Source organism: Dietzia sp. 179-F 9C3 NHS, from assembly GCF_045369825.1.
Lineage (GTDB): Bacteria > Actinomycetota > Actinomycetes > Mycobacteriales > Mycobacteriaceae > Dietzia.
The window spans coordinates 1-44,464 of the sequence record NZ_JBIQES010000017.1 but is presented as its reverse complement, the minus strand read 5'-3'; the positions used below and the strand labels follow the sequence as shown (position 1 = coordinate 44,464).

Genomic DNA, 44,464 nt, shown 5'->3' with positions numbered 1-44,464 from the left:
GCAGCTCCACTCTGCCGGGAGGTTCTCGTCACATCAGGGAAGCCAGATCAAACAACCTCCCTGGGCAGTACAGCTAGCCGCCGTCACCCCGCGAGGTCGCCGTGTCCCGCGACGCCTGAGGACCTACCCTCGATGAGCATGAAGGTCGAACGGACGGTCCTCGCGATCCCCGGCTTCGTCGCCGCGATGGCCGGCGAGTACGCCTGGCAGAAGCGGAACCCCGCGCAGGGGCCCCGGGCCGGCGACTACGAACTCTCCGACACCCTGGCCAGCATCTCGATGGGCGTCGGCAGCCTGATCGCTCCGTACGTCACCGGTCCGCTGCTCAGGCCGGTCACGCCGGGTAAGGGCCGCTACGCCAGAGCGCTCATGGGCCTGACCCTGGGGGCGGCGGCCGTGACGACCGTCGGGGACGTCATCCGGCGCGCCCGCACCACCGGGCTGCTCGAAGCGGGCACCTTGCCGTCGTCACCCTCCGGTGCCGCCCCGGGCCCCACCGGCGGTGACGACGACGAGGCCGGCCCACCGCTGCCGCCCGCGCTGCAGCGGATCACCGGGGGGTCCGCGGTGACGGCGATGGCCTCGGCCGTCGTCACCGTGGCGACCCTGTGGTCCGCGGAGACGGCCGCTGCCCGGTTGTTCCGTCGCACCCCGCTGGACCTGGGTTCCGGGCCGCTCGCGTACGCGGCGGCGATCCTCGGCTGGGACTTCCTCTACTACTGGAACCACCGGCTCAGCCACGAGAGTCGCTGGCTGTGGGCCACGCACGTCGTGCACCACTCGAGCGAGCGCTACAACCTCTCGACCGCGCTGCGGCAGCCGGTGGCCGAGGCGCTGACGATCTACGTGCCCTACGGTCTGCTCTCGCTGCTGGGCGTGCGGCCGGCGCTGGTCATGGACGCCCGCGCGCTCAACCTGATCTACCAGTTCTGGATCCACACCGAGGTGATCCGCTCCATCGGTCCGCTGGAGGCGGTGTTCAACTCGCCGTCGCACCACCGCGCCCACCACGGCAGCAACAGTCGCTACCTCGACCGCAACCACGGCAGCATCCTCATCGTGTGGGACAAGCTCTTCGGCACCTTCGAGCCCGAGGGGGAGCCAGTCGTCTACGGGCTCACGCGCAACATCGAGACGGTTAACCCGGTGCGGATAGCCACCCACGAGTGGGCAGCGATCGCGCGCGATGTGTTCCGGTCGCGGACCTGGGGCGACCGGGTGAGCTACCTCGTGCGCGGCCCCGGCTGGGCCGGCGCTCGGGAGGGGTAGGCGCGCACCGGGTCGGGCCTGCCGTAAGAAAACCGTGACGAGCGGGAACATCCGTCAACTCCAGTGCGTTCCACCTGTACGAGTGATTCGTCGGTGACCCGGCGGGGACTCTCGATTCCGACCTTCCCCGACAACCTCGAAGGGACCTCGATGCGCAGCAGCAGCAACCCGGTCTTCAGCTCACTGTCCGAATCCAGTGCGCGCGGAGCCACCCAGTTCGGCGGCGCCGGACGGGCCGCGTTCCAGCAGGGCCAGTACGGCCAGCAGGACTTTGGTCAGCATGGCTTCGGTGCCCCGCAGGGCTACGAGCAGGGCTATGGCGCCCCGCAGGGCTACGCGTCCCAGGCCGGCGCGGGCGCCGATTCGCGACCCATGACGATCGACGACATCGTCACCAAGACCGCCCTCAGCCTCGGCCTGCTCAGCATCGTCGGCCTCGTCGCCTTCTATCTGGCCTCGACCAACCCGGGGCTGACCCTGCCGCTGCTGCTCGTCGGCGGCATCGGCGGCTTCGTCGTGGTGCTCCTCGCCACGTTCGGCAAGAAGATGGACTCCGCGCCCATCACCCTGACCTACTCGGCGCTCGAGGGCCTCTTCGTCGGCGCCGCCACGTTCCTGTTCACCGCGGGCCTCGACGCCGGCGGCGTCTTGGGTGCGGTCGGCAGCGCGATCCTCGGCACCATCGGCGTGTTCGTGGGCATGCTGTTCGTCTACAAGACCGGCGCCATCCGCGTGACCCCCAAGTTCACGCGCTTCATCACCGCCGGCATCGTCGGTGTCCTGTTCGCCGCGCTGGGCAGCATCGTCCTGAGCTTCTTCACCGGCGGCAGCAACCCGCTGTACGACGGCGGTCCGCTCGCCATCGGCTTCTGTCTCCTGTGCATCGGCCTCGCCGCGTTCAGCTTCCTGCTGGACTTCGACAACGCCGATCGCCTCGTCCGTGCAGGCGCCCCGGCCACGATGGCGTGGGGCGTGGCCCTCGGTCTGGTCGTGACGCTGGTCTGGCTGTACATCGAGATCCTGCGCCTCATGAGCTACTTCCGCGACTGACCACCCGGTCAGCACGCTCCCCGCGCGCAGCGCGTCCGCGGCCCCGGCACCCCTGCCCCAGGGAGGCCGGGGCCGCGGCGATTTCGCGGGCGGGGAGGCCGTCCCGCGGCGGTGGTGCACCCCTTTCGTCGCCTGGCGCGGGGGTTGTGCATCCGTTGTGTCGTCGAACGGAAGCGCAACCGGGCGGGGCGCCGACGAATCGGAAGCACAACTGCCAGAAGCCCCCTGCCCGGACGCGCTCGACCGGCGACCGGCGGAAGCGACCCCGTCGTGGCCGCTCGCGGAGTAAAGTAGCGCCCCGTCACATCCCGCGACGAGAGGTACTCACCATGATGCCCACGCGTCCGACCGGCCCCCTCGGCGGCTTCCTGGCCGACCTGTTCGACGCCGCTGTAACCGGCCTGGCCGCCGCGAGCTCGGCTGTCGGGATCGATTTCGAGGAGGTCGTCTACGACAACGCGTCGGTGGGGATCGCGCTCATCCCGTTCGCCGTGGGCAGCGGCCTGCTGGACCAGGCCGGCATCTGAGCCGGCACGGCCCACATCCGCGCGACCGGACAGACGGCGAGCCCCGCACCTGCTCAGAACAGGTGCGGGGCTCGTCCGAACCGCCGTGGGGAATCAGCTCAGGCGCTCGAGCACCATCGCCATGCCCTGGCCGCCGCCGACACACATGGTCTCGACGCCGAACTGCTTGTCCTCGGCCTGCAGGTTGTTGATCAGCGACGCGGTGATCCGGGCGCCGGTCATGCCGAACGGGTGGCCCAGCGCGATGGCGCCGCCGTTGACGTTGAGCTTGTCCTCGTCGATGCCCAGCTCGCGGGCGGAGCCGAGCACCTGGACGGCGAACGCCTCGTTGATCTCGAACAGGTCGATGTCGGAGATCGACTTGCCGGCGATGCGCAGGGCGTTCTTCACGGCCTCGATCGGGCCGAGGCCCATGATCTCGGGTGAGAGGCCGGACACGCCGGTGGAGACGACGCGCGCGAGCGGGGTGAGGCCGAGCTCCTTGGCCTTGACGTCGCTCATGATCACGAGCGCGGCCGCGCCGTCGTTGAGCGGGCAGCAGTTGCCGGCGGCGACGGTGCCGTCGGGGCGGAAGACCGGCTTGAGCTGCGAGACCTTCTCGTAGGTGGTGCCGGGCCGCGGGCCGTCGTCGGCGGAGACCACGGTGCCGTCGGGCATGGTGACCGGGGTGATCTCGTTGGCGAAGTGGCCGCGCTCGACGGCCTCGACGGCGCGGTTCTGCGAGCGCACGCCCCAGTGGTCCTGCTCCTCGCGGGTGATGCCGGTCATCTGCGCGACGTTCTCGGCGGTCTGGCCCATGGGGATGTAGACGTCCGGCAGGATGCCCTGCTCACGCGGGTCGGTCCAGGTCTCGGAGCCGGCCTCGGCGCGCTTCTCGGTGCGGGCCATGGCGTCGGCGAAGATCGGGTTCTTGGTGTCCGGGATGTGGTCGGACGTGCCCTGGGCGAAGTTGGAGACGGTCTCGACGCCGGCGGAGATGAAGACGTCGCCCTCGCCGGCCTTGATCGCGTGCAGCGCCATGCGGGTGGTCTGCAGCGACGACGAGCAGTAGCGGTTCACCGTGGTGCCGGGGACGGTGTCCATGCCGGCGAGCACGGAGACGACGCGGGCCATGTTGAAGCCCTGCGGGCCGCCGGGCAGTCCGCAGCCCAGCATGAGGTCGTCGACCTGGGTCGGGTCGAGCGCGGGGACCTTGTCCAGCGCGGCCTTGACCATCTGCGCGGTGAGGTCGTCCGAGCGGATGCCCACCAGGGACCCCTTGTTGGCGCGGCCGATCGGGGAACGGGCGTACGAGACGATCACGGCTTCCGGCATGGAAGGCTCCTTCGTTGCTGGTGGGAAAACTGTGCAGGTGAGTGCGGTGTGGGCGGCTACGACTCCGGGTCGTCCGACCTCTGCGCGGTACGGTCCCGGCGCAGGATCCGGCTCCGACGGCGAAGGGTGTCCGCCGCCTCCCGGGCGTCGGCCGTGTCCTCGACGTCGCCGTCCACGTCCTCATTATGCAGGTCCGACCTGGAACGCGTTCCGTCCGCGTCCTCGTGCGTGCGGACGAAGTCGGTGAGGCGGCGCGCGAGCCGCGAGACCACGGACTCGCGCGGCTCCGCGTCGGCCTCGCCGCCGCCCTCCGCGTCGGCCTCGCCGCCGCCCTCCGCGTCGGCGTCCCGTTCGCCGTCGGCCCCGTCCTCGGCCCCGGGTGCGACGGCGAGGTCCGCGTCCGGCCGGGCCTCGGGCTCGGTGTCGGGCTCGGTGTCGGCGGGCGGCTCCTCCCACACCCCGAGCGCGAGGCACACGGCCGGCAGCAGGAGGCCGGCGGCGAGCTCGTAACCGGCGGAGTTGGGGTGGAAGCGGTCGGGGGAGAAGAGCAGGTCGCCGCGGGCGTGGAACTCGGGCGCGAGCGTCTCGGCCAGGGAGACGGGCACGCCGCCGTTCTTGCGCACCTGCACGGCCTGGGCGGCGGCGAGGCGGCGGCTCAGGGTGGCCATCACGGCGCGCAGCGGCTGCGGCACCGGCTTGATGATCCCCAGGTCCGGGCACGTGCCCACCACAACGTGCGAGCCGCCCTTGCGCAGCGCGGCCACGGCCTCGCCGACGCGCCGGGCGGACGGGCCGATGGAGTTGCGGGCGGTGATGTCGTTGCCGCCGATGAGGATCACCGAGATGTCCGGCTTGCCGCGCGCGACCTGCATGGCCTCGATCTGCCCGGGCAGTCCCTTGGAGGTGGCGCCGACGATCGCCTTGATGCTCAGCCGCACGTCCCAGCCGGACTCCTCGGCCAGGCCGCGGGCGAGCAGCACGCCGGGCATCTCGCCGGGCGTCTCGGCGCCCAGGCCGGCGGCCAGCGAGTCGCCGAAGATCATCATGTGCACGTCGCAGGACATGCCGGGACGCCACGGGTCGGCGACGGACGCGCCGGGGCGGTAGAGCCCGTCGCCGTCGAAGGGCCGGGAGGTGGGGCGGGGGATCACCCTGCGGGCGATCTTGGCCTGCTGCACCAGGACCTCGAGCGCACCGCGGTAGGCCCCGGCGGTGCCCACGGCGGTCAGGGCGAGCGGCACCACGAGGCGACGCATCGGGTCGTGTGGTTGGTTCATCGGGCGTGCCGCCTCCTTTCCGTCCGGTGCCGGGCGGTGTCGCCGGCCGTGTCGAGGGCCAGTGCGCGCGCCTGCTCGGCGAGTCCGACGATAGCCGCGCGGCTGGCCGCCGGTCCCGCCGAGAGGTCCACCGGGTACTCGATGATCGAGATGTCCGTGTGGACGATCCGCCGCGGCTGCGGCTCGTCGTCGCGCCGCTGCGCCGGGTAGACGAGGTACGCGCGGTCCACGCCGAGCGCCGTGCACGCGGCGAGCAGCCGGTAGTGCTCGGCGGCCCGCGACCGGCGGTCGGTGGGGTAGGTGGGCACGAAGGTGGTCACGGGCTCGCCGTCCACCTCGTAGACCAGGCCGGTGCGCACGGAGATGTGCCCGCCCGACGACGAGGGTGCGTGATGCCGCCCCGTCGCGGCCGCGGGCATGCTGTCCGGGCCCTCGCCGCCGGTGTCCTCGATGCCCGAGTCCAGGTGCACCAGCGGGTTGGCCAGCAGGCGCCCGCTGCGGCCGTCTGGCGCGCCGCGGCCGTGCAGCGCCGCGGTGAGCTCGGACTCCACGAAGCGCTCGAAGAGCTCGGGCATCTCGGTGACGAACGCGGCCGAGGAGGCGCTGCCGTCCTCCACCTCCACAAAGATGCGCCGCACGATCCGGTCGGCCAGCGCCAGCACGTCGTGGAAGCGGGCGTTGAGCCGCGTGGGCGTCCAGGCGGGCACGGGGGAACCGGGCGTGAGGAGGGTGGCGTCGCCGAGCCGGGCCGACACCATGGCCAGGCGGCGGCGCGTGGTGTCGGGCAGGTCGGGCAGGAACTGCAGCCGGTGCGCGGCCGTGCGCAGGATGCGGTTCTCCGGGATGTCCGGGGTGAACTCTGAGTAGGTCACCTCGAGGGGGATCGTCATGCCGGGGTGGCGGCGTATCTGGTCACCCAGGCGGATCCGCCCGCGGACGGTGGTGAGGGCCTCGTCGACGCGGCGGTAGCCGCGCAGCAGCCCCGCGGCGAGCGCCTGGTGGGCGAGCGTGGCCAGCGAATCGGCGACGGAGGCCCACAACTCGTCGTCGTCCCGCGCCGCCACCGGGCTGGGCAGGAACGGGTCCTCCGCGGCGTGGTCGAGCAGGAAGAACAGCTGGGTCAGGCCGAGGCTCGCGGCGGGGACCACCCGGACGGACAGGCCCTCGATCCGCACCGAGCCCACCCGGCCGCACGGGATGAGGCGCCACGTACGGCGCCCCGCGGGCAGGACCTCCACGAGGCCACTCTGCGAGAGGTGCTGGGCGCCCTCCCAGCTCAGGGTGACGAGCCGGCCGCGCCGGTCGAACTCGTCGAACTCGATCGACTCCTTGACGTTTGTCGAGGTGGCCGTCACGCCCGCCCGATCTTCCGGCGCAGGGCGTCCAGGCCGAAGCGCTCGTGGACCTCGCCCCGGGAGAGCCGGCCGTAGTAGTGCTCCTCGAGCAGCGGCAGCAGGTCGTAGCGCCAGATGCCCTCGAGGCCGCCCGGCTCGGTGGCCTCGTCCTTCATGAAGTACGAGGGGCCGATGCGCAGGTCGCGGTCCGAGTCGTCGATCTCGGCGTTGAGCGCCTCGAGCAGGTCCGCCGGCTCCGTGGTCACCCCCCGCGCCTCGAGGTGGCGCCGCAGCACGCCCGCCACCGGCGGGGTGTCGGGGTGGAGTTCCATAAAGGCGAAGCGGCGGCGGATCGCGGCGTCGACCATGGCGATCGAGCGGTCCGCGGTGTTCATGGTGCCGATGATGAACAGGTTGCGCGGCAGCCGGAACGACGTGTCCGGGGAGTACTGCGGCAGCACCGTCCGGTCGCGGTACTCGAGCAGGAAGTACATCTCGCCGAACACACGAGCCAGGTCGGCGCGGTTCATCTCGTCGATGATGAGGAAGCTCGGGTGCTCGCGCCCCGACTCGCTGGTCGCGCGCGCGGCCTGGCGGCGCAGCGGACCGGCCTGCAGCGCGAAGCCCGGCTGCCCGGACTCGGTGAGCGTGGGGCGGTAGCCCTCGAAGAAGTCCTCGTAGGCGTAGCTCGGGTGGAACTGCACCAGCTGGACGCGGCTCGGGTCGTCGGCCCCCGCGAGGAAGCGGGCGAGCTCCTGCGCGAGGTAGGTCTTACCGGTGCCGGGCGGGCCGTAGAACACGATCTGCTGGCGGCGCTGCAGAGTGTCCACCATCTCCTGCAGCTCCTTACGGGGCATGTGCAGGCTCTCCGCGAGCTCCTTGGTCACCCGGGGCAGCTCGGGCACGGTGCCTGCGGCGGGCGCCTCGGCGGTCGGCGACTCGGCCGAGTGCCGGCCCGGGTGCATCGCGGCGAGCAGTGCGTCGAGGCCGTCGGTGAGGTCCACCACCGAGCCGGGTTCACCGATGAGTTCCGAGAGCGGGCTGGGCAGCGACTCCAGGTCCAGGGTGACCTCGCTCCAACGCGCCGAGCGCTCGAGTTGCTGGCCGCCGTCATCCACGTAGCCCAGGTCGTCGGTCAGGGTGCCCAGGTGCAGCTTGCCGTCCGCGATCGTGGCCACCACGTCCTGCGGGTTCATGCGGCTGAGGAACGTGTGGAGCTCGGCGGTCAGCTGGAACCGGCCCTGGTAGTCCAGGTGCGGGTAGCCCTGCTCGACGGCCTGCGACACCTCGAGCCGGCTCGCGTGCGCGGGGATGCGGGGCAGGTGCGAGGCGGGCAGCGCGATCCGGTTCTGCGCCACCCACTGGCCGGCCTGGCCCACACCGCCGCGGCCGGGGCGGACGAGCCAGGCCCGGCGCGAGTGGTCGTCGCGGTGCCGCTGCCACTGGTTGGCCACCGAGCCGCGGTACCAGTCCACGGGATGGCCGAGCTGCGCCGAGAGCACCTCGGCGATCCGGTGCAGGTCCTGGTCGATGTCCAGCTCGTCGATGCCGCTGGGCCCGCCGATGAGCTCGGCGAACGCGTCGCGGATCCGCGTCTTGTGGTCGTGCTTGACGATCGGCTGGTAGTAGCCCGGCCACGCCAGGTACTGCAGGCTGTAGCGGATCGCCCGCCAGTCGCCGGGGGTCGAGCGGGCCGCGCGCTGGAACTCCCACGGGTCGGTCAGGGCGGCGTCGCGCTCGGCCGCGTCCAACTCGGCCCAGTGGATGATGAACGAGCACAGCCAGCGCAGGTGCTCGCGGACCTGGACGTTGAAGCCGAGGCCGCCGGTGAGCGGGCCCTTCTCGCCGAGCGCCTCGTCGAGGTCGGTGGGCATCTCCGGAGCGTTCTCGGTCCACGAGAGCACGTCGCGCACCCGGCCCCGCTTGAGGCGGGCGGTGACGGTCGACAGCGGCAGCTGCTGCACGTAGAGCAGCTCGGCCGCCAGCAGGACGACCGGCCGCGGGGCGCCCTCGAGCTGGTCGCGTAGGGCCTGCATGACGGGGGAGCGCAGGGCCGCGCCCTCGCCGGACCCGGCGCCCTCGGCAAGGCCCTCGTCGGGCTCGGCGTCGAGCCGGCGGGCCAACTCCTCGGCCACCTCGGGGGTCCAGGTGTACAGGTCGTCCTCGAACGGGGATTGCCCGGTGCGCAGGGCCGACCCCAGGACTCGCTCGGCGGCTGCCTCGATCCTCGGGGCCGGGCCTTCGGGGCGGTCGTGGGAACCGTCTGTCACGTGGTACTCCTGCTGCGCCGGCGCGGGCCGTCAGCCCGACGTACGTGTCCGAAGGTACCACCGGCACCGGCGGCGACCCGTCCTCCCGGCGCGAGGAGCAGACGGGTCACCGGCCGGACGTCAGCTGTGGTAAGGCTCCGCCGTGACGATGGTGACCTTGACCTTCTTGCCGTTGGGCGCGGCGTACTCGCGGGTCTCGTCGACCTTGGCGCCGAGGATCGCCCGACCGAGCGGCGACTCGGGCGAGTAGATCTCCAGGTCGTCCTTGCCCGAGCCCTCGCCGCGGGTGCCCAGCAGGAAGGTCTCCTTGGTGGACTCGTCGCCGTTGTAGTAGGCGCGCACCACGGACCCGATCAGGGCGACGCCCGACTCGGTGGGCGTCTCACCGACCTGGGCGGTGGCCAGCAGCTCGTCGAGCTGCCGGATCCGCGCCTCCTCCTGGCCCTGCTGCTCGCGGGCGGCGTGGTAGCCGGCGTTCTCCTTGAGGTCGCCCTCCTCGCGCCGCTCGTTGATCTCGGCCGCGATGACCGGGCGGTTGGCGATGAGCGCCTCCTTCTCGGCCATGAGGCGGTCGTAGGAGTCCTGGGTGAGCCAGGTGACCTGGGTGTCGTTGGCCATGTGCGGCCTCCAATCTCTACGGGTGTGCGTCTGTACGGTTGCGTCTACGCAAAACACGGCCCCGACACCGGAGCCGTGCTGATGGGACGATGCTAACACAGAGGTGACCGGGGGGTGGACTCCGCATGAGGTCCACGTCACAGGTCGGTGGTCCTCCTCGTCGTCACCCCTGAGGCGCCGACCCGGACCCGGCCGAACCCCTCACCCGCGTGGCCCGGCGGCCCCGCTCAGCGCCGCAGGTGCGCGGGCACGTCCTCGCCGCACCCGTACACGTCGCCGATCACGGCGCGCGCGGTCGTGGCGATGGTGGCGTCGAAGCGCACCGTGCCGTCCTCGGACGGCGGCACATACACCTCGCGGCGGCCCACCTCGCCCTTGGTCTGGTCCTGGGCGCGCAGGATGCAGTAGACGGGCTTGTCCGGCTCGTCGCGGGTCACGTCCACCACCACGTCCGTGCGGTGCTCGTCGATCACCTCCACGCCGATCACCTGGCCGGAGATCGACGGCGTGGCGGAGAAGCGGTAGAGCGTGAAGGCGCCCGCGGCCAGTAGCGCCACCACGAGCGCGGCGAGCAGCACGGCGATCACCTTGCCGCTCAGGCCCGAGGTCGCGTCCGTGCCGTCGTAGCGCCCGGGCGGCGGGCCCGTCGGCGTGGCAGCGGGCCGCGACGCGGCGTCCGACCTCGGATCACTCATGGTCCCCAGGGTATCCGGGCGGCCGTCCGGGGCCGGTCGGGGGGCCGGGCCGTGGGCCGCTCCGCGCTTGTCCTCCATAGAATGGGCCGAACCCATCCGAGACGAGCACTGGAACGGCAGGTGTGACGATGGCCGGTCTCCGGCTGATGGCGGTGCACGCGCACCCCGACGACGAGTCGTCGAAGGGCTCCGCGACCATGGCGCGGTACGCCACCGAGGGCGTCCGCGTGCTGGTCGAGACGTGCACCGGCGGCGAGCGCGGCGACATCCTCAACCCCGCGATGGACCGCCCCGACGTCGTGGCGGACCTGCCCGGCGTCCGCGTCCGCGAGATGGCTCGTGCCGCCGACATCCTCGGCGTGGACCACCACTGGCTCGGCTACGTCGACTCCGGCCTGCCCGAGGGGGACCCCAAGCCGCCCCTGCCCGAGGGGTGCTTCGCGCTGGCCGACGACGACGAGGTCACCGGCGCCCTCGTGGCCCGCATCCGGGAGTTCCGGCCGCACGTGCTCATCACGTACGACGAGAACGGCGGCTACCCGCACCCCGACCACCTCAAGGTGCACTCCGCGTCCATGGCCGCCTACGAGGCCGCCGCCGACCCCGAGCGGTACCCCGAGGCGGGCCCCGCGTGGGCGGTCGCCAAGGTCTACTACACGCACGGCTTCCTGCGGCGGCGCATGGAGGTGCTCGACGAGGAGCTGTTCGCCCGCGACGGCGTCCGGCACTTCGAGGAGTTCCTCTCGCGGTTCCGGGGGCGGCCCGACATCATGGAGCGCGTCACCACCCGCGTCGAGTGCGCCGCCCACTTCGAGCAGCGCAACCTCGCCCTGCTGGCCCACGCCACGCAGATCGACCCCAACGGCTGGTTCTTCGCCGCCCCCGTCGAGATGCAGCAGCGGCTCTGGCCCACCGAGGAGTTCGAGCTCGCGGCCAGCAGGATTCCGGTTCCCGCCCGCGCTGAGGGAGAATACGAGGCGGACCTGTTCGAGGGGGTCGACCCGTACGTCGATCTCCCCGTCGGCCCGGAGGCCCGCACCATCGCCGGCACCTGGTTCGACGCCACGAACTCCGACGCGACCCCCAGTGAGGACCCACGATGATCGCCCCGGGACCGGACCTCCAGATCCTGGCCTACAACGCGGCCATGGTCTTCGCCCAGAACCAGTCGCCCGGCACGCCCGGCTACAACGACAGCCCCAAGGGTCCCGAGTTCGGCAAGGCCTCGCCGATCGGCATCCCCGTGGTGCTACTGCTGCTCATCGCCACCGTCCTGCTGGTGCGCAACATGAACAAGCACATCAAGAACCTGCCGGAGAGCTTCGACGTCGAGAACCCGGCACCGGACCAGCTCGCCGACGAGGGCACGGATCGCTCCGGCGTCGAGGGCGCGGATGCCGTCGAGGGTGCCGAGGCCGACGGGGCCACCCCCGAGGCCGGCGCCGAGGCCGGCGGGGCCACCCCCGAGACCGGCGCCGCCGACCCCCGCTGACGCGCCCTCCCGAAAATCGGCGACCCCGCTGGTGAGTCGGCGACCCATGTGAGAGTCGCCGACCCAGCAGCGGAGTCGCGGATTTCGGGGGCTCGGGGGAGGTTCGGGGCTTCGGGGAAGGGCGGTCAGCTGCCGGCCAGGAGGTCGCCCATGGGGACGAAGTCGCCGAACTCGTCGTCGTCGGTCCTGCGGCCGCGCACCGGCTCGGCCTCCGCACCGCCGCCGTGGCTGCTGCCCGCGCGCGTGGGGGCCACCGCGCCGCCGGTGATGTCGGCGAAGCGCAGCATGTAGTCGGCGAGCTCGGTTCCGACTCGCGCTGCCCGGGTGGCCAGTGAGTTCTCGTCGGCGGCGGTGGCCACGGCGCCGAAGTCCTCGCTCGCGGCGAACACCGTCGTGGGCACGACGTCGGCCTTGAGGTAGGCGAACATCGGCCGCAGCGCGTAGTCGATCACCAGTGAGTGCCGCGCCGTGCCGCCCGTCGCGCCGAGCGCCACCGGAACGCCGGCGAGCGTGCCGGGCTCCACCACGTCGAACAGGGACTTGAACAGGCCCGAGTACGACTGGTTGTACGTGGGCGTCACGGCGATCACGCCGTCGGCGTGCCCGAGCTCGTCCAGCGCCGCCCGCAGCTTCTCGCCGGGGAAGCGGGTGAACGTGGCGTCCACGACCTCGTGGGCCAGGTCGCGCACCTCGAGCACCGTTACGTCAACCTGCTGCCCGTGGCGGGCGAGGGCGTCGCGGGTGGCGGTGGTGAGGGAGTCCGCCAACATGCGGGTGGAGGAGGGGACGGAGGTTCCGGCGGCGACGACGACGAGGCGCAGCGGTCGTGCGTCGGGATGCTGGTCGTGGGTGGTCACTCGGACTCCTTTCCGGCCGGCGCCTCGGCGAGGCGGGCCTCGGTGCGGCGGTTGCGGGCGAGCGCCTCCTGCTGTGCCCGCTGCCCGCCCTCGGCGGTGAGGCCCGTCCAGTTGTCGCCGGTGCCGAAGCGGTAGGCGTCGTCGTAGGCGGGCGAGCCCTCGGCGGCCAGGGCGGCGTCGCGGGCGGCCACGCGCGCGGCGTGGGTGGGGGCGTCCGGCACGTGGGCCGGGCGCAGGGCGTCGAGCTCGCGGCGCAGGACCGGGACGATCTGCGTGCCGAGGATCTCGATCTGCTCGAGCACCGTCTTGCGGGGCAGGCCGGCGTGGTCGATGAGGAACAGCTGGCGCTGGTAGTCGCCGACGTGCTCGCGCATCGTCATGTAGCGGTCGATCACCTGCTGCGGCGAGCCCACGGTCAGCGGGGTCTGCGCGGTGAAGTCCTCGAGCGACGGGCCGTGGCCGTAGACCGGGGCGTTGTCGAAGTAGGGGCGGAACTCGTCCACCGCGTCCTGGCTGTTCTTGCGGGCGAAGAACTGGCCGCCGAGGCCGACGATCGCCTGGTCGGCGCTGCCGTGGCCGTAGTGCTCGTAGCGCCGGCGGTACAGCTGGACCATCTGGGCCGTGTGGTGGAGGGGCCAGAAGATGTTGTTGTGGAAGAACCCGTCGCCGTAGTAGGCAGCCTGCTCGGCGATCTGCGGCGAGCGGATCGAGCCGTGCCACACGAACGGCGCCACGCCGTCCAGCGGCCGCGGGGTGGAGGTGAACTGCTGCAGCGGCGTGCGGAACTTGCCCTCCCAGTTCACCACGTCCTCGTGCCAGAGCTTGTGCAGCAGGTCGTAGTTCTCGATCGCCAGCGGCAGGCCCTGGCGGATGTCCTGGCCGAACCACGGGTACACCGGGCCGGTGTTGCCGCGGCCCATCGTGAGGTCCACCCGGCCGCCGGACAGGTGCTGGAGCATGGCGTAGTCCTCGGCGATCTTTACCGGGTCGTTCGTGGTGATGAGCGTCGTGGCGGTGGAGAGGATGATCTCCTCGGTCCGGCCGGCCACGTAACCGAGCGTGGTGGTGGGAGAGGAGGTGACGAACGGCGGGTTGTGGTGCTCGCCGAGGGCGAAGACGTCGAGGCCCACCTGCTCGGCCTGCACGGCGTACTCGACGATCGCCTCGAGGCGCTCGTGCTCGGTGGGGATAACGCCCGTGGTGGGATCGGGCGTGATGTCTGCGATGGAGAAGATCCCGAACTGCATGATGGTGGCCTTTCGTCTGTTGGTACTGCTCATCCTAACTTGCTGACATGTCAACCAAAAGGGGTGGCGGAAGTATTCCCCGTCACGTCCACCGGGCCCGGACGGCGAGACGACGCGACCCGCCCGCGGGCCCTTCTCTGTGGGCCCGGGGCGGGTCGTGACGGCGAGGTGGCAGGCGTCAGCGGTTGTGCATCTGCTGGCGCAGCAGCTCGATCTCCTCGCGCGTGCCGGCCGTGTTCTGCGAGGTGCGGATCGTGGCGATGGTGACCTCGAGGACGATGCGGTACGCCACGATCATGAAGAACCCCGGGATCCAGCCCAGCAGCAGCGCCATGACCCCGGCTTCGGTCTCGGTCTGGAACATGGTGACCGTGAGGACGAGCCACCAGAGCACGGCGAGCGCGATGAGGATCGCGTAGATCACCTTGGCGAACTTGATGGTGATGAAGCTCTGGAAGCTGAAGTCGAACAGGGCCTGGAAGAAGCCCTTGGCCTCCGTCTTGGCGGCGGGCATCTGCTGGCCCTGGCTGCCGGTTGGGGCGCCCGGGTAGCCGCCGCCGGCAGCGTACTGCTGGCCGTAGCCCTGGCCGGCGCCGTATCCCTGGGACTGGCCGTAGGACTGGCTGGCGCCATAGCCCTGACCGGAGCCGTAGCCCTGCGGCTGGCCGTACGACTGGCCGGCGCCGTAGCCCTGACCGGAGCCGTAGCCCTCGGAGTGGCCGTAGGACGGGGTCTGACCGGAGCCGTAGCCCTCGGTCTGGCCGTAGGACGAGGTCTGGCCGGAGCGGTAGCCCTGGTCCTGGCTCTGCCCGTAGCCCTGGCCGGCGCCGTAGGTCGGCGTCTGGTCCGAGGACTGGCTCTGCCCGTGGTCCGGATCCTGCGCGTACGGGTCGCGGCCGGCGTCGTTCGGGTTCTCGGGAGTCGTCATGAGTCCTTCCTGGGGTTCGGCGGGGCCTCGGGTGAGACCGTGACTCGCCCAACGTAACCCGGGGGACCGGCGCGGCGGTGGGGCTCACCGGGCCGGGGCCGCTTCCGCGGGCCGCCCGCGTCGCCACCGCACCGCCACGCCCTCCCACGACACGAGCACGCAGGCGGCCACCGCGAGTTGCGCCGTGAGCAGGTGCTCGGCCGGGTAGACGACGCCGGTGAGGTAGTGGTCGATGAAGCCGCTCGAGGGCAGCGTCTCCCGGCCCGCGCGCTCGCGGGCCCAGTTCTCCACGTGGGTGAGCGGGCAGTCCCAGCCGATCACCACGATCCCCAGTCCGTACGCCGCACAGGCCAAGTGAGGCCAGATCAGCCGGCGCCACCGCCAGGCGAGGAACCCTCCGACCACCAGGTAGACCAGGAAACCGGCGTGGAGGAGCATGGTCGCGTCGGCCAGCAGTCGATAGGGCATGGCGAATGCTCCCCTCGTCGTCACCAGGCTACGAAAATCCGCGGCCCGCGCGCTTCTGGTACGGTGTCCGGCATGTCGACCGCTCGCGTGTATTGGCGCTTTATGTGGGCTCCGGGTGGAGCCCGAGCCGCGGGCGCACGCGTCCGCTAGCCGGACGCACGACACCCGGAGCCCAGAGGCGGTGACCATCAGGTCGCCGCCTCCCGTCATTTCCACCAGGCGGATCCGGGTGCGACCCAGGGCACCGAACGACTACGGCATCCGGCCCGCCGCCAGCGAACGCCTCACGTGAGAATCCAGGAGCGAAGCCCGATGACCGTCACCGCCGAGAACCCCACCCACACCGCCGACCGGCGGGTCCTGTCCTACTCCGCGCTGCCCACGCCCACCGAGATCCTGGGCGAGATGCCCTTGGGCGAGGCGCGCGAGGCGCTGGTCGAGCGGACGCGCGCCGAGGTCGCGGACGTGCTCGCCGGGCGCGACGACCGGCTCCTCGTGGTGGTGGGCCCCTGCTCGGTCCACGACCCCGACGCCGCGCGCGACTACGCCGCCCGCCTCGCCGCCCTCGCCGAGGAGGTCTCCGAGGACCTGCTCGTGGTGATGCGGGTGTACTTCGAGAAGCCGCGCACCACCGTCGGCTGGAAGGGCCTCATCAACGACCCCGCACTCGACGGCTCCTACGACATCCCACGCGGCCTGCGCACCGCCCGCCGGCTCCTGCTCGACGTGCTGGACCTGGGCCTGCCCGTGGGCACCGAGTTCCTCGAGCCCACCAGCCCCCAGTACATCGCTGACACCGTCTCGTGGGGCGCGATCGGTGCTCGCACCACCGAGAGCCAGGTGCACCGCCAGCTCGTCTCCGGGCTGTCCATGCCGGTGGGGTTCAAGAACGGGACCGACGGCGAGGTGCAGGTCGCGGTGGACGGGTGCCGATCCGCGGCGAGCCGACACGTCTTCTTTGGCACCGACGCCGAGGGACGCGCGGCCGTCGTGGAGACCGCCGGCAACGACGACTGCCACGTGATCCTGCGCGGCGGCACCGGCGGCCCCAACCACGACGCCGCCTCCGTGGCCTCTGCCGTCGCGTCGGTCGCCAAGGTCGGGCTGCCCGGCCTGGTGATGGTGGACGCCAGCCACGCCAACTCCGGCAAGTCGCACGAGCGGCAGGCCGAGGTCGTGGGCGAGCTCGCCGAGCGCATCGCCGGCGGCGAGGAGGGCATCTCCGGCCTGATGATCGAGAGCTTCCTGGAGCCCGGCGCCCAGTCCGTGGACGCGCCCGAGCTCGTCTACGGCAAGTCCGTCACCGACGCCTGCATGGGCTGGGACACCACCGCCGAGGGGCTGCGCGTGCTCGCCGCGGCCGTCCGCGCGGGTCGCCGCGGCTGAGCGTCGCGGGTCGGCGCGGCCGGACGCTTCGGCGGCGGGGGAGGGCGGGCGCCGCGCGGTACGCTGTGCCCCGTGGACGCCTCCTCGCCGCTGTACTCGATCTACGAGGCGCGACTGCGCTCGTCGCTCGAGGGTGCGAGCCTGCCGCGCCACGTCGCCGTGATGGCCGACGGCAACCGGCGCTGGGCCAAGGAGGCCGGATTCACCGACGTGAGCCACGGGTATCGCGCGGGTGCGGTCAAAATCGCCGAGATGCTGGGCTGGTGCGACGAGCTCGGGGTGGAGGTCGCGACGATCTACCTGCTGAGCACAGAGAACCTGGGGCGCGATCCGGAGGAGCTCGGTGAGCTGCTGCAGATCATCGCCGACGTGGTGGACGAGATCACCGGCCCCGGGCGCAACTGGCGGGTGCGCATCGTGGGCCGGGCGGAGATCCTGCCCGACTGGCTGGCCGAGCGCCTGGGCGCCGCGGAGCACGCGAGCCGGGACCGGACCGGCTGTGTGGTCAACATCGCGGTGGGTTACGGCGGCCGCCACGAGATCGCCGACGCCGCCCGCGACGTGGTGGCCGAGCTCATCGCCGAGGGCAAGAGCGGGCAGGAGCTCGTCGACGGCATGACGGTCGAGGCGATCGGCGCGCACCTCTACACCTCGGGCCAGCCCGACCCGGACCTGGTGATCCGCACCTCCGGCGAGCAGCGACTCTCCGGTTTCCTGCTGTGGCAGAGCGCGTACTCCGAGATCTGGTTCACCGACGCCTTCTGGCCCGCCTTCCGCCGCATCGACTTCCTGCGCGCCCTGCGCGAGTACAGCCAGCGCCACCGGCGGTTCGGGCAGTGACGGCCGCGCCGACAAGGGGCACGGTCCGCGCCGTGTGCGTGGTCGACCAGTTGTTGGCCGTCCCCGGCCGGGTCGGGGTGAGCGCGATCGACAAGCGTCCCGTCGAGGGCCCGGTCCAGGTTCGCGAGTACGGCCTCCACGGCGACATCCAGGCCGACCGCGAGCACCACGGCGGCGTGTGGAAGGCCGTCTACCTGCTCTCGGACTCCGACGTGGCGCCGTGGGAGGGCGAGTTCGGGGGCCCGATCCCGCCCGGTTACTTCGGCGAGAACCTGCGGCTGGCAGGGATGGACACAGCGCAGCTGGTGATCGGCACCGTGGTCGAGGTGGGCGTCGGCGACCTGCGGCTCGAGATCACCGCGCCGCGCGTGCCGTGCCGGACCTTTGCGCACCGCGTGGACCGGCCGCGTTGGGTCCGCCGCTTCACCGAGGAGGGCCGCCCCGGCGCGTACGCCCGGGTGCTCCGGCCGGGACCGGTCGCCGCCGGCGACGAGCTCCGGGTCCTGCGCACCCCGGCCCACGGGGTGACCATCGGCCGGGTGTTCGCGGGGGTCGACGACGACGAGGCCGCGCGCCTGCTCGCCGAACACGACCGCGACCAGCTCGCCCCGAGCCTGCTCCGCAAGCTCGACCCCGCCACGGACATCCGTCCCGCGGACGACTGACCTCGTCGTCGTCACCCCACCGGGGTGGCCCGGTGCAACACCAGATGGCCGAGGGCGGCGGCGACCACCATGGTCACGGCGAGCAGGTAACCCGAGCCGGCCCGCCCGGCCCGCCCCGGCATCTGCTCGGGCAGCTGCCGGGGTGAATCGTCCTCGCCACGGTTCGCGTACAGCCGCCCCGGCGCGCGCCATGGCGGCTGTGCGCTAAAGGGGGCGTGCGTCATCTGCTCGAGCAGATGGCGGGGAACGGCCAGGCGCCGTCGCGCTAGATCTTGCGCAGCCGCAGCCGCTGGATCGAGTGGTCGGAGTTCTTGCGCAGCACGAGTGTGGCGCGCGGGCGCGTGGGGAGGATGTTCTCCACGAGGTTGGGCCGGTTGACCGAGTTCCAGATCTCGCGGGCGGCCAGGCGCGCCGCCTTGTCGGACAGGTCCGCGTAGTGCGCGAAGTGCGAGGCGGGGTTGGAGAACGACGTGGTCCGCAGCTCGAGGAAGCGCTCGATGTACCACTTCTCGATGTCCTCGATCCGCGCGTCCACGTACAGCGAGAAGTCGAACAGGTCCGACACCATGAGCCGCGGCCCGGTCTGCAGGACGTTGAGGCCCTCCACGATGAGGATGTCCGGGCGGCGCACCTCGATGTACTCGCCCGGCACGATGTCGTACCGGGTGTGCGAGTAGACGGGAGCGCGCACGACGGGGGCTCCGGACTTGACCTCGGTGACGAAGCGCAGCAGGGCCCGGCGGTCGTAGGACTCCGGGAAGCCCTTGCGGTGCATGATCTGCCTGCGGGTGAGCTCGCGGTTGGGGTAGAGGAAGCCGTCGGTGGTGACGAGGTCCACGCGCGGGTGGGAGTCCCACCGGGTGAGGAGCGCGCGGAGCACGCGGGCGGTGGTGGACTTGCCGACGGCGACGGAGCCGGCCACGCCGATGACGAACGGCATCGGGGCATCCGAGGCCTCGCCGAGGAACATGTTGGTGGACTGGAACAGCCGGTGGCGAGCCGCGACCTGCAGGTGGATGAGGCGACTCAGCGGGAGGTAGATCTCCGCGATCTCGTCCAGGTCCAGGTGTTCGCCTAGGCCGCGCAGGCCCTCGAGGTCGTGCTCGGTGAGCACCATGGGCATGGCGCGGCGGAGCCGCCGCCAGCCGCGGCGGTCGAACTCGACGTACGGCGAGTAGTCGCCGGCGTGCCTGCTCACAGCCGGGGGTCCCGGATGCCGTACTCCATGGCGGCAATTGTTGCAGGTGACCGCAAGAAGGGGGAGTCCGGGTCCGTGGCACTAGACTGGGCGGCGACCTCCGCGGGCCCACGAGGCGCGCGGCTAGTAGCACCCACGCGCGAGGAGCCGCACCGATGACCGACCCGAACACCGACGTGTTCTCCGCCTCCCTGTCCGAGCTGGACCCGGAGGTCGCCGAGGCGATGGCCGGCGAGCTGGCCCGCCAGCGCGACACGCTCGAGATGATCGCGTCCGAGAACTTCGTCCCCCGGTCGGTCCTGCAGGCGCAGGGCTCCGTGCTCACCAACAAGTACGCCGAGGGCTACCCCGGCCGCCGCTACTACGGCGGCTGCGAGCACGTGGACGTGGTGGAGAACCTGGCGCGCGACCGCGCCAAGGAGGTCTTCGGGGCCAAGTACGCCAACGTTCAACCGCACGCCGGAGCGCAGGCCAACGCCGCGGTGCTCATGGCGCTGGCCAAGCCGGGCTCCAAGATCATGGGCCTGTCGCTGGCCCACGGCGGTCACCTCACGCACGGCATGAAGCTCAACTTCTCCGGTCAGCTCTACGACGTGGTGGCCTACGAGGTCGACGGCGAGACCATGCAGGTCAACATGGACACCGTCCGCGAGCTGGCGCTGGCCGAGAAGCCCGACGTGATCATCGCCGGCTGGTCCGCGTACCCCCGCACCCTGGACTTCGCGGCATTCCGTGAGATCGCCGACGAGGTGGGCGCCAAGCTGTGGGTGGACATGGCGCACTTCGCCGGCCTGGTGGCCGCGGGCCTGCACCCCTCGCCGGTGCCGCACGCGGACGTCGTCTCCACGACCGTGCACAAGACCCTGGGCGGCCCGCGCTCGGGCATGATCCTCACCAACGACCTCGAGCTGTTCAAGAAGCTCAATTCCGCGGTGTTCCCCGGCCAGCAGGGCGGACCGATCATGCACGCGATCGCCGCCAAGGCCGTCGCCATGAAGGTCGCCGCCACCGAGGGCTTCAAGGAGCGTCAGCAGCGCACCCTCGAGGGCGCGCAGATCCTCGCCGAGCGCCTCACCGCCGACGACTGCAGGGCGGCCGGCGTGTCCGTGCTCACCGGCGGGACCGACGTCCACCTGGTGCTGGTGGACCTGCGCGAGTCCGAGCTCGACGGCCAGCAGGCCGAGGACCTGCTCCACGAGGTCGGCATCACGGTCAACCGCAACGCCGTGCCGTTCGACCCGCGCCCGCCGATGGTCACCTCCGGCCTGCGCATCGGAACCCCGGCGCTCGCGACCCGCGGCTTCACCGCCGACGACTTCCGTGAGGTCGCCGACATCATCGGCACCGCCCTGGCCGGCGGCAAGGACGCCGACGTCACCGCGCTGCGCGAGCGCGTTACGACGCTGGCCCGGTCCAAGCCGCTGTACGAGGGTCTCGAGGAGTGGCGTCTGCTCGGCTGATCCGGGTTCGACGACGACGGTTGGGGGCCGATGGCCGAGGGGAGTTCGGATCGCGGCCCCCGCCTGCGCGTCGGGTACGTCCCCGGCGTGCAGCCGGACAAGTGGCTCGGCCGATGGCGCGAGCGCCGGCCTGACGTGCCGATCACGGCGCGACGCGTGGGCGACCCACGGCCCGGGCTCGCCGCGGTACCGGGGGAGGGCGACTTCGACGTCGTCTTTTTCCGCGAGCCTGCCGACGCCCCGCGCTCCGCGCCGCCCGGGCTGTTCCGGATCCCCCTCTACACCGAGACGATGGCCGTGCTCGCGACCAGGGACCACGAGTTGGGGGCGTTCGACTCACTGACCCCCGAGGAGCTCGACGGCGAGCGCTGGCTCGACCCGGTGGGCCCGATCGCGGCGACGCCGGACGAGGTCTCCGCCGCCGTCGACCTGGTGGCCGCGGGCGTGGGGCTGCTGGTGCTCCCGCTGCCGTACGCGCGGTCGCTTAGCCGGCGGGACGTGGTGGCCCGCCCGCTCGAGGGGGTGCCCGCGACGCGGATGGGCGTGGCCTGGTCGCCGGCGCGGGAGGGGGACGCGCTCATCGACGACTTCGTGGGGATCGTGCGCGGGCGGACGGCCAACACGTCGCGCACCGCCGACGGCCCGCGCGCGGACGGCCCCGCAGAGTCGTCGCGGGCGGGGCCCGGAGCCGTCAGACGGTCGTCGCCCCCGCGATCCCGCGGGCAAAGACGAGGTGGCGCTCGACGATCTCGTCGGGGCTGAGCGGGCCGTCCGGCCGGTACCACGAGGCGATCGACACGCACAGGGATGAGACCGCGCGAGCCGCGTCCTCGGGGTGGTCGCACACGAAGTCGCCGGCCTCGACCCCGTCCCGGATCGCGGCCTCGATCATCCTCTGTTGCTCGTCCCGCTTATGCACATGGTGCGCCCGGGTTGCGGGTTCCATGCTCCGCATCTCGGTGGAGGCTACGAACGCATGGTCTCGGCGCGCCATGTGAAAGCGGGCGAGCGCTTCGACGATGTTCTCGAACCTACCCACCGGTGAGTCTCCCTCTGCGGCAGCGTCGGCGGCGCGGGTGTGGTCCAGCATCTCCTGCATCGCGGCGTCTACGACGGCGGCCAGGATGGCCTGCTTCGAGCGGTGATGGTGGTACAGGCCGGGTACCGAGAGGCCGGCTGCCTCGGCGATGGTCCTGATCGACGCCCCGTGGTACCCGTGGCGGACGAAAACGCCCAGGGCGGCGCGAAGCGGAGGGGACAGCGGATCCGGACCGAAGTCCCGCCAATCGTTACTCATCGGGATTCTCCTAGAGGGGCAGTCGGGGGAAACACTAGTCCGCGCCCTCGGTTGACAGTCGCTGTGATGCCAGCCACACTAGTGCGCACCGAGCGATCGCTCGGTCGGAGTCGGCAATCCGGAGGGACGAGATGGGGCGAGTGGGCCCACGGCGGTGGCGGAATTTGTACCGGGCGGGGATCGACGAGGGGTCCGTGGAGAACGCGACTTCCCTGGGGCAGGCGTGGCGTGACCGTGTCGCCGCCGGTCCGGACCATGTGGCAATCACCTACTTCGATGCGCGCTACTCCGCCGGCGAGGTCGACGAGATGTCGGACGCGCTCGGCGCCGCGTTCCAGGATCGCGGGCTCGGCCCGGGGGACCGGGTGGGGATCCACCTCCAGAACATCCCGCAGTACGCACTCGCGCTGCTCGCGCTGTGGAAGATCGGTGCCACGGCCGTCGTCCTCAACCCGATGTACTTCGGCCGGGAGCTCCGTCAACCGGTCGAGGACTCCGGAGCGGTGGCGCTGCTCGTCACCGACCGTGACGTCGCTACTGTCCGGGACAGCGTCGCGGGTACGTCGGTCGAGTGGATCCTCAGTACGAGTGAGCGCGACCTCCAGGGCCGCGACGACCCGCGCGTGTTCGGCGACGGTGAGCACGCGGAGCCCTCGGCGGACGGGGACCTCGTCGACCTCCTCCAGCGGTACGCGGGACGGACCCCTGCTCCTGCAGAGGTTTCTTCCGACGATCTGGCACTGCTCACCTACACCTCGGGGACCACGGGCCCGCCGAAGGGGGCGATGAACTCCCACGGCAACGTGGTGGCCGTCGCACGCAGTTTCGCGGACTTCGTGGATATCGAGCCGGGCGATGTCGTGCTGGCGATCGCTCCGCTGTTTCACATCACGGGCGCCGTCATCAATGCCACGCTCGGCCTCATCTGCGACACCACCCTCGTCTTTGCGGGACGGTTCCGCCCGGAGGTCGTGCTGGATGCGTTCCTCGAGCACCGGGTGACGTACACGATCGGCTCGATCACCGCGTACAACGCCCTCATGAAGCTGGACCACGCCGGCCCGGAACACTTCGCCTCCGTCAAGATCCTCTACAGCGGTGGTGCGCCGATCCCGCCATCGACCGTTGCCCGGTTCCAGGAACGGTTCGGCCACTACATCCACAACGGTTACGGGATGACAGAGACCACCTCGGGAGTGATCGCCGTGCCTCCGGGAGTGCGCGCGCCGGTCGACGAGCAGAGCGGCACGTTGTCCATCGGGGTCCCGCTACCGGGGGTCGACGCCGAGGTCGTGGGGGCGGATGACGTTCCGGTCGCACCAGGGGAACAGGGCGAACTCGTGCTCAGTGGCCCGCAGATGGTCTCCGGTTACTGGCGCAACGAGGCAGCCACGGAGGCAACGATGCCGCGAGGTCGCCTCCACACCGGGGACGTCGCGGTGATGGACGAGGCCGGCTGGGTGTACCTGGTGGACCGTCTCAAGGACCAGATCAACACCTCCGGCTACAAGGTGTGGCCTCGAGAGGTCGAGGATGCCCTCTACGAGCACGACGCCGTGTTCGAGGTGGCTGTCGTGGGCCTTCCCGACGAGTACCGGGGCGAGAAGGTCGTCGCGTTCGTCTCCCTCAAGGCCGGACAGACCGTCACCGAGGACGAGCTGGTGGCCTTCGCCGGCGAACGTCTGGCGGCGTACAAGCGTCCCTCGGAAGTCCACGTCATTCCCGAACTCCCCAAGACCCAGACCGGAAAGATCCGGCGTCGCGAACTCCGAGATCAGAACCGAGACAAGGAAGCACTATGACGAACTACTACGACGGCTCCGGAGCCGCAGTCCTCCCGAGCCACACTCCAAGTGCCGATCAGCAACCCCGCGGGACCAAGGCCGCGCGTAAGTCGCTCATCGCGAGCACCACAGGGCAGCTCTTCGAGTGGTACGAGTGGACCGCGTATGCGGTGTTCGCCCCGTTTATCGCCGCCGCGATGTTCGACAACAGCGACCCGGTCTCCGCGCTTTTGGCCACCTTCGCCGTGTTCGCGGTGGGCTTCCTCATGCGTCCGCTCGGCGGAATCGTCTTCGGGCGGGTCGCGGACGTCAAGGGGCGCAAGTTCGTGCTCATCGTGACAATGCTCATGATGGCTTCGGCGAGCCTCGGGATCGGCCTCCTTCCCACCTATGAGTCGATCGGGATCGCGGCTTCCGCGCTCCTGCTGCTCGCGCGGATGACCCAGGGCTTCGCCCACGGCGGTGAGTCCGCGACCGCCAACAGCTACGTCGCCGAGATCGCGCCGCCGCACCGCCGCGGCATGTGGGGAAGCCTCGTCTTTGTCGCCATCATGGGCGGCACGGTGACCGCGTACGCCATCGGCGGCGGCATCACGGCGGTGCTGTCCGAGACTGCCGTGGGTGAGTGGGGTTGGCGTATCCCGTTCCTCCTCGGTGCCGTGTTCGCCCTGTTCATCCTCTACCTGCGCCGGGGCATGGAGGAGTCGCAGGTGTTCGACGACATCGTCGAGATCACCGACGAGACGGAGGGCACGGCGGTTCGCCGCGGGCGAGGGTTCACGCCGGCCCAGCTCACCAAGGCGATCGCGCTCGTGGTGATGATGGTCTCGGGAATCACTGTGGCCCACTACACGTGGAGCTCGTACGCTTCGACCTTCGCCATCACGCAGAGGGGCATGGACTCCAACACCGCCTTCAGGGCGATCACCGCCAGCCAGTTCCTCGCGCTGCTCACCCTGCCGCTGTGGGGGCTGCTGTCCGACCGTATCGGTCGCCGGCCGGTGGTGTTCATCTTCGCGATCGGCACCATCGCCACGACGATTCCGCTCAAGGCGCTCATCGACGACCGGTTCTGGACGCTGTTCGTGGCGTCGCTCGTCGCCATGATCTTCGTCGCCGCGGCCGGATCGATCCTCTCGGCGATGATGTCCGAGGCCTTCCCCACGCGGATGCGCACCGCCGGCATCGGGTTCGCCTACTCGTTGTCCGTCGCGGTGTTCGGTGGAAGCGCCCCGTACCTCAACGCGATGCTCATCGAGCGCGACCTCGGCTGGCTCGTCAACGGTTACATCATCGGCCTGTGCGTCTGCACGATCGTCGCCACACTGATCATGAAGGAGACCAGGGCCGCCAACCTCCACGAGGTCGGCCACCACGACGAGACCCCGAGGAGTTCGCGATGACCGAGGCACAGACCGGCCGCGCGGAGAGCTCACTCGACGTGGCGAGCCTCCTCCGCCCCGACGTCGTGGGCCCGCGGATCGCCGAGGCCACGGGCGACGACGCGTGGACAGACTTCTCCGCCGACCTCATCGCCGGCGGCAAGTCCAACCTCACTTTTGTCATCAGCTCCGGCGCGGGCGAGCTCATCCTCCGTCGCCCGCCCACCGGGAAACTCCTGCCCAGCGCGCACGACATGGGCCGCGAGGCCCGCATCCAGCAGGGACTCGTGGGCACCGGCGTGCCCGTGGCGACCATCGTGCTCAACGAGACGAGCGGCGACGACCTGGGCGTCCCGTACTACGTCATGGAGAAGGTGGAGGGCCACGTCATCCGCGACGAGCTCCCCGCCGGGTACGCGGAGAGTGACGACGACAAGGCGGCCATGGCCGACGCCCAGATCGACGCGTTGGTGGCCCTGCACGCGGTCGACCAGGAGGCCGTCGGCCTGGGAGACCTCGGTCGCCCGGACGGCTACCTCGAGCGTCAGCTCCGCCGCTGGCTCGGCCAGTCCGAGAAGGCCAGCGAGACGGTGCGGGCGGACCGCCTGCCGGACCTGGCCCGCCGGCTGGGGGAATCGATGCCACAGTCCCCGCCGTCGCGGATCACCCACGGCGACTACCGCATGGATAACTGCGTCGTGGACCCCGACGACCCGGGCCGCATCAAGGCGATCCTCGACTGGGAGCTGTCCACACTCGGCGATCCCGTCGCCGACCTCGCACAGACCGTCCTGTACTGGGGCGACCGCGAGGGTCCCGAGGTCCCTCTCATCCCGCACCTGACCACCGAACCGGGCTGGCCCGGCCCCGATCGGCTGCTCGAGCGGTACTGCGCGGCCACCGGGACCGACCCCGCCCACATGCCCTGGTACCTGGCCTTTGCCTCGTTCAAGTTCGCGGCCATCGCGCAGGGCGTGGCCACCCGCTTCGAGGCGGGCGACATGGCCGGCCAGGAGGCTCTCGACATCGGCCCGCAGATCCGTGACCTCGTGGACCACGGCCACGCGATTCTCGACTCCCGTTCAGGAGGAAGCAATGCCTGATCCCGCCACGCCCGCGCGCCGCCCCGTCGACCCGCGCACCGGCCCGACGGACGGCCCGGGCGTCGCCGTCCTCGACCGCTTCCGGATGGACGGCCGCGTCGTCGTCGTCACCGGCGCCTCGTCCGGGCTGGGCGCCGGCTTTGCCCGCGCTCTCGCCTCGGCCGGGGCCACCGTGGCTCTCGCGGCCCGGCGCCGCGACCGGCTCGAGGCGCTGGCGGAGGAGATCCGCGCCGCCGGCGGCACCGCCACCACGGTGGGCTGCGACGTCGCCGATCCCGACCAGTGCGCCGCGATGGTCCGCACCGTGATGGACGAGCACGGCCGCATCGACGTGCTGGTCAACAACGCGGGCCTCGGTACGGCCGTGCCGGCGCTCAAGGAGACGCCCGAGCAGTTCCGGTCCGTGGTGGATGTCAACCTGAACGGCGCGTACTGGGCGGCCAAGGAGTGCGCGGCCGTCATGGAGCCCGGCTCGAGCATCGTCAACGTGGCCAGCGTCCTGGGTCTCACCGCCGGCTTCGCACCGCAGGCCGCCTACTCGTCCACCAAGGCCGCCGTCCTGGGGCTCACCCGGGATCTCGCCCACCAGTGGGGTGGGCGGCGCGGGATCCGCGTCAACGCGCTCGCGCCGGCCTACTTCGCCTCCGAGATGACCGACGAGATCCCCGAGCAGATGCTCGCGAGCATCCTCGAGAAGACGATCCTCGGCCGGCTGGGGCTGCAGCCCGAGCTCGACGCCGCCCTGCTCTTCCTGGCTTCCGACGCCTCGTCCTTCGTCACCGGCGCGACCCTCACGGTCGACGGCGGCATGACCCTTCACTAGCCCACTACAGGAGTATTGACCATGGATTTCGCACACAGCCAGCGCAGCATCGAGCTGCAGGAGAACATGTGGGACTTCATGCGGGGGCACGTCTTCCCGGCCGAGCCCGTGTGGGCCGAGTACCTGCGTGAGCACGGCGAGAACGAGCACCCGCCCGTGATGGAGGACCTCAAGGCCGAGGCCCGCCGCCGCGGACTGTGGAACCTCTTCCTGCCCGAGTGGTCGGGCATCTCCAACCTCGAGTTCGCCGCCGTCTCCGAGATCTCCGGCTGGTCGCCGGTCATCGCGCCGGAGGCGATCAACTCGCAGGCCCCGGACACCGGGAACATGGAGACCTTCCACCTCTTCGGCACCGACGAGCAGAAGAAGCGCTGGCTCGAGCCGCTCAAGGAGGGCTCCATCCGCTCGGCGTACGCCATGACGGAGCCCGACGTCGCCTCCTCGGACGCGACCAACATCCAGACCGTGATCCGCCGCGAGGGCGACGAGTACGTGATCAACGGCCGCAAGTGGTGGATCACCGGGGTCGCCGACACGCGCTGCGAGATCTTCATCGTCATGGGCAAGACCGACGAGTCCGCCGAGACCCACCGCCAGCAGTCGATGGTCCTCGTCCCGCGGGACACCCCTGGTCTGACCATCGAGCGCAACCTGCCCCTGTTCGGCTACCAGGACCAGCACGGGCACTGCGAGCTCGTCTTCCGCGACGTCCGCGTCCCGGTGGAGAACCTCCTCGGCGAGGAGGGGGCCGGGTTCGCGATCGCGCAGGCCCGCCTGGGGCCGGGCCGTATCCACCACGCGATGCGCGCCATCGGCATGGCCGAGCGTGCGCTCGCGCTCATGATCGATCGTGCGAAGTCGCGCCACGCCTTCGGCGGCTACCTGTCCGAGCAGGGCGTGGTGCAGGAGCACATCGCCAACTCGCGGATCGAGATCGACCAGGCCCGCCTGCAGGTGCAGCACTGCGCGTGGATGATCGACCAGAAGGGTGCCAAGGAGGCCCGCTTCGAGATCTCCGCCATCAAGGTGATCGCCCCGCAGGTGGCGTGCACGGTGATCGACCGGGCCATCGAGGTCTTCGGCGGCGCCGGCGTCTCCGACGACACCCCGCTCGCGTACTTCTACGCCTGGGCGCGGGCGCTGCGGATCGTCGACGGCCCCGACGCCGTCCACCGCCGGACCATCGCCCGCGGCGAGCTCAAGAAGACCCCGCCGTACATAGGCTGAGAATCGAAAGGAACACCAACACCATGGGTGCAGTGATCGTGGAGGCCGTGCGCAGCGCGGTGGGCAAGCGTAAGGGCGGACTGGCCGGGGTGCACCCGGCTGACCTGTCCGGGCAGGTGCTCAAGGCCCTGGTCGAGCGGGCGGGAGTGGACCCGTCCGCCGTGGAGGACGTCATCTGGGGCTGCGTGACCCAGGCCGGCGAGCAGACCGGCGACATCGCGCGCACCGCCGCCCTGTCGGCCGGCTTCCCGGAGACGGTGACCGGCGTGACGATCGACCGGCAGTGCGGCTCCTCGCAGCAGGCGTTGAGCTTCGCCGTCGCCGTGGTCGAGGCCGGGCACCACGACGTGGTGGTGGCCGGGGGCGTGGAGTCCATGACCCGCCAGCCGATGGGCAGCTCGCTCACCGGCGAGGGCATCCCGTACGGCGAGTCCTTTCTCGGCCGCTACGACGGCGTCATGCCCAACCAGGGCATCGGCGCCGAGATGATCGCCGAGCGCTGGGGCTTCACCCGCACGCAGCTCGACGAGTTCGCGGTGTCCTCCCACGAGAAGGCCGCCGCCGCGCAGGACTCCGGCTTCTTCGCCGGACACATCGTGCCGGTGCAGACCCCCGACGGCGTCATGGACACCGACCAGGGCATCCGCCGCGGCAGCACCGTGGAGGCGCTGGCCGGGCTCAAGACCCCGTTCAAGGAGGACGGCGTGATCTCCGCCGGCAACGCCTCCCAGATCTCGGACGGCTCGGCGGCGATCCTCGTCATGAGCGAGGAGGCGGCCGCCGAGCACGGCTGCACCCCGATCGCCCGCGTGCACACCGCGACGCTCGCCGGCGACGACCCGGTGATCATGCTCACCGCGCCGATCCCGGCCACGGCCAGGGCGCTCGAGAAGTCGGGCCTGTCGATCGACGACATCGGCGTGTTCGAGGTCAACGAGGCCTTCGCCTCCGTGCCCATGGCCTGGCTCGCCGAGACCGGCGCCGACCCGGCCAAGCTCAACCCCAACGGCGGCGCGATCGCGCTCGGACACCCGCTCGGCGGCTCGGGCGCGCGCATCATGTCGGACATGATCGCGCACATGAAGGCGGGCGGGATCCGTTACGGGCTGCAGACGATGTGCGAGGGCGGGGGCCAGGCCAACGCCACCATCGTCGAGCTGCTCTGACCCGAAGAGTCTCCGACGCCCGCGAGGCCGCGCGTTCCCCGTCGGGACCGCGCGGCCTCGTCGTCGTCACCCTCCGGTGAGCACCACGGCGCGGCCGAGGATCTCTCCCCGGTCGAGCGACTCGTAGGTCGCGGGCGCCTCGTCGAGCGACACCCGCCGGGAGATCACGCCGCCGAGGTCGAGCTTCCCGGCGGCGAGCAGGCGCAGCAGGGCGGGCACGTCGTGTCGGGCGCGGGCACCGTACGAGCCCTTGATCTGGATCTTGCGCCGCACGATGCGGGCCAGGTCCACGTCGAGGGTGGTGCCGGCGGGCGGGATGCCCACGACCACGGCGCGGCCGCCCTCCCGGGTGATCTCCACGGCCTGGCGGGTGGTGGCGGCCGAGCCGAGGGCCTCGAAGGCCACGTCGACCCCGCGGCCGCCGGTGATCTCGGCGACCGCCCCGGCCACGTCGTCCTCGCGCGAGTTGACCGTGTGCGTGGCCCCCATGCGGCGTGCCAGCTCGAGTTTGTCGGCGCCCACGTCGATCGCGATCACGGACTCGGCGCCGCTCAGTGCGGCGAGCTGGACGATGTTCTGCCCGACGCCGCCCACGGCGATCACCGCGACGGACTCGCCGGCCCGGACCTCGCCCACGTTGGCCACGGCGCCGTAGGCGGTGAACAGGGAGCAGCCGAGGATCGCCGAGGTCTCCAGGTCGAGGGAGTCGGGGACGGCGAAGACGCTCGTGGCGGGGGTGACGCTGTACTCGGCCAGGCCGCCCATCGAGTACATGGACAGCGGCTCGCCGGACGCGCGGCGCAGGCGGGTCTCGCCGTCGTACAGTGTCCCGCGCAGGCGGTTGAACTCGAAGAACGTCGAGCAGATGTCCTCCATGCCGCGCGCGCAGTTCTCGCACGCCCCGCACGGCATGATGAACGAGCCCACCACCCGGTCACCCGGCCGGACGTGGGTCACTCCCCGCCCGACCTCGGCCACCACACCGGAGATCTCGTGGCCGAGCACGCCGGGCAGGGGGAAGGCGACCTCGGCCTTCATCACGTGCAGGTCGGTGTGGCAGACGCCGCACGCCGTGTTGTGGACGAGCACCTCGCCGTCACGGGGTTCGGGGATCGGGATGTCCTCGATCACCAGGGGCGAGTTGGTCTCCACGCACACCGCGGCCTTCATCCGAGCACCTTCCGTCGGTCAACCTCTCCCGATGAGGCTCAGCGTAGGGGGAGGACCGTGACCGCGCAGCGGATGCCGAGGGCCCGGGCGAGGCGGGCGTCGGCGGTGAGGAGCGCGCCCCCGAGCGATTCCGCGCGCGCGGCGCGGGGGCGATGCGGATAATGGCGGGAAACCCGACCGGTCGCGTCGCCGCGCCCCAGGCGGCCCGGCACCTGGCGAGCCTCGCCGAGTCGGCGCGGGGTCCGGACCGCCGCACACGAGGAGAGGACGCGTGACCATGGGACTGCTCGAGGGGAGGACCGCGGTCGTCACCGGGGCCGCGCGCGGCATCGGGCTGGAGATCGCCCGCACGTTCATCGCCAACGGGGCGCGGGTGATGATCGGCGACATCGACGACGAGGCCGGGGCCGCGGCCGCGGCCGAACTCGGCGGCGCGGACCACGCCTGCTACATCCGTTGCGACGTGCGGGACGGTGCGGCCGTCGAGGCGATGATCGATGCCGCCGAGGAGGCGTTCGGGCCCCTCGGGGTGTTCGTCAACAACGCCGGCGTCACCCGCGACGCGACGATGCGCAGGATGACCGAGGAGCAGTTCGACGAGATCATCGCGATCCACCTCAAGGGCACGTGGAACGGCACCCGCGCGGCGGCCGGACGCATGCGCGAGCACGGCGGTGGTGCGATCGTCAACGTCTCCTCCATCTCCGGCAAGGTGGGCCTTGTGGGGCAGACCAACTACTCCGCCGCCAAGGCCGGCATCGTGGGGCTGACCAAGGCCGCCGCCAAGGAGGTCGCCTTCAAGGGCGTCCGCGTCAACGCCATCCAGCCGGGGCTCATCCGGACCGCCATGACGCTCGCGATGCCGCAGAAGGTGTGGGACGAGAAGCTGGCCGAGATCCCCATGGGTCGCGCGGCCGAGCCGGCCGAGGTGGCCCAGGTCGTGCTGTTCCTCGCCAGCGACATGTCGAGCTACATGACCGGCACGGTTCTCGAGATCACCGGCGGCCGGCACATCTAGCGCGGCGTCGCCGGGGCGTCGGGGCCGGTCAGTGGTCGAGGTCAACGTCATCGCGTCGCAGCTGGTGCAGCGAGGAGGGTTGTCATGAGGGTGTTTGAGGGAGTCGATCAGATCGAGGCCGCGATCGGCGAACACGTGGGCTACAGCGACTGGATGGAGATCACGCAGGAGCGGATCGACGCCTTCGCCGACGCCACGGGCGACCACCAGTGGATCCACGTGGACCCCGAGCGCGCCGCACAGGGCCCGTACGGGGCCACGATCGCGCACGGCTACCTCACGCTCTCGCTGATCCCGGTGCTCGGCAACCAGGTCATGGAGATCCGCGGCTTCCGCATGATGATCAATTACGGATCTGACAGGGTGCGCTTCCCGGCCCCGGTTCCCGTCGGCTCGCGGATCCGTGCCGGGGTCCAGCTCACCTCGCTCGAGCGCACGCCCTCGGGGGCCCGTCTCGCCAGCACGGTCACGGTGGAGGTCGAGGGGGGCGAGCGCCCCGCGGTCGTGGCCGAGACCGTGCGGATGATGGTCGAGTGAGGAGATCACGTCCCCCGGGCGCCCGCCACCCGACGAATTCACGACGCGTTAACTCACAGTCATGTGATTCTCACCTCCGGGGCGTACCGTCTGCCTCAACGGTCGGTGGGGAAGCCGGCCGTCGGGAGGTCCAGCGGATGATCGTTCGACGCGATCGGAAGGGGGCCGGCACCCGGCCCCGTCACCTCGAGGTGACCTGAGCCGACCGGTCCACCCCCAGCACGCCCGCGGGTGCCGCGGGCGAGGAGTCCGCCGTGACCGACACCGCTCGCACCTATGTCCTCGACACCTCGGTTCTGCTCTCGGATCCGTGGGCCGTCACCCGGTTCGCCGAACATCATGTGGTCCTGCCCATCGCGGTGATCGGCGAGCTCGAGGCCAAGCGCCACCACCCCGAGCTCGGCTACTACGCGCGGGAGGCACTCCGGCTGCTCGAGGACCTCCGCCTGCGCCACGGTCGGCTCGACGGCGACCTGCCCATCACCGATGAGGGCGGCACCGTGCGAGTCGAGCTCAACCACACCGACCAGTCGGTGCTGCCGAGCGGGTTCCGGGACACCGGCAACGACTCCCGCATCCTCGCCTGCGCCCTCAACCTGCGTGCGGAGGGGGCGGACACGGTGCTCGTGTCCAAGGACATCCCGCTGCGGGTCAAGGCCGGCTCGGTGGGCCTGCCCGCCGACGAGTACCACGCCCAGGACGTGGTGCTCACCGGCTACAGCGGCGTCACCGACCTGCCCGCCACCCAGGACCTCGTCGACGGCCTGTTCTCGGACGGCGGGGTGAGCCCCCTGGCCGCCCGCGCCGCCGGGCTCGCGGCCGACGCCCCCGTGCACTGCGGCGTCCGGGTGCAGACCGAGTCCTCCTCCGCCCTGGCGCGGGTCACCGACGGCGGCGGCCTCAAACTGGTCCGCGGCGACGTCGAGGTGTTCGGCCTGCGGGGCCGCTCGGCGGAGCAGCGCATCGCGATCGACTGCCTGCTCGACGAGTCGATCGGCATCGTCTCCCTCGGTGGCCGCGCCGGCACCGGCAAGTCGGCGCTCGCCCTGTGTGCGGGGCTGGAGTCGGTGCTCGAGAAGCGCCGCCACCGCAAGATCGTCGTGTTCCGTCCGCTCTACGCCGTGGGCGGCCAGGAGCTCGGCTACCTGCCGGGCAGCGAGGCCGAGAAGATGTCGCCGTGGTCGCAGGCCGTGTTCGACACCCTCGAGGGTCTGGTCAGCGAGAACGTGATCGACGAGGTCATGGACCGCGACATCCTCGAGGTCCTGCCGCTCACCCACATCCGCGGCCGCAGCCTCCACGACTCCTTCGTGATCGTCGACGAGGCCCAGTCGCTCGAGCGCAACGTCCTGCTCACGGTGCTCTCGCGCCTGGGTACCGGGTCGCGGGTGGTGCTCACCCACGACGTGGCGCAGCGCGACAACCTCCGGGTGGGCCGCCACGACGGGATCCAGGCGGTAGTGGAGAAGCTCAAGGGGCACCCGCTCTTCGCCCACGTCACGCTCAACCGCTCCGAGCGCTCGGCGATCGCCGAGCTCGTCACCGACATGCTCGAGGAGTTCCACCCGGCGGCCCAGACCGGGGCGCTGCGCCGCATCCACGCGGCCTGAGTCGCGGCGGCGCAACGGTCGAGCGCGCCTCCCGACTGAGAACGCCGTGTGATAATCGGCGCCGGGCCGGACCCGGCCCGCCCGATCGCGCCCCCACGGAGATCTCATGCCCCGCCGACCGCACCCGATCGCTGCCCTCGCCGCCGCTACGGTCCTCGTCCTCACCGGGTGCGGGGAGCAGGTCCCGGGCGGCGCCGTGGTGGAGGCCGGCCAGCCCACCGAGAGTCGGACCGGGCAGCCCGCCGGGGCGCCGCCGATCGCCGAGCCGAAGGAGGAGACGGCCGACGACGCGGCCGATCCGCTCGTCATCCGGGTGGGGGACCAGGAGTACCTCTCCACGATGGCGATCTACCGTGCCTACGACGCCGCCAAGGGTGGGCCCAATGCGCTGGGCTCGCCTGCCGGGGCCGCCGAGGAACTCGGGGACGGGCGCCGGCAGGAGTTCGACGGCGGCCGGGTGTACTGGTCGCCGCGCACCGGCGCGCGCATCGTCCGGGGGCGGATACTCGAGACCTACCTGGACAACGGCGGCGCGGAGGGCCGGCTCGGCTGGCCGGTGATCGACGAGTCCACCGACGACGAGGCGGTCTTCTCGGACTTCGAGAACGGTCGCATCCTCATCGAGAACCGCGCCGTCCAGGTGATCGACCGCCGCAACTGACCGGCCGCGCCCCGCCCGGCCGCAGGCTCAGAGCTCGGCGAGCAGGGCCTTCCAGACGGGCCGCCACCGGTCGCGCTCGGCGGGCGGATCGCCCGCGTCGGCCACCGGAGGGTCGATCGCCGGCCTCGTCGTCACCGCTCCCTGTCCAGCCCCGCCATGCCGAGCACGTCGAGCCGCCGGTCCAGCTCTGCCTCGTCGATCGTGTCGGGGACGAACCCGAGGTCGACGACGGCCTCGCGGATCGTCATGCCCTCCGCGAGCGCGTGCTTGGCCACGCGCGCCGCCTCCTCGTAGCCGATGGCGGAGTTGAGCGGGGTGACGATCGACGGCGAGGACTCCGCGTACTGGCGGACCTGGTCCACCTGCGCTTCGAGCCCGTCCACGCAGCGCTCGGCGAACAGCCGCGACGAGGTGGACAGCAGGCGCACCGACTCCAGGACGTTGCGGGCCATGACCGGGATGTAGGTGTTGAGCTCGAACGCCCCGCCGGCGCCGGCCCAGGCGATCGCGGCGTCGTTGCCCACGACCTGAGCGGCGACCTGCGTCACCGTCTCGGCGAGCACCGGGTTGACCTTGCCGGGCATGATCGACGACCCGGGCTGCAGGTCCGGCAGGTGCAACTCGCCGAGCCCGGTGGTCGGGCCCGAGCCCATCCACCGGATGTCGTTGGCGATCTTGGTGAGCGAGACCGCGATGGTCCGCAGCGCCCCGGAGAGCTCGACCAGCGCGTCACGCGCGGCCTGCGCCTCGAACGGGTCCACCGCCGGGCGCAGTTCCTCCAGCCCGGTGAGCGAGCGCAACTCCTCCACCACGGCCGAGCCGAAGCCGTCGGGCGCGTTGAGGCCGGTACCCGCGGCGGTTCCGCCGATGGGCAGCTCACCCACCCGCGGCAGGGTGGCGCACACGCGGTCGATGCCGGCCGCGACCTGACGTGCGTAGCCGCCGAACTCCTGCCCGAGCGTCACGGGCACGGCGTCCATGAGGTGAGTGCGGCCGGACTTCACGACGTCCCGCCACTCGGTGGCCTTGGCCTCCAGCGACGCATGCAGCACCTTGAGCGCGGGCACGAGGTCCGACACGACCACCTCGGTGGCGGCGACGTGCGTGGCCGTGGGGAAGGTGTCGTTGGAGGACTGCGACATGTTGACGTCGTCGTTGGGGTGGACGGTGACGCCCTCGGCGGCGCAGAGCGAGGCGATCACCTCGTTGGTGTTCATGTTGGAGCTGGTGCCCGAGCCGGTCTGGAACACGTCGACGGGGAAGTGGTCGTCCACCTCGCCCTCGGCGATGCGCTCGGCGGCCGCGGTGATCGCCCGCGCCTTCTCCTCGTCGAGGAGCCCGAGCCGCGCGTTGACGGTCGCGCACGCCGCCTTGAGCAGGCCCAGCGCCCGGATCTGCGCGCGCTCCAGGCCCCGCCCGGAGACGGGGAAGTTCTCGACGGCCCGCTGCGTCTGCGCCCGCCAGAGGGCGTCGGCGGGGACGCGGACCTCGCCCATCGTGTCGTGTTCGATGCGGAATTCACCGGTGTCGTCAGCCATGTGGCCCAGAGTAGGCGGGCCCGCCGCCCCGCGCAGTCGTGCTGCGGAGTGCGGCGGGCCCGACAGGCGCGCGGGGCGGGCTCAGCCAGCGCTAGCCTGCCCGTAGTTGACGGAGGAGAACTCACGTAGCTTGGCCATGCGGTGGCGGCCCTCGACGTGGCGGACCGTGCCCGACTTGGAGCGCATAACCAGCGAGCGGGTCACGGCGCCGTTGGCCCGGTAGCTCACGCCGCGGACCATGTCGCCGTTGGTGATGCCGGTGGCGGCGAAGAAGCAGTTGTCGCCCCGGACCAGGTCGTTGGTGCCGAGAACGGCCTCCACGTCGAGCCCGGCGTCCACGGCCTTCTGCCGCTCGGCGTCGTCCTGCGGCCACAGCTGGCCCTGGATCTCGCCGCCCATGCACTTCATGGCGCAGGCGGTGATGATCCCCTCCGGGGTGCCGCCGATGCCCATGAGCATGTCCACCGAGCTGTCGTCGGAGGCGGCCGCGACGCCGCCGGCCACGTCGCCGTCCATGATCAGCCTGACCTTGGCGCCGGCCGCGCGGATCTCGGCGATCAGCTCCTCGTGCCGCGGGCGGTCGAGCACGCACACCGTGAGGTCGCCGACGTCCATGCCCTTGGCCTCGGCGACGGACCGGATGTTCCACTCGGTGGAGCGGCTCAGGTCGATCTTGCCCACCGCGTCGGGGCCGACGGCGATCTTGCGCATGTAGAACACTGCCGACGGGTCGAACATGGCGCCCCGCTCGGCCACGGCGATCACGGCGATCGAGTTGGGGCGGCCCTCGGCCATGAGGCGCGTGCCGTCGATCGGGTCCACGGCCACGTCCACCGCGGGGCCGTTGCCGGTGCCCACCTTCTCGCCGTTGTAGAGCATGGGCGCCTCGTCCTTCTCGCCCTCGCCGATCACCACCACGCCGTCCATGTCCACGGTGCCGATGAGCTCGCGCATCGCGTCCACCGCGGCGCCGTCACCGCCGTTCTTGTCGCCCCGGCCCACCCAGCGGCCGGCCGCGAGCGCCGCCGCCTCCGTGACTCGGACGAGCTCCATGGCGAGATTTCGGTCGGGGCGCAGGGCATCGGACATGTCGCGTCGGGCTCCTCGGGTTGCCCCGCGGGCGCCGGGACGCGCGCGGGGAGGTGATCGGTGTCGCCGACCATTGTTCCACCTCGGCGCCCGTGCCGGGCCCCGCGCGCCGGACGCGCCCCACGCGGGTGGGATACTGACCGCCGTGGCCGAGCCGAAACCGAGAATCCTGCAGGGAAACCGCGACATGGTCTGGTCGCTGGTGATCCTCATGGCGATCTGTGCCGCCTTCGCCGGCATCGCCGGCCTGTGCACGTTCAGTCCGTCCGGCCCCCAGCCGGGCCCGATCCCGGAGTTCGACGCCGAGGCGTCCCTGCGCCAGGACGCGCGCAGCCTCGACTTCGCGATCCGCTCACCCGAGGTGCCCGACGGGTGGACCTCCAACTCCGGCCGCGTCGAGAGCTTCGCCGGCACCTCGTCGAGCCACGTCGGCTGGGTGACCGGCGAACGCAGCTTCGTGGAACTCGTCCAGACCGACGCCCCGCTGGAGGACCTCCGGCGCGTGGGCGGCGGGCCGCGCCCCTCGATGTCGATGATCCCCGTCGCGGGCCGCGAGTGGACCGTCTTCACCGGCGACGACGCCCGCCCCGTCTGGGCTGTTGATCTCGGTGACGCCCGCGTCGCCGTCACCGGCTCCGCCGCCACCTCGGACCTCGAGGCGCTGGCCGCCGCGGTCCAGGACGCCGAGCCGCTGCCCCGCGAGCGCTAGTCGGTCGGGCCGGCCGGTTCCGCCCGCGCGGCCGGATTGCACAACACCAGTGTGAGGTCTACTCGGCGGATGCCGTGCTGAGGTTGGGCAAACCGGGAAGGACTGCGGAGGGTTCAGGCGCGTGCGGCGGACCCCTCGCCGGCGTCCCCGCCCTCGCCGAGCACCGCGTCGATGCGCCGGCGGGCGCCGTCGAGGTGCTCGGTACAGCGCGCGGCCAGTTCCTCGCCGCGCTCCCACAGGGCGAGGGAGGAGTCGAGGTCCTGGCCGCCGGTCTCGAGCAGGCGCACCACCTCGACGAGTTCGTCCCGGGCCTGCTCGTAGCCCAGTTCGGAGACGGGGGTCTGCTCGTCGGACATCAGGTCTGCTCCTCGGCGTCGGGGTCGGTCTCGGTGGCGGGGGCGGGGGCGTTGTGGTCGGGCCCGGCGCGGCCGGCGGCCGGGGACGAACCCAGGACGGCGGCGGACAGGGCGCCGTCGGAGACCCGGATGCGCAACTGCGACCCGGGCGGCGCGTCGGCGATAGAGGACACGACGCGGCCGTCGTGATCCCCGGCCACCGACTGCACCACGGCGTACCCGCGGGCGAGCGTGGCGGCGGGTCCGAGCGTGGTGAGGCGGGCCGCGAGGTGTCCGAGCGACGTGGACTCGGTCTGCACGATCCGGGTGACGTCGCGGCGGACCGCGCGCAGGGCCTCGGCCACGACCTCGGCCCGGACGGTGACGAGGCCGTGCGGGTCCGCCAGCACCGGACGCGACCGGAGGGAGTCGAGCTGGTGACGCTCCCGGTCCACCCAGCCGCGCAGGGCGCGGGCGGTGCGCGCGCGGGCCTCGGCGATCCGCCTGCGCTCCTCGACCACGTCGGGGACGACCCGCTTGGCGGCGTCGGTGGGGGTGGCCGCGCGCAGGTCGGCCACGTGGTCGGTGAGCGGGGAGTCCGGCTCGTGGCCGATCGCGCTCACCACCGGGGTCCGGCACCGGGAGACGGCGCGCACGAGCGCCTCGTCGGAGAACGGGAGCAGGTCCTCCACCGAGCCGCCGCCCCGGGCGAGGATGATGACGTCGACAGTCGGGTCGGCGTCGAGCTCGGCCAGCGCATCGAGGATCTGTGGCACGGCGGAGGCGCCCTGGACGGCAGTGTTACGGATCGCGAACCGCACGTCCGGCCACCGGCCGCGGGCCACCTCCACGACGTCGCGCTCGGCGGCGCTCGCCCGGCCGGTGACCAGGCCGACGCAGGTCGGCAGGAACGGCAGCGGACGCTTGAGGCGGGGGTCGAACAGGCCCTCGGCGGCGAGCGCCTGCTTGAGCCGCTCGATGCGCGCGAGCAGCTCGCCCACGCCGACCGGGCGGATCTCGGAGACCTGGAGCGAGAACGAGCCCCTCCCGGTGTAGAAGCGGGGCGTGCCGCGGACCACCACGCGGCTGCCCTCGGTGACGGGGACCGGCGCCTCCGAGACGAGCCGCGGCGGGCACGTGAGGGTGAGCGAGTTGTCGACCGACGGGTCGCGCAGCGTGAGGAACGCCGTCCGCGTCCCGGGGCGCAGGCTCAGCTGGGTGATCTGGCCCTCGACCCAGACCGCGCCGAGGCGGTGGATCCACGCGGCGATCTGGTCCGAGACCACGCGGACGGGCCACGGCTGCTCCGGACTGCTGGGGGTCCGGGGGGACGCCGCCGTCACCGGGCGCGGCGGGTCACGCGGCCGCTCGGCACGTCGGCGGACGCGGCGTCGTCCGCGCCGGCCCCCGGCGCCGTCCCGTAGACCTGGTAGGACACGTCGAGCACCTCGCCGTCCTCGGTCTCGTCCTCGTCGAACGTGGCCCACTCCGGCTGGTCGGCCCGGGCGGGGAACACGGACCCGATCACGCGGTCGCCCTTGATCGCGAGGTCGGTGAGCGTCTGCCCCGCGTGCAGGTACGACTGCACGAGCCCGCCCGCGAGCTTCACCGGGATCCCGGGGATCGCGGAGATCGTCTCGACCGCGCGGGCGGGCAGGGCCACGGTCTGCTCTACCGCGGTGGCGGCGAGACCGATCGTGGCGCGGGTGAGGAGCAGGGGACGGAACATGGGTACCTCTCTACCGGCGCCCGGGAGGCGGATGGTCGAATTCCACCTAGAACCGTACCCTGGGGCCATGACCGCTCAGACCGACATGACCGCCGAACCGACGACCAAGCGGGTGCTGCTCGCCGAGCCCCGCGGCTACTGCGCCGGCGTCGACCGCGCCGTCGAGACGGTCGAGAAGGCCCTGGCGATGCACGGTGCGCCACTGTACGTCCGTAAGGAGATCGTCCACAACAAGCACGTCGTGGAGACGTTCACCGACCAGGGCGTGATCTTTGTGGACGAGACCGACGAGGTCCCGCGCGGCGCCAACCTGGTGTTCTCCGCCCACGGAGTCTCGCCCGCCGTCCGCGAGAGCGCCAGGTCGCTCGAACTGCGCACATTCGACGCCACCTGCCCGCTCGTGACCAAGGTGCACACCGAGGTCAAGCGCTTCGCCCGCGAGGGCTACCAGATCCTGCTCGTGGGCCACGACGGCCACGAGGAGGTCGAGGGCACCGCCGGCGAGGCGCCCGACGTGGTGACCCTCGTCGACGGCCCGGATGCCGTGGACACCCTCGACGTGCCGGTGGACACGGAAAAGCTCATCTGGCTCTCCCAGACCACGCTGAGCGTGGACGAGACCATGGAGACGGTCCGCCGGCTCCGCGAGAAGTACCCGACCCTGCAGGACCCGCCGTCGGACGACATCTGCTACGCCACCCAGAACCGGCAGGGCGCGGTCAAGGCCATGGCGCCGCAGTGCGACCTCGTGATCGTGGTGGGCTCGCGCAACTCGTCCAACTCGGTCCGCCTCGTCGAGGTGGCGTTGCAGGCCGGGGCCGGCGCCGCCCACCTCGTGGACTACGCCAAGGAGATCGACACGGACTGGCTGGAGGGCGTCACCACGGTGGGGCTGACCTCGGGCGCCTCCGTGCCGGAGGTGCTCGTCCGGGGAGTGGTGGATCTGCTCGCCGAGCACGGCTTCACCGACGTCGACTCGGTGCGGACCGCGGAGGAGACCATCACGTTCGCCCTCCCGCGGGAGCTGCGCCAGAAGTCCTGAGGCCCCGGTCTCAGCGGCTCAGCCGGCTCAGCGGCGGGCGTGTGCGCCGCCGCGGCGCGCGGACTGGCGCGCCGGCTGGGCAGGGGCCGTCCGGGGTTCCAGGACAAAGGCACGCACGAGCGCCAGCGCCACCACGACCAGCGTGGTGGCGAACATGAGCGGGAACCTCGTGACCAGCGGCAGGATCACCGAGACGAGCTGGGTCCGGGAGAACACCCCGGTGGTGCCCCCGACGCCGGCGAGCACGTAGACCAGCGGCACGATGGCCGCCATGACCAGCGGCGGTTGGACGCCCGCCACGAACACCGAGCGGCGGGCCACGGCGAGCACCGCGAGGACGCAGCCCAGGAAGAAGGCCACCGTGAAGGCGGTGCCGAGCTCACCGGACCCGGCGTCGACCGCCACGCCGGTGAGCGCGACGGCGACAGCCAGGAGGACCGCGGTCCACGCCGGCAGACCCCGCCACGACGGGAGCACGGACCTGTCCTCCGCCGGGATCCGGCCGTTCTTACGCGCGTTCACGGAAGACGACTCTAGCGTCCGCCCCGTCCCGCGAGGAATCGGCCGAGACGGCGTAGGGGCGCCGTGCGGGTGGAGCCCGGGGCGGGCGGATCGTCGTCGGACGTGGAGGACGTCGCGTCGTCGGGGCCGGCCCGTCCGGACGTGTCGCCCTCGTCGTCGTCCCCGGCGGCCCGGGCACCGGCCCCGCCGCCAGAGGACCCGACTTCGCCCTCGCCCGGGCCGTGCCGCTGGGCGTCGCGGTTGCCACCGCCCCCGGCACCCGGTCGGGCGTCGAGCATTCCCGCCATGATGGCGGTACTGCCGCGGCGCAGCGGCGCGAACCGGGAGCTGGACAGCTCGCCGAGCCACGCGGTGAGGCGGCCCTCGTCGGTGGCCGCGGCGAGGTCTGCGGCGGTGACGTCGCCCGTCCGCAGGTCGATCTGTTCGCCGATGTAGCGCAGGACCACCGCGACCACCGCGAGGACGGGGACGGCGAGGAACGCGCCGATGATCCCGAAGAGCGTGCCGCCCGCGGCCACGCCGAGCAGGACGACCACCGGGTGTAGGTTCATGGCCCGCGACTGCAGGATCGGCTGGAGCACGTTCCCCTCGAGCTGCTGGACCAGGATGATCACGACGAGCACGATGATCGCGGTGGTGAGACCGTTGGCCACGAGCGCGATGAGGACCGCCAGGGCGCCCGCGGTGAACGCACCGACGATGGGGATGAAGCCGGCGAGGAACGTGATGACGGCCAGCGCCCAGGCCAGCGGCACACCCAGGAGCACCAGCGCGAGGCCGATGAAGAAGGCGTCGACGAACGAGACGATCGCCTGCGTGCGGATGAACCCGCCGAGGGTGTTCCAGCTGCGCGTGAGCACCTCGGTGAGGTGACGGCCGGCGTTGCGGCCCACGATTCGGCGGACGAACGGCAGGAACGCGGGGCCGTCCTTGATAAAGAAGAAGGTCAGGACCAGTACCAGGACCAGCGTGACGACCATGGACCCCACCGCGCTGACGCCGGTGAACACGCCGTTGGCGATCTGTTCGCCGCGGTCCTGCAGCGTCGAGCTGAGCTGGTTGAGCACCGAGTCGAGCTGCTCGTCGCGGATGTTGAGCGGCGGGCCGCGGAGCCAGTCCTGCACCTCGCGGATCGCCTCGGAGGTCTGGTCGGCGAGCTGCACGCTCTGCTCGACGATCGAGGGGGCGATGAGCGCGAGGATGCCGGCGATGATCCCGAGTCCGCCGATGATCGAGATGAGGGCCGCGAGCGCCTTGGGAACCTTGTGGCGGGTCATCCACCCGGTCGGCGGCCACAGGACGGTGGCGAGGATGAGCGCGAGCAGGATCGGCAGGATCCCCACCCACAGCGCACCACCGATGCGGACGAGCAGCCAGCCGGCAACGAGCACGATCGCCAGGCGCAGCGCCCAGTCCGTGAGCCAGCGACCGCCGATACCGATGAGAACGGACCGGTCGACGTTCTCGTCACCGTTGTCCGGGGACGGTTGAGACGGCAGCTCGTCACTCATGCCTCACATGATGACAGAAGGTACTGGGGGTGTGCCTCCGGCCGGAGACGGACCGTAGACTGGCCGATCGTGAGCCTCACCCTCGGAATCGTCGGTCTGCCCAACGTCGGCAAATCGACCCTGTTCAACGCCCTGACGAACAACGACGCCCTCGCGGCCAACTACCCGTTCGCCACGATCGAGCCCAACATCGGCGTGGTCGACCTGCCGGATCCCCGGCTCGAGCGGCTCGCCGAGATCTTCGGCTCCGAGCGGATCCTGCCCGCCGTGGTGTCCTTCGTCGACATCGCCGGGATTGTTCAGGGCGCCTCCAAGGGCGAGGGCATGGGCAACAAGTTCCTCGCCAACATCCGCGAGGCCGACGCCATCTGCCAGGTCGTCCGGGTCTTCGACGATCCGGACGTGATCCACGTCGACGGCAAGGTGGACCCGATGGCCGACATCGAGGTGATCGCCACCGAACTCATCCTGGCCGACCTCGAGAGCGTCGAGAAGGCCATCCCGCGGCTCGAGAAGGAATCCCGCAAGAACAAGGAACTCGGGCCCGTGCTCGAGGAGGCCCGCAAGGCGCAGGCGATCCTCGAGGACGGCCGGACCCTGTTCCAGGCACAGGACGAGGTGGACCGCGCCCTGCTGCGCGACCTGCACCTCATGACGGCGAAGCCGTTCCTCTACGTCTTCAACGCCGACGAGTCCGTGCTGACCAGCGACGAGCGCAAGGCCGAGCTGCGCGCCGCCGTGGCGCCCGCCGACGCGGTGTTCCTCGACGCCAAGGTGGAGTCCGAGCTCCAGGAGCTCGACGAGGACGACGCCATGGAGCTGCTGGAGTCCATCGGCCAGACCGAGCCGGGCCTGGCCGCGCTGGCCCGCGCCGGCTTCCACACCCTGGGCCTGCAGACCTACCTCACCGCCGGCCCCAAGGAGTCGCGCGCCTGGACCATCCGCAAGGGCGACACCGCCCCCAAGGCCGCCGGCGTCATCCACACCGACTTCGAGAAGGGCTTCATCAAGGCCGAGATCGTCTCCTTTGACGACCTCGACGAGGCCGGCTCCATGGCCGCCGCCAAGGCCGCCGGCAAGGTCCGCATGGAGGGCAAGGACTACGTGATGGTCGACGGCGACGTGGTGGAGTTCCGGACAGGAATTCCGTCTGGGAGCAAGAAATAGGCGCTAGTTGTACTGCCCAGGGAGGTTGTTTGATCTGGCTTCCCTGATGTGACGAGAACCTCCCGGCAGAGCGGAGCTGCTACCACATCCGCTCTGAACCAGGGAGGTTCTCGTGTCCCACGCTAACGCGGCGCTCACCCCGCGCCAAA

At 71.5% G+C, this 44,464-nt stretch carries 44 protein-coding genes; 23 read left to right on the top strand and 21 right to left on the bottom strand.

All coding sequences use genetic code 11. The features are described 5' to 3' along the window. Positions 1 to 138: 138 nt before the first annotated feature. From ACH0BZ_RS15200 to ACH0BZ_RS15190, 3 genes are all read left to right on the top strand, one after another. Positions 139 to 1,269, top strand: a complete 1,131-nt coding sequence (locus tag ACH0BZ_RS15200; RefSeq protein WP_406899515.1) for a sterol desaturase family protein — start codon at positions 139 to 141, stop codon at positions 1,267 to 1,269. Between the two features lie 150 nt (positions 1,270 to 1,419). After that, positions 1,420 to 2,319, top strand: a complete 900-nt coding sequence (locus ACH0BZ_RS15195) for a Bax inhibitor-1/YccA family protein (RefSeq protein ID WP_406899514.1) — start codon at positions 1,420 to 1,422, stop codon at positions 2,317 to 2,319. 329 nt (positions 2,320 to 2,648) lie between these two features. Then, entirely contained in the window at positions 2,649 to 2,846 is a 198-nt protein-coding gene (locus ACH0BZ_RS15190; RefSeq protein ID WP_406899513.1) for a hypothetical protein, read from the top strand. A gap of 93 nt (positions 2,847 to 2,939) precedes the next feature. Here the strand turns inward: ACH0BZ_RS15190 and ACH0BZ_RS15185 are convergent, their stop codons facing one another. The 6 genes from ACH0BZ_RS15185 to ACH0BZ_RS15160 form a co-directional block, all read right to left on the bottom strand. Continuing rightward, positions 2,940 to 4,160, bottom strand: coding sequence for an acetyl-CoA C-acetyltransferase (locus tag ACH0BZ_RS15185; RefSeq protein ID WP_406899511.1), 1,221 nt, complete (start codon positions 4,158 to 4,160; stop codon positions 2,940 to 2,942). 56 nt (positions 4,161 to 4,216) lie between these two features. Beyond that, positions 4,217 to 5,437, bottom strand: coding sequence for an SGNH/GDSL hydrolase family protein (locus tag ACH0BZ_RS15180; protein ID WP_406899509.1), 1,221 nt, complete (start codon positions 5,435 to 5,437; stop codon positions 4,217 to 4,219). Continuing rightward, positions 5,434 to 6,792: an McrC family protein gene (locus ACH0BZ_RS15175; RefSeq protein WP_406899507.1), complete on the bottom strand. Its 1,359-nt coding sequence runs from the start codon at positions 6,790 to 6,792 to the stop codon at positions 5,434 to 5,436. The genes ACH0BZ_RS15180 and ACH0BZ_RS15175 overlap by 4 nt, the downstream gene beginning before the upstream one ends. Continuing rightward, on the bottom strand, positions 6,789 to 9,041 hold the full coding sequence (locus tag ACH0BZ_RS15170; RefSeq protein WP_406899506.1) for an AAA family ATPase: 2,253 nt from the start codon (positions 9,039 to 9,041) through the stop codon (positions 6,789 to 6,791). Before ACH0BZ_RS15170 ends, ACH0BZ_RS15175 begins: the two co-directional genes overlap by 4 nt. A 120-nt stretch (positions 9,042 to 9,161) precedes the next feature. Beyond that, entirely contained in the window at positions 9,162 to 9,659 is a 498-nt protein-coding gene (greA, locus tag ACH0BZ_RS15165; protein WP_406899504.1) for a transcription elongation factor GreA, read from the bottom strand. A 227-nt stretch (positions 9,660 to 9,886) separates the two neighbouring features. Continuing rightward, the gene (locus ACH0BZ_RS15160; RefSeq protein WP_406899502.1) at positions 9,887 to 10,354 is read right to left on the bottom strand and encodes a DUF4307 domain-containing protein; all 468 of its coding nucleotides are present in this window, start codon (positions 10,352 to 10,354) and stop codon (positions 9,887 to 9,889) included. A 128-nt stretch (positions 10,355 to 10,482) separates the two neighbouring features. Between ACH0BZ_RS15160 and mca the strand changes: the two genes are divergently transcribed. Further along, a complete protein-coding gene (gene mca / locus ACH0BZ_RS15155; RefSeq protein ID WP_406899500.1) occupies positions 10,483 to 11,457 on the top strand; it encodes a mycothiol conjugate amidase Mca in 975 nt (324 codons plus the stop codon). Next, positions 11,454 to 11,846, top strand: coding sequence for a hypothetical protein (locus ACH0BZ_RS15150; RefSeq protein WP_406899499.1), 393 nt, complete (start codon positions 11,454 to 11,456; stop codon positions 11,844 to 11,846). Before mca ends, ACH0BZ_RS15150 begins: the two co-directional genes overlap by 4 nt. Positions 11,847 to 11,971: 125 nt before the next feature. Here ACH0BZ_RS15150 and ACH0BZ_RS15145 read toward each other — a convergent pair whose 3' ends face one another. The 4 genes from ACH0BZ_RS15145 to ACH0BZ_RS15130 form a co-directional block, all read right to left on the bottom strand. Next, positions 11,972 to 12,703 (bottom strand): CE1759 family FMN reductase, encoded by a 732-nt coding sequence (locus tag ACH0BZ_RS15145; RefSeq protein WP_406899498.1) that lies wholly within the window; start codon positions 12,701 to 12,703, stop codon positions 11,972 to 11,974. After that, the gene (locus tag ACH0BZ_RS15140) at positions 12,700 to 13,950 is read right to left on the bottom strand and encodes an LLM class flavin-dependent oxidoreductase (RefSeq protein WP_406899520.1); all 1,251 of its coding nucleotides are present in this window, start codon (positions 13,948 to 13,950) and stop codon (positions 12,700 to 12,702) included. The genes ACH0BZ_RS15145 and ACH0BZ_RS15140 overlap by 4 nt, the downstream gene beginning before the upstream one ends. Before the next feature lie 178 nt (positions 13,951 to 14,128). After that, the gene (locus tag ACH0BZ_RS15135) at positions 14,129 to 14,878 is read right to left on the bottom strand and encodes a DUF4282 domain-containing protein (protein ID WP_406899497.1); all 750 of its coding nucleotides are present in this window, start codon (positions 14,876 to 14,878) and stop codon (positions 14,129 to 14,131) included. Between the two features lie 84 nt (positions 14,879 to 14,962). Beyond that, on the bottom strand, positions 14,963 to 15,346 hold the full coding sequence (locus ACH0BZ_RS15130) for a DUF2784 domain-containing protein (protein ID WP_406899496.1): 384 nt from the start codon (positions 15,344 to 15,346) through the stop codon (positions 14,963 to 14,965). Positions 15,347 to 15,658: 312 nt separating this feature from the next. On the opposite strand from ACH0BZ_RS15130, the gene ACH0BZ_RS15125 reads away from it, so the two are divergent. From ACH0BZ_RS15125 to ACH0BZ_RS15115, 3 genes are all read left to right on the top strand, one after another. Next, the gene (locus ACH0BZ_RS15125) at positions 15,659 to 16,732 is read left to right on the top strand and encodes a 3-deoxy-7-phosphoheptulonate synthase (RefSeq protein ID WP_406899494.1); all 1,074 of its coding nucleotides are present in this window, start codon (positions 15,659 to 15,661) and stop codon (positions 16,730 to 16,732) included. 72 nt (positions 16,733 to 16,804) lie between these two features. Further along, positions 16,805 to 17,572, top strand: a complete 768-nt coding sequence (locus ACH0BZ_RS15120) for an isoprenyl transferase (RefSeq protein WP_406899493.1) — start codon at positions 16,805 to 16,807, stop codon at positions 17,570 to 17,572. Between the two features lie 32 nt (positions 17,573 to 17,604). Next, positions 17,605 to 18,237 carry an MOSC domain-containing protein gene (locus ACH0BZ_RS15115; protein ID WP_406899491.1) on the top strand — a complete coding sequence of 211 codons (633 nt, stop codon included), beginning with the start codon at positions 17,605 to 17,607 and terminating at the stop codon, positions 18,235 to 18,237. Between the two features lie 11 nt (positions 18,238 to 18,248). Here the strand turns inward: ACH0BZ_RS15115 and ACH0BZ_RS15110 are convergent, their stop codons facing one another. Beyond that, the gene (locus ACH0BZ_RS15110; protein ID WP_406899490.1) at positions 18,249 to 18,461 is read right to left on the bottom strand and encodes a hypothetical protein; all 213 of its coding nucleotides are present in this window, start codon (positions 18,459 to 18,461) and stop codon (positions 18,249 to 18,251) included. 41 nt (positions 18,462 to 18,502) lie between these two features. Continuing rightward, entirely contained in the window at positions 18,503 to 19,435 is a 933-nt protein-coding gene (gene coaA, locus ACH0BZ_RS15105) for a type I pantothenate kinase (RefSeq protein ID WP_406899489.1), read from the bottom strand. 155 nt (positions 19,436 to 19,590) lie between these two features. Between coaA and glyA the strand changes: the two genes are divergently transcribed. Both glyA and ACH0BZ_RS15095 read left to right on the top strand, forming a co-directional pair. Further along, complete coding sequence (glyA, locus tag ACH0BZ_RS15100; RefSeq protein WP_406899488.1) at positions 19,591 to 20,895, top strand: serine hydroxymethyltransferase; 1,305 nt, start codon at positions 19,591 to 19,593, stop codon at positions 20,893 to 20,895. Between the two features lie 30 nt (positions 20,896 to 20,925). Beyond that, the gene (locus tag ACH0BZ_RS15095) at positions 20,926 to 21,657 is read left to right on the top strand and encodes a LysR family transcriptional regulator substrate-binding protein (RefSeq protein ID WP_406899487.1); all 732 of its coding nucleotides are present in this window, start codon (positions 20,926 to 20,928) and stop codon (positions 21,655 to 21,657) included. On the opposite strand, the gene ACH0BZ_RS15090 is transcribed toward ACH0BZ_RS15095, so the two are convergent. After that, positions 21,587 to 22,192, bottom strand: coding sequence for a TetR/AcrR family transcriptional regulator (locus tag ACH0BZ_RS15090; RefSeq protein WP_406899486.1), 606 nt, complete (start codon positions 22,190 to 22,192; stop codon positions 21,587 to 21,589). The two genes, ACH0BZ_RS15095 and ACH0BZ_RS15090, sit on opposite strands and share 71 nt — an antisense overlap. A 131-nt stretch (positions 22,193 to 22,323) precedes the next feature. Here ACH0BZ_RS15090 and ACH0BZ_RS15085 point away from each other — a divergent pair, with 131 nt between their 5' ends. The 6 genes from ACH0BZ_RS15085 to ACH0BZ_RS15060 all read left to right on the top strand — a co-directional run bounded on the left by ACH0BZ_RS15085 (position 22,324) and on the right by ACH0BZ_RS15060 (position 29,677). After that, a complete protein-coding gene (locus ACH0BZ_RS15085) occupies positions 22,324 to 23,994 on the top strand; it encodes a class I adenylate-forming enzyme family protein (protein ID WP_406899485.1) in 1,671 nt (556 codons plus the stop codon). Further along, positions 23,991 to 25,379, top strand: coding sequence for an MFS transporter (locus tag ACH0BZ_RS15080; protein WP_406899484.1), 1,389 nt, complete (start codon positions 23,991 to 23,993; stop codon positions 25,377 to 25,379). Before ACH0BZ_RS15085 ends, ACH0BZ_RS15080 begins: the two co-directional genes overlap by 4 nt. Next, a complete protein-coding gene (locus ACH0BZ_RS15075; protein WP_406899483.1) occupies positions 25,376 to 26,461 on the top strand; it encodes a phosphotransferase family protein in 1,086 nt (361 codons plus the stop codon). The genes ACH0BZ_RS15080 and ACH0BZ_RS15075 overlap by 4 nt, the downstream gene beginning before the upstream one ends. An 85-nt stretch (positions 26,462 to 26,546) precedes the next feature. After that, positions 26,547 to 27,284 carry an SDR family NAD(P)-dependent oxidoreductase gene (locus ACH0BZ_RS15070; RefSeq protein WP_406899518.1) on the top strand — a complete coding sequence of 246 codons (738 nt, stop codon included), beginning with the start codon at positions 26,547 to 26,549 and terminating at the stop codon, positions 27,282 to 27,284. A 21-nt stretch (positions 27,285 to 27,305) separates the two neighbouring features. Further along, positions 27,306 to 28,511: an acyl-CoA dehydrogenase family protein gene (locus ACH0BZ_RS15065; protein WP_406899482.1), complete on the top strand. Its 1,206-nt coding sequence runs from the start codon at positions 27,306 to 27,308 to the stop codon at positions 28,509 to 28,511. A 23-nt stretch (positions 28,512 to 28,534) separates the two neighbouring features. After that, positions 28,535 to 29,677 carry a thiolase family protein gene (locus tag ACH0BZ_RS15060; RefSeq protein ID WP_406899481.1) on the top strand — a complete coding sequence of 381 codons (1,143 nt, stop codon included), beginning with the start codon at positions 28,535 to 28,537 and terminating at the stop codon, positions 29,675 to 29,677. Between the two features lie 66 nt (positions 29,678 to 29,743). Here ACH0BZ_RS15060 and ACH0BZ_RS15055 read toward each other — a convergent pair whose 3' ends face one another. Further along, positions 29,744 to 30,847 carry a zinc-binding dehydrogenase gene (locus tag ACH0BZ_RS15055; RefSeq protein WP_406899480.1) on the bottom strand — a complete coding sequence of 368 codons (1,104 nt, stop codon included), beginning with the start codon at positions 30,845 to 30,847 and terminating at the stop codon, positions 29,744 to 29,746. 277 nt (positions 30,848 to 31,124) lie between these two features. Between ACH0BZ_RS15055 and fabG the strand changes: the two genes are divergently transcribed. From fabG to ACH0BZ_RS15035, 4 genes are all read left to right on the top strand, one after another. Further along, complete coding sequence (gene fabG, locus ACH0BZ_RS15050; RefSeq protein ID WP_406899516.1) at positions 31,125 to 31,865, top strand: 3-oxoacyl-ACP reductase FabG; 741 nt, start codon at positions 31,125 to 31,127, stop codon at positions 31,863 to 31,865. 84 nt (positions 31,866 to 31,949) lie between these two features. Continuing rightward, entirely contained in the window at positions 31,950 to 32,402 is a 453-nt protein-coding gene (locus ACH0BZ_RS15045) for a MaoC family dehydratase (RefSeq protein ID WP_406899479.1), read from the top strand. A 254-nt stretch (positions 32,403 to 32,656) separates the two neighbouring features. Continuing rightward, a complete protein-coding gene (locus ACH0BZ_RS15040; protein ID WP_406899478.1) occupies positions 32,657 to 34,012 on the top strand; it encodes a PhoH family protein in 1,356 nt (451 codons plus the stop codon). Positions 34,013 to 34,118: 106 nt separating this feature from the next. Next, entirely contained in the window at positions 34,119 to 34,673 is a 555-nt protein-coding gene (locus tag ACH0BZ_RS15035; protein ID WP_406899477.1) for an LGFP repeat-containing protein, read from the top strand. A 131-nt stretch (positions 34,674 to 34,804) separates the two neighbouring features. Here ACH0BZ_RS15035 and ACH0BZ_RS15030 read toward each other — a convergent pair whose 3' ends face one another. Both ACH0BZ_RS15030 and glpX read right to left on the bottom strand, forming a co-directional pair. Beyond that, the gene (locus ACH0BZ_RS15030; RefSeq protein ID WP_406899475.1) at positions 34,805 to 36,211 is read right to left on the bottom strand and encodes a class II fumarate hydratase; all 1,407 of its coding nucleotides are present in this window, start codon (positions 36,209 to 36,211) and stop codon (positions 34,805 to 34,807) included. A gap of 81 nt (positions 36,212 to 36,292) precedes the next feature. Beyond that, entirely contained in the window at positions 36,293 to 37,300 is a 1,008-nt protein-coding gene (gene glpX / locus ACH0BZ_RS15025; RefSeq protein ID WP_406899474.1) for a class II fructose-bisphosphatase, read from the bottom strand. A 145-nt stretch (positions 37,301 to 37,445) separates the two neighbouring features. Here glpX and ACH0BZ_RS15020 point away from each other — a divergent pair, with 145 nt between their 5' ends. Beyond that, a complete protein-coding gene (locus ACH0BZ_RS15020; RefSeq protein WP_406899473.1) occupies positions 37,446 to 38,009 on the top strand; it encodes a DUF4245 domain-containing protein in 564 nt (187 codons plus the stop codon). 113 nt (positions 38,010 to 38,122) lie between these two features. Here ACH0BZ_RS15020 and ACH0BZ_RS15015 read toward each other — a convergent pair whose 3' ends face one another. Genes ACH0BZ_RS15015 through ACH0BZ_RS15005 form a run of 3 tightly spaced genes read right to left on the bottom strand, consistent with a single transcriptional unit; the run spans position 38,123 to position 40,073 of the window. Then, complete coding sequence (locus ACH0BZ_RS15015; RefSeq protein WP_406899472.1) at positions 38,123 to 38,365, bottom strand: exodeoxyribonuclease VII small subunit; 243 nt, start codon at positions 38,363 to 38,365, stop codon at positions 38,123 to 38,125. Then, positions 38,365 to 39,687, bottom strand: coding sequence for an exodeoxyribonuclease VII large subunit (gene xseA, locus ACH0BZ_RS15010; RefSeq protein WP_406899471.1), 1,323 nt, complete (start codon positions 39,685 to 39,687; stop codon positions 38,365 to 38,367). Before xseA ends, ACH0BZ_RS15015 begins: the two co-directional genes overlap by 1 nt. Next, a complete protein-coding gene (locus ACH0BZ_RS15005) occupies positions 39,684 to 40,073 on the bottom strand; it encodes a hypothetical protein (protein ID WP_406899469.1) in 390 nt (129 codons plus the stop codon). The genes xseA and ACH0BZ_RS15005 overlap by 4 nt, the downstream gene beginning before the upstream one ends. Positions 40,074 to 40,140: 67 nt before the next feature. On the opposite strand from ACH0BZ_RS15005, the gene ACH0BZ_RS15000 reads away from it, so the two are divergent. Continuing rightward, the gene (locus ACH0BZ_RS15000) at positions 40,141 to 41,115 is read left to right on the top strand and encodes a 4-hydroxy-3-methylbut-2-enyl diphosphate reductase (protein ID WP_406899468.1); all 975 of its coding nucleotides are present in this window, start codon (positions 40,141 to 40,143) and stop codon (positions 41,113 to 41,115) included. A gap of 27 nt (positions 41,116 to 41,142) precedes the next feature. Here ACH0BZ_RS15000 and ACH0BZ_RS14995 read toward each other — a convergent pair whose 3' ends face one another. Continuing rightward, positions 41,143 to 41,637, bottom strand: coding sequence for a DUF6542 domain-containing protein (locus tag ACH0BZ_RS14995; protein WP_406899467.1), 495 nt, complete (start codon positions 41,635 to 41,637; stop codon positions 41,143 to 41,145). Between the two features lie 11 nt (positions 41,638 to 41,648). Continuing rightward, positions 41,649 to 43,148, bottom strand: coding sequence for an AI-2E family transporter (locus tag ACH0BZ_RS14990; RefSeq protein WP_406899465.1), 1,500 nt, complete (start codon positions 43,146 to 43,148; stop codon positions 41,649 to 41,651). Between the two features lie 69 nt (positions 43,149 to 43,217). Here ACH0BZ_RS14990 and ychF point away from each other — a divergent pair, with 69 nt between their 5' ends. After that, positions 43,218 to 44,315 carry a redox-regulated ATPase YchF gene (gene ychF, locus ACH0BZ_RS14985; protein WP_406899464.1) on the top strand — a complete coding sequence of 366 codons (1,098 nt, stop codon included), beginning with the start codon at positions 43,218 to 43,220 and terminating at the stop codon, positions 44,313 to 44,315. The last annotated feature ends 149 nt before the right edge of the window (positions 44,316 to 44,464 follow it).

What these genes read in the sequence shown, in the direction of transcription:
- ACH0BZ_RS15200 (WP_406899515.1), top strand. Translation starts at nt 139, where the DNA reads ATGAAGGTCGAACGGACGGTCCTCGCGATCCCCGGCTTCGTCGCCGCG.
- ACH0BZ_RS15195 (WP_406899514.1), top strand. Translation starts at nt 1,420, where the DNA reads ATGCGCAGCAGCAGCAACCCGGTCTTCAGCTCACTGTCCGAATCCAGT.
- ACH0BZ_RS15190 (WP_406899513.1), top strand. Translation starts at nt 2,649, where the DNA reads ATGATGCCCACGCGTCCGACCGGCCCCCTCGGCGGCTTCCTGGCCGAC.
- ACH0BZ_RS15185 (WP_406899511.1), bottom strand. Translation starts at nt 4,160, where the DNA reads ATGCCGGAAGCCGTGATCGTCTCGTACGCCCGTTCCCCGATCGGCCGC.
- ACH0BZ_RS15180 (WP_406899509.1), bottom strand. Translation starts at nt 5,437, where the DNA reads ATGAACCAACCACACGACCCGATGCGTCGCCTCGTGGTGCCGCTCGCC.
- greA (WP_406899504.1), bottom strand. Translation starts at nt 9,659, where the DNA reads ATGGCCAACGACACCCAGGTCACCTGGCTCACCCAGGACTCCTACGAC.
- ACH0BZ_RS15160 (WP_406899502.1), bottom strand. Translation starts at nt 10,354, where the DNA reads ATGAGTGATCCGAGGTCGGACGCCGCGTCGCGGCCCGCTGCCACGCCG.
- mca (WP_406899500.1), top strand. Translation starts at nt 10,483, where the DNA reads ATGGCCGGTCTCCGGCTGATGGCGGTGCACGCGCACCCCGACGACGAG.
- ACH0BZ_RS15150 (WP_406899499.1), top strand. Translation starts at nt 11,454, where the DNA reads ATGATCGCCCCGGGACCGGACCTCCAGATCCTGGCCTACAACGCGGCC.
- ACH0BZ_RS15140 (WP_406899520.1), bottom strand. Translation starts at nt 13,950, where the DNA reads ATGCAGTTCGGGATCTTCTCCATCGCAGACATCACGCCCGATCCCACC.
- ACH0BZ_RS15135 (WP_406899497.1), bottom strand. Translation starts at nt 14,878, where the DNA reads ATGACGACTCCCGAGAACCCGAACGACGCCGGCCGCGACCCGTACGCG.
- ACH0BZ_RS15130 (WP_406899496.1), bottom strand. Translation starts at nt 15,346, where the DNA reads ATGCCCTATCGACTGCTGGCCGACGCGACCATGCTCCTCCACGCCGGT.
- ACH0BZ_RS15125 (WP_406899494.1), top strand. Translation starts at nt 15,659, where the DNA reads ATGACCGTCACCGCCGAGAACCCCACCCACACCGCCGACCGGCGGGTC.
- ACH0BZ_RS15110 (WP_406899490.1), bottom strand. Translation starts at nt 18,461, where the DNA reads ATGACGCACGCCCCCTTTAGCGCACAGCCGCCATGGCGCGCGCCGGGG.
- glyA (WP_406899488.1), top strand. Translation starts at nt 19,591, where the DNA reads ATGACCGACCCGAACACCGACGTGTTCTCCGCCTCCCTGTCCGAGCTG.
- ACH0BZ_RS15095 (WP_406899487.1), top strand. Translation starts at nt 20,926, where the DNA reads ATGGCCGAGGGGAGTTCGGATCGCGGCCCCCGCCTGCGCGTCGGGTAC.
- ACH0BZ_RS15090 (WP_406899486.1), bottom strand. Translation starts at nt 22,192, where the DNA reads ATGAGTAACGATTGGCGGGACTTCGGTCCGGATCCGCTGTCCCCTCCG.
- ACH0BZ_RS15085 (WP_406899485.1), top strand. Translation starts at nt 22,324, where the DNA reads ATGGGGCGAGTGGGCCCACGGCGGTGGCGGAATTTGTACCGGGCGGGG.
- ACH0BZ_RS15080 (WP_406899484.1), top strand. Translation starts at nt 23,991, where the DNA reads ATGACGAACTACTACGACGGCTCCGGAGCCGCAGTCCTCCCGAGCCAC.
- ACH0BZ_RS15075 (WP_406899483.1), top strand. Translation starts at nt 25,376, where the DNA reads ATGACCGAGGCACAGACCGGCCGCGCGGAGAGCTCACTCGACGTGGCG.
- ACH0BZ_RS15070 (WP_406899518.1), top strand. Translation starts at nt 26,547, where the DNA reads ATGGACGGCCGCGTCGTCGTCGTCACCGGCGCCTCGTCCGGGCTGGGC.
- ACH0BZ_RS15065 (WP_406899482.1), top strand. Translation starts at nt 27,306, where the DNA reads ATGGATTTCGCACACAGCCAGCGCAGCATCGAGCTGCAGGAGAACATG.
- ACH0BZ_RS15060 (WP_406899481.1), top strand. Translation starts at nt 28,535, where the DNA reads ATGGGTGCAGTGATCGTGGAGGCCGTGCGCAGCGCGGTGGGCAAGCGT.
- ACH0BZ_RS15055 (WP_406899480.1), bottom strand. Translation starts at nt 30,847, where the DNA reads ATGAAGGCCGCGGTGTGCGTGGAGACCAACTCGCCCCTGGTGATCGAG.
- fabG (WP_406899516.1), top strand. Translation starts at nt 31,125, where the DNA reads ATGGGACTGCTCGAGGGGAGGACCGCGGTCGTCACCGGGGCCGCGCGC.
- ACH0BZ_RS15045 (WP_406899479.1), top strand. Translation starts at nt 31,950, where the DNA reads ATGAGGGTGTTTGAGGGAGTCGATCAGATCGAGGCCGCGATCGGCGAA.
- ACH0BZ_RS15035 (WP_406899477.1), top strand. Translation starts at nt 34,119, where the DNA reads ATGCCCCGCCGACCGCACCCGATCGCTGCCCTCGCCGCCGCTACGGTC.
- ACH0BZ_RS15030 (WP_406899475.1), bottom strand. Translation starts at nt 36,211, where the DNA reads ATGGCTGACGACACCGGTGAATTCCGCATCGAACACGACACGATGGGC.
- glpX (WP_406899474.1), bottom strand. Translation starts at nt 37,300, where the DNA reads ATGTCCGATGCCCTGCGCCCCGACCGAAATCTCGCCATGGAGCTCGTC.
- ACH0BZ_RS15015 (WP_406899472.1), bottom strand. Translation starts at nt 38,365, where the DNA reads ATGTCCGACGAGCAGACCCCCGTCTCCGAACTGGGCTACGAGCAGGCC.
- ACH0BZ_RS15005 (WP_406899469.1), bottom strand. Translation starts at nt 40,073, where the DNA reads ATGTTCCGTCCCCTGCTCCTCACCCGCGCCACGATCGGTCTCGCCGCC.
- ACH0BZ_RS15000 (WP_406899468.1), top strand. Translation starts at nt 40,141, where the DNA reads ATGACCGCTCAGACCGACATGACCGCCGAACCGACGACCAAGCGGGTG.
- ACH0BZ_RS14990 (WP_406899465.1), bottom strand. Translation starts at nt 43,148, where the DNA reads ATGAGTGACGAGCTGCCGTCTCAACCGTCCCCGGACAACGGTGACGAG.